Below are 57063 nucleotides of genomic sequence, written 5' to 3' on the forward strand. Positions count from 1 at the left end.
GCGTCGGTTTCGATCACCACGTCACCGACGTTATCGACGTAGTAACTGTCGAAACCACCGCCACCGATCATGGTGTCGGCCCCGAGGCCGCCGTCCAGGGTGTTGGCCTGTTCGTTGCCGGTGATGCCGTTGTCCAGTTCGTTGCCGGTGCCGTTGACTGTATTGAGGCCGGTCAGAGCGAGGTTTTCGACGTTGGCGCCCAATGTGAAGGCCACGGAGCTTCGAACCGTGTCGATTTCACTGGCAAGGGTGCTGGTTTCCGTGACCGTATCACCGAGGTTGTCGACGATGTAGGTGTCGTTGCCCGCGCCACCGATCAGGGCATCTGCGCCCTGACCGCCGTCGAGGACGTTATCGCCGGCTGTGCCGATGATTGTATTGCTCGATGCATTACCGGTGCCATTGAGGTTGGCGACGCCAGCCAGCGTCAGGTTCTCCAGGTGCGCCCCGAGAACGTAACTGATGGAGGAAACGACGGTGTCGGTGCCCATGCCCGGATAATCGAAAATAACGTCCCCGGCATTGTCAACGTAGTACGTGTCGTTGCCTGCGCCACCGTACATGGTGTCTGCGCCGCCATTGCCGTTGAGTACGTTATCCAACTCGTTGCCATACAGAATGTCATCGAAATTCGAGCCGATGGCGTTTTCGATTTTTGCGCCATACGCAATCGCAAGACCGTTATTGATGAGACTTGCCGTTGACTGGTCGACAAACGCCTTGCCGATCTGGCTGAACGTACCTTCATTCAGATTGAGGGTTACGGCCGCCAGTTGGTTGCTGCCATCGAGGGTGTCGATGCCGCCACCATCCCAAATGGTTTCGAAAATTGACTGGTCAGAAGCCCATGAGTAGACGTTGTTTCCGGTCTGCCACTGCATGTTGGCGCCATACAGGCTCTGAATCGCCAGGATGTCGAGCAGCATCGGCGTGGTCGGCTGATAGGAATAGTTGCTGTTGTAGCTCATCACTGTGTAGTGAGCATCGTCCAGCGCCGAGTCCAGCAGCGTCTTGTTGCTCGAACTGACATCGAATGGATGCTTGAGCCCGAGCGCGTGTCCGATTTCGTGGACAAAGGTCAGGTAGTCGTAGGTGCCTTTACCCGGATTCGGGTCGTTGGTCTCCGGGCCGATCCAGACATCGCCGGCGGTTGGATTGTTGGCCGGGAAGTAGCCCCAGGCAGCTGTCTGGTTATCCATCAACCGATAGCCGCCGAAGCGAAGGTCACCCACGTTGTTGATGTCATCGCTGGTTAGCGTGAAGCTGAGGTTGGCGACAGCACTCCAGGTGGCCAAGGCATTGGTCACCGCAGTTTTCTGCCCGCTCGTCAGTTCGTACAACGCGTTGTATTCGTTGTCAGGGCTGTAGTTAGTGATGAAGTAAGAGGTATTGGGCGCCATGAAGCTGTAGCTAAGGCTGGTCGGACCCGAAGCAGGCCAGTTTGCCCCCAGCCAATATGTTCCGGAGATCAGGCTGTCAGCGTACTTGTTGCCGGTCAGTGATGAAGGAAACGAAAATGAATACGATGAAGGTGTAGGCATGGTTTTCCCTGGGCGCTATGCGACCCATCCTGAATGCGGTCGCTACAAAAAAGAATCCGATTTTGCATGAGAATTTATAAAAATGACATCATTTGGCCACCATTTTCAGATTGGTGGCGTCAAATTACTGGCCTGGTTTTTTGTATCGGCTCCTGCAGTAGAATCCTTAGTAAGCGCCATCAGCCGTTTGTCGAGGATTCTTATGCCTGCAACCACCCCGTCGCTCATCCGCGAAACCTTCCCCGTCGGCCCGCTCCAGTGCAACTGCACCATCATTGGCGACCCTGCTACAAAGAAAGCCATCGTCGTTGATCCGGGTGGCAATCCGGATCTGATCATGGCGCGACTCGATGCTCACGGCCTTAAGGTCGTCAGCATCATCCACACCCACGCGCATCTCGATCATTTCCTCGCTTCCGGGCAGATGAAGGAAAAAACCGGCGCGACCCTGCATCTGCATAAGGATGACCAGTTCCTGTGGGACAACCTCGAGATGCAATGCCAGATGTTCGGTGTTCCCTACACGCCGGTGCCAGCGCCGGATCGCTGGTTGAGCGACGATGAAGAACTGGCCTGCGGTTGCGGCGTGGCCCTGCATACGCCGGGACATACACCCGGTTCCATGAGCTTTTGGTTTTCCGAGGCTAAGCTGTTGATAGCCGGCGATACGTTGTTTCGTCGCGGCGTAGGGCGCACGGATTTGTGGGGCGGCGATCAGGCGACCATCGTGCGTTCGATCAAGCAGCGGCTATATACGCTGGACGAGGATGCGACCGTGGTGACCGGTCACGGGCCGGATACGCGTCTGGGTGATGAAATGCGCGAAAACCCGTTCGTCAGGGCCTAAATATTTTGTCACGAGTGTCCGGCGGAATTTTTGTGCATTGTCATGATCAAACGCCCGCGCAGGTCCATTAACCAATTGGGCCGCTGCACCACAGAATGCGAAAACCAGGAGCTCTCCATGTTCACCACGCGTCGTTTGATTATTGTCGCTACTGCCGTGGCCGTGCTGTCCGGCTGCGCCTCGCCTAACCCGTATGACAATCAAGGCCAGGCCGACGGTGGCTCGCAAGGCATGAGCAAAACCGCCAAGTACGGCGGCCTGGGTGCTCTGGCCGGTGCGCTTGCCGGCGCCGCTATCGACCACAACAATCGCGGCAAAGGTGCCTTGATCGGTGCCGCCGTGGTGGGCGCTTCCGCTGCCGGTTACGGCTACTACGCCGATCAGCAGGAAAAGAAACTGCGCGCGAGCATGGCCAATACCGGTGTTGAAGTGCAGCGTCAGGGCGATCAAATCAAACTGATCATGCCGGGCAACATCACTTTCGCCACCGATTCGGCGAATATCGCTTCCAGCTTCTACCAACCGTTGAACAACCTCGCGGGCTCGTTGAAAGAGTTCAGCCAGAACCAGATCGAAATCGTTGGCTACACCGACAGCACGGGCAGCCGCCAGCACAACATGGACCTGTCCCAGCGTCGTGCACAGAGCGTGGCGACTTACCTGACCTCGCAAGGTGTCAGCGGTGCCAACCTCTCGGCCCGTGGCGCCGGTCCGGATAACCCGATTGCCAGCAACGGTGACGTGAATGGCCGGGCGCAGAACCGTCGCGTTGAAGTCAACCTGAAGGCGATTCCGGGCCAGCAGTATGGTGGTCAGCAGCAACAGCAGCCGGGTACGGTTCAGCAGTATCCGTAAGCGCTTGCCTGAATGAAGAAATGCCCGGTCCGGTGATCGGGCATTTTTTTGTCTGGCCTGTGTCAGCCCCTTCGCGAGCAGGCTCGCTCCCACATTTGAAATGCATTCCCCTGTGGGAGCGAGCCTGCTCGCGAAGGGGGCATAACAATCAGGCACAAATCATCGGACACAAAAAAGCCCCCGGACACATCACTGTCCGGGGGCTTTTGGTTTGTCAGCGAAGGCTGATTACTTCTTCAGACCATAGTGCTCATCGAGCATGCCCGGCGAGTTCGGGGTCTTCGGTGCGTAGTCGCGTGGCGGCTCCTGATCGCGCGGTGGCGTCAGGCGTTCGCGTGGCGCGACTGCCGCGTCAGCGTGCAGGGCAGCGATCAGGCGCTGGCGGGTCTGCTCGTCCAGGGCCAGACGATTGGCGCCCTCGGCGAGATGGTCCTGCACTTCCTGATAGCTCTGGGTCAGTTTCTTGACCAGCATCGCGGTGCTGTTGAAGTGGGTGACCACCTCGTTTTGATAACTGTCGAAACGCTCCTGGATATCATCCAGTTGACGCTGCGTACGGCTCGGCGCGGCGTTCGGTGCAACGCGCGCGATCAGGAATCCAATGGCGACACCCACAACCAGGGCAAGAGTCGGTAACAACCAAACTAAGAGCGAGTGTTCCACGAGTCCTTCCTCTATAAACGGCTTTGCTTTACGTTAACGGCTCGAACCTGCGCTGTATACCGCGATTCACTCGCAATAGATTGGCACAGACAATTTGCTAGACGAGTCGACCCGATTCGAGGTCACGGAGTTCCTTCCTTGCTGATGCGTGAAACCCCTGTAGTGATTGACGGCCCGGTGGGTCAACTTGAGTCTCTGTACCTGGATAACGAGCAGCCAATCGGCATCGCGCTGATCTGCCATCCGAACCCCGTGCAGGGCGGCACCATGCTCAACAAGGTCGTCTCGACCCTGCAGCGCACCGCGCGCGACGCGGGCCTGATCACCTTGCGCTTCAACTATCGCGGCGTTGGTGCCAGCGAAGGTTCGCACGACATGGGTACCGGTGAAGTCGACGATGCCCAGGCTGCCGCCGCATGGCTGCGGGAAAAACACCCGGATCTGCCGCTGACCCTGTTCGGTTTCTCCTTCGGCGGATTTGTTGCAGCAAGTCTCGGCGGTCGACTCGAAGCGCAGGGCGTACAGCTCAAGCACCTGTTCATGGTTGCGCCGGCGGTGATGCGTCTGGGCGAGCAGGATCAACTGCCGCAGCAGGGTGAACTCACGGTGATCCAGCCGGAAACCGACGAGGTCATCGATCCGCAGCTGGTTTACGACTGGTCGGAAAAACTCCAGCGCCCCCATGAGCTGCTGAAAGTGGCAGAATGCGGACACTTTTTTCATGGCAAGCTGACCGATCTCAAGGATCTGATCCTGCCGCGTCTCTCGAATTGATTGCAGTCTGACAAGCGATTACCCATGACGAACCGTACCCGTATCCTCACCGGCATCACCACCACCGGCACGCCGCACCTGGGCAACTACGCCGGCGCCATCCGCCCGGCGATCCTTGCCAGCCGCGACAGCAATGCCGATTCGTTCTACTTTCTGGCCGACTACCACGCCCTGATCAAATGCGATGACCCGCTGCGCATCCAGCGCTCGCGTCTGGAAATCGCCGCGACCTGGCTGGCCGGTGGCCTCGATGTCGACCGCGTGACGTTCTACCGCCAGTCCGACATCCCGGAAATCCCTGAGCTGACCTGGCTGCTGACCTGCGTCGCGGCCAAGGGTCTGCTCAACCGTGCGCACGCTTACAAGGCGTCGGTGGACAAGAACGTTGAAACCGGTGAAGACCCGGATGCCGGCATCACCATGGGCCTCTACAGCTACCCGGTGCTGATGGCCGCAGACATCCTGATGTTCAACGCGCACAAGGTGCCGGTCGGTCGCGACCAGATCCAGCACGTCGAAATGGCCCGCGACATCGGCCAGCGCTTCAACCACCTGTTCGGTCAAGGCAAAGAATTCTTCACCATGCCCGAAGCGCTGATTGAAGAGAGCGTGGCGACGTTGCCTGGCCTCGACGGTCGCAAGATGTCGAAGAGCTACGACAACACCATCCCGTTGTTCTCCAGCGCCAAAGAGATGAAGGACGCGATCTCGCGGATCGTCACCGACTCCAAAGCGCCAGGCGAAGCCAAGGATCCTGACAACTCGCACCTGTTCACCCTGTTCCAGGCTTTCGCCACGCCAGCGCAGGCTGACGAATTCCGCAGCGAACTGTTGGGCGGTCTGGGTTGGGGCGAGGCGAAGAGCCGTCTGTTCCAGCTGCTCGACAACGATCTCGGCGAAGCGCGCGACAAGTATCACCAGTTGATCGAGCGCCCGGCAGATCTGGAAGACATTCTGCAGATCGGTGCGAAAAAGGCCCGTGCCGTGGCAACGCCGTTCCTCAACGAATTGCGCGAAGCCGTTGGCCTGCGCTCCTTCGTCAATCAGGTTCAGGTTGCTGCCACCACCAAGAAGAAAGCCGCGAAAGCCGCGCGTTTCGTCAGCTTCCGCGAAGACGACGGCAGCTTCCGTTTCCGTCTTTTGGCGGCCGATGGTGAGCAACTGCTGTTGTCGCGCAACTTCGCCGACGGCAAAACCGCAGGGCAGGTGACCAAGCAACTGCAATCCGGCCAGCCGCTGGACGTGCGCAGCGAAGACCTGAGCTTCAGCGTGTGGCTGGAAGGCGAGTGCGTTGGCGACAGCCCGGCATTCGCCGACGCTGCTGCGCGGGACGCGGCCATCGAGGCGCTGCGCGTTGCGCTGACCCCGGTTCAGGACTAATCGGCGGCACGGTCCGACCAAGGGCCGATTGCCATTCCCACGGGCCGTCGCTACAGTGACGGCCCGTTTTTGTTGCCTTGCTAACGAATTATGACGCCCCTAGAACGATACCAAGCTGATCTGAAACGCCCGGACTTCTTCCATGACGCCGCGCAGGAAACTGCTGTGCGTCATTTGCAGCGTCTGTACGAGGATCTGATCGCCGCCGATCAGAACAAGCCGGGTCTGCTGAGCAAACTGTTCGGCAAAAAGGATCAGACGCCGGTCAAGGGCCTGTATTTCTGGGGCGGCGTAGGTCGCGGCAAGACTTACCTGGTCGACACCTTCTTCGAAGCGCTGCCGTTCAAGGAAAAGACCCGCACCCACTTCCACCGCTTCATGAAGCGCGTGCACGAAGAAATGAAAACCCTCGGCGGCGAGAAAAACCCGCTGACCATCATCGCCAAGCGCTTCGCGACCGAGTCGCGGGTAATCTGCTTCGATGAGTTCTTCGTTTCCGACATCACCGACGCGATGATCCTCGGCACGCTGATGGAAGAACTGTTCAAGAACGGCGTGACCCTGGTCGCGACCTCGAACATCGTTCCGGACGGTCTGTACAAGGACGGTCTGCAACGTGCGCGCTTCCTGCCGGCGATTGCGCTGATCAAGCAGAACACCGAGATCGTCAACGTCGACAGCGGTGTCGACTACCGTCTGCGTCACCTCGAACAAGCGGAGCTGTTCCACTACCCGCTCGACGAAGCCGCTCACGAAAGCCTGCGCAAGAGCTTCAAGGCACTGACACCGGAATGCACTGCCGCGGTCGAAAACGATGTGCTGATGATCGAGAACCGCGAAATCCGTGCCCTGCGCACTTGCGACGACGTGGCCTGGTTCGACTTCCGCGAACTGTGCGACGGCCCGCGTAGCCAGAACGACTACATCGAACTGGGCAAGATCTTCCACGCCGTGCTGCTCAGCGGTGTCGAGCAGATGAGCGTCACCACCGACGACATTGCCCGCCGCTTCATCAACATGGTCGACGAGTTCTACGACCGTAACGTCAAGCTGATCATTTCTGCTGAAGTCGAGCTAAAGGACCTGTACACCGGCGGCCGTCTGAACTTCGAATTCCAGCGCACGCTGAGTCGTTTGCTGGAGATGCAATCGCACGAATTCCTGTCGCGGGCGCACAAGCCTTAAACAGAATCGGCAAAGAAAAAGGGCCTGCAATTGCAGGCCCTTTTTTTATATCCAGAATTCACCGCAATACCCTGTAGGAGTGAGCCTGCTCGCAATAGCGGTGGATCAGTCACATAAGTACTGCATGGACGGACGCAATCGCGAGCAGGCTCACTCCTACATGGGTTTGTGTATGGGCAGAGGGCTACGCAGCCTGCTGAAACTGCTGCCGATACTGGTTCGGCGACAGCTCCGTATGCTGGCGGAACAACCGCGCAAAGAAACTCGCGTCGTCGTAGCCGACCTCATAACTGATGGTCTTGATGCTTTTGCGGCTGCCGGACAGCAAGCCTTTCGCGGTCTCGATACGCAGCCGTTGCAAGTAATGCAGTGGCTTGTCACCGGTGGCGGTCTGGAAGCGCCGCATGAAGTTGCGGATGCTCATACCGTGCTCGCGTGCGACATCTTCGAAGCGGAACTTGTCGGCGAAGTGTTCTTCGAGCCAATGCTGGATCTGCAGAATGATCACGTCCTGGTGCAGCTTTTGCCCACCGAACCCGATACGCCCCGGCGCATAGCTGCGCTGCACTTCATAGAGAATATCGCGAGCCACCGCTTGCGCGACGTTGGCCCCACAGAAACGCTCGATCAAGTAGATGTACAGGTCGCAGGCTGACGTGGTGCCGCCGGCGCAATACAAGTTGTCGGCATCGGTCAGGTGCTTGTCCTGATTGAGATAGACCTTGGGAAAGCGCTCGGCGAAGGCATTGAAGAAGCGCCAGTAAGTGGTCGCTTCCTTGCCGTTGAGCAGGCCGGCCTCGGCCAGCCAGAACACCCCGGTGGCTTCGCCGCACAACACCGCGCCACGGGCGTGCTGTTCACGCAGCCACGGCAACACTTGGGGGTAACGGCCGCACAGCGTGTCGAAATCGTCCCAGAACGCCGGGAGGATAATGACATCGGCGTTTTCCAGACCGCCGTCGACCGGCATCACGACGTCACTGAAGCTGTTCACCGGTTTGCCGTCGGGGCTGACCAAGCGCGTTTCAAACGCCGGTGTCAGGCCGTGGCCCAGTTGTTTGCCATAACGCAGGCTGGCCAGATGGAAGAAATCCTTGGCTTGCATGAGAGTGGAGGCGAAAACCCGGTCGATTGCCAGGATGCTGACGCGCCGCAAGGGCGTGGAGACTTGCTTGGACATAATTCAACTTTTGTTTTGTTTTTATAAGGGAAAGTGGTCACCAGACGGCTGGATCGTCTTATTTTTTGTCGGATGTGTCCAGTGTCCTGTGTCAGAAGGGAGGCTTAGTCTCTGAAGGTCATCTCACTCCAACAAGAAAGAAAGGTGCCGCATGATCCCCAGAACCTTGTTCAGCTCCGAGCACGAATTGTTCCGCGACAGCGTACGAACCTTCCTCGAAAAAGAGGCCGTGCCGTTCCATGCGCAATGGGAGAAACAAGGCCATATCGACCGCAAACTGTGGAACAAGGCGGGGGAGGCGGGGATGCTCTGCTCGCACCTGCCGGAAGAATATGGCGGGCTGGGGGCGGACTTTCTTTACAGCGCGGTGGTGATTGAGGAGGTTGGGCGATTGGGCCTGACCGGCATCGGTTTCTCGTTACACTCGGACATTGTTGCTCCTTACATCCTGCATTACGGCAGTGAAACGCTGAAGCACAAATACCTGCCGAAACTGGTCTCGGGCGAGATGGTCACGGCTATCGCGATGACCGAGCCGGGGGCGGGTTCCGATCTGCAGGGCGTCAAGACCTCCGCCGTGCTGGACGGTGACGAGTACGTGATCAATGGTTCGAAAACCTTCATTACCAACGGCTTTCTCGCGGATCTGGTGATCGTCGTCGCCAAGACTGATCCGAAGGCCGGCGCCAAGGGCACCAGCCTGTTTCTGGTTGAAGCGAATACGCCGGGCTTTGAGAAGGGCAAGCGCCTGGAGAAGGTCGGCATGAAGGCGCAGGACACCTCGGAGCTGTTCTTCCAGGATGTGCGCGTGCCGAAGGAAAACCTTCTGGGGCAGGCTGGGGCAGGGTTTGCTTATCTGATGCAGGAGTTGCCGCAAGAGCGTCTGACGGTGGCGATTGGCGGCTTGGCCTCAGCCGAAGCGGCGTTGCAGTGGACGCTCGATTACACCCGTGATCGCAAGGCGTTCGGCAAAGCGATTGCCGACTTCCAGAACACGCGCTTCAAGCTGGCAGAGATGGCGACTGAAATCCAGATCGGCCGGGTGTTCGTCGATAAATGTCTGGAGCTGCACCTGCAAGGCAAGCTGGATGTGCCGACAGCGGCGATGGCCAAGTACTGGGGCACTGACCTGCAATGCAAGGTGCTCGACGAATGCGTGCAGTTGCATGGCGGCTACGGTTTCATGTGGGAATACCCGGTGGCCCGGGCGTGGGCGGATGCGCGGGTGCAGCGGATTTATGCCGGCACCAATGAAATCATGAAGGAGATCATTGCGCGGTCGCTTTGAAATTCTGGTGACGGTCAGACCGCTATCGCGAGCAGGCTCACTCCTACAGGGAAATGCGTTCCAGAATGTAGGAGTGAGCCTGCTCGCGATTGGCTCTATGAATCAATCACGGTGCAGGGTTCGGATGATCCTTGTGAATCGCCTCAATCCCTGCCAGCACTTCATCGGAAAGCTTCAGATCGAAACTGGCAATGTTGCTGTCCAGTTGCTCAAGCGTCGTCGCCCCAATGATGTTGCTGGTGACAAACGGCTGCTGCGTCACGAACGCCAGGGCCATTTGCGCCGGATCCAGACCGTGTTCACGGGCCAGCGCCACATAACGGCTGCACGCTGCTTCCGACTGCGCATTGAAATAGCGGCTGAAGCGACTGTAGAGGCTCAGGCGACCTTTCGGCGGACGCGCGCCACCTTCGTACTTGCCTGACAGGAAACCAAACGCCAGCGGCGAATAGGCGAGCAGGCCGCATTGTTCGCGGATGGCGATTTCCGCCAGGCCGACTTCAAAGCTGCGATTGAGCAGGTTGTACGGGTTCTGGATCGACACTGCGCGCGGCCAGCCACGGGCCTCAGCCAGTGCCAGAAAACGCATGGTGCCCCACGGGGTTTCGTTGGACAGGCCGATGTGGCGGATCTTGCCGGCCTTCACTTGCTCGTCGAGGGCTTCGAGGGTGTCTTCGAGGGGAGTCAGGTTGGCTTCGATCTTGTGTTTGTAGCCCAGTTGTCCGAAAAAGTTGGTGCTGCGCTCCGGCCAGTGCAACTGGTACAGATCGATGTAATCGGTCTGCAGGCGTTCGAGGCTGGCGTCCACCGCTGCGGTGATGTGCTGGCGGTTGTGGCGCAGGTTTTTGTCGCGGATGTAGTCGATGGTGTTGCCGGGGCCGGCGATCTTGCTGGCGAGGATCCAGTCGGCGCGGTCACCGCGACTTTTGAAGTAATTGCCGATATAGCGCTCGGTGGTGGCATAGGTTTCGGCTTTCGGCGGCACCGGGTACATCTCGGCGGTGTCGATGAAATTGATCCCGGCTTCTTTGGCCCGTTCGATCTGGGCGAAGGCTTCAGCTTCAGTGTTTTGCTCGCCCCAGGTCATGGTGCCGAGGCAGATTGCACTCACGTTCAGGTCGGTACGGCCTAGCTGGCGATAGTCCATCGGGTGCTCCTTGGGCAAAACAATCATAAAAGCAGGTTGAAATATTTTTCGCAATCTGCATAATTGCCGACCTCTTTCTGCAGTGGAAGTGATGCGCCGCCGCCGAAGAATCTTGCCGTTGAACGGACGCGCCGACCCGAGCCCCCGAAAGCGTCTGTATCCGGCTGCCTTTGACTTGTCAAAGTACGCACTATTCAGTAAGATCCGCCGTCTAATTTACAGGGCGGCCCCTGAGGCTATAAAGAATGAAAACTTTTACTGCTAAACCGGAAACAGTAAAGCGCGACTGGTTTGTCGTCGACGCTGCTGGTCAGACCCTGGGTCGTCTGGCCACCGAAATCGCGAGCCGTCTGCGTGGCAAGCACAAGCCTGAGTACACTCCTCACGTTGACACCGGCGACTACATCGTCGTAATCAATGCTGAGCAGATTCGTGTTACCGGTGCTAAAACCACTGACAAAATGTACTACTCCCACTCCGGTTTCCCGGGCGGCATCAAGTCGATCAACTTTGAAAAGCTGATCGCTAAAGCCCCTGAGCGCGTGATCGAGACCGCGGTTAAAGGCATGCTGCCTAAAAACCCACTGGGTCGCGACATGTACCGTAAGCTGAAAGTCTATGCGGGCGCTGCACACCCACATACTGCTCAGCAGCCCCAAGAACTGAAGTTTTAACGGAATAGTACATTATGTCGGCGACTCAAAATTACGGCACTGGCCGTCGCAAGACCGCAACCGCACGCGTTTTCCTGCGTCCGGGTACTGGTAACATCTCCATCAACAACCGTTCGCTGGAAAACTTCTTCGGCCGTGAAACTGCCCGCATGGTAGTTCGCCAGCCGCTGGAGCTGACTGAGACTGTCGAGAAGTTCGACATCTACGTCACCGTGATCGGCGGTGGTGTAAGTGGTCAAGCTGGCGCAATCCGCCACGGCATCACTCGCGCTCTGATGGACTACGACGAAACCCTGCGTGGCGCTCTGCGCAAAGCTGGCTTCGTTACTCGCGACGCCCGTGAAGTTGAACGTAAGAAAGTTGGTCTGCGTAAAGCGCGTAAGCGTCCGCAGTACTCGAAGCGTTAATTCCGCTTCCGCGTTCAAAAAGAACGCCCGCCTCCTCACGGAAGCGGGCGTTTTTTTATGCCTGTGATTTATCAAAGAATTGCGCTGCGACAACTTGCCACTTCCGTAGACCCCCTATACTGCAAGGCTTGAGGGTACGAGCTCCGGGTAATTCCCTTGTCAGAATTGGGGCTTTTCATTACCATCTCGGCAAAATTTTTATAAGTAACATTGATTTATTTAGTAGACGCCTGATTTAACAGGCCACAAAAGCTGATGGGAGAGGACTGAATGAGCAATGACGGCGTGAATGCAGGCCGGCGTCGCTTCTTGGTAGCAGCCACATCCGTGGTGGGTGCTGCAGGAGCGGTGGGGGCTGCGGTCCCGTTCGTGGGGTCATGGTTTCCCAGTGCCAAGGCGAAAGCCGCCGGTGCACCGGTGAAAGTGAATGTCAGCAAAATCGAGCCAGGACAGCAGATGATTGCTGAGTGGCGCGGCCAGCCGGTGTTCATTGTCCGCCGTACCGAGGAAATCCTGGGGAATCTCAAGAAGATCGAGGGCCAGCTCTCCGATCCAACCTCCAAAAACTCCACGCAACCCACCTATGTCGACCCTGAAGTGCGCTCGATCAAGCCGGAAATTCTGCTGCTGATCGGGATCTGCACGCACCTGGGTTGCTCGCCAACTTTCCGTCCCGAAGTGGCACCTGCGGATCTGGGCAAAGACTGGGTCGGTGGCTATTTCTGCCCTTGCCACGGTTCCCACTACGATCTGGCTGGCCGCGTCTACAAGTCGCAACCTGCGCCTTTGAACCTGCCAGTTCCCCCGCATTCCTATGAGACCGATGACCTGATTGTCATTGGCGTCGATACGGAGAAAGCGTGATGAGCAAATTCATGGATTGGGTTGATGCGCGCTTTCCTGCGACAAAAATGTGGGAAGACCATCTCAGCAAGTATTACGCGCCAAAAAACTTTAACTTCTTCTATTTCTTCGGCTCCCTGGCGCTGCTGGTGCTGGTCAACCAGATCGTCACCGGTGTCTGGTTGACGATGAGCTACACGCCGTCGGCAGAAGAAGCCTTCGCCTCCGTTGAATACATTATGCGTGACGTCGAGTACGGCTCGATCCTGCGTCTGCTGCACTCGACCGGCGCTTCGGCGTTCTTCATCGTGGTTTATCTGCACATGTTCCGTGGCTTGCTCTACGGCTCGTACCAGAAACCGCGTGAGCTGGTCTGGGTGTTCGGCATGCTGATTTACTTGGCGCTGATGGCCGAAGCCTTCATGGGTTATCTGCTGCCGTGGGGCCAGATGTCCTACTGGGGTGCCCAGGTGATCATCTCGCTGTTCGGTGCGATTCCGGTCATCGGTAATGACCTGACTCAGTGGATTCGTGGTGACTACCTGATCTCCGGGATCACCCTGAACCGCTTCTTTGCCTTGCACGTTGTCGCGCTGCCGATCGTGATTCTCGGCTTGGTGGTGCTGCATATTCTGGCGCTGCACGAAGTCGGTTCGAACAACCCTGACGGCGTCGACATCAAGAAGCACAAAGATGAAAACGGCATCCCGCTGGACGGCATTGCCTTCCACCCGTACTACACCGTGAAAGACATTGTCGGTGTTGTGGTGTTCCTGTTTATCTTCTGCTTCATTGTGTTCTTCTTTCCGGAAATGGGCGGCTACTTCCTCGAAAAACCAAACTTCGAGCAAGCCAACCCATTCAAGACGCCAGAGCATATTGCGCCGGTTTGGTACTTCACACCGTTCTACGCAATCCTGCGCGCGATCCCGGACAAGCTCATGGGCGTGATCGCCATGGGGGCGGCGATTGCGGTGCTGTTCGTACTGCCGTGGCTGGATCGCAGCCCGGTGAAATCGATGCGCTATAAAGGCTGGCTGAGCAAAATCTGGCTGGTGGTGTTCTGCATTTCGTTCGTGATTCTCGGCATTCTCGGTGTGCTTGCGCCGACGCCTGGGCGAACCTTGCTGTCGCAGGTCTGCACCTTCCTGTACTTCGCCTACTTCATTCTGATGCCGTTCTACACCAGGCTCGAGAAGACCAAACCGGTTCCGGAAAGGGTGACTGGCTGATGAAAAAGTTATTTTTTGCTCTGATTTTTGCTGCGTTGCCTGTCCTGTCTTTCGCTGCTGAACACGGTGGTCCGGAGCTGGAAAAAGTCGACATCGATGTCTCCGACAAAGCTGCCCTGCAGGACGGTGCGCGCACCTTCGCCAACTATTGCATGGGCTGCCACAGCGCCAAGTTCCAGCGTTATGAGCGCGTCGCCGATGACCTCGGTGTGCCGCACGAACTGATGCTGGAGAAGCTGGTGTTCACCGGCGCCAAGATCGGCGATCACATGAACATCGGCATGCAGCCGGCGGATGCCAAGACCTGGTTCGGCGCGGCACCACCGGATCTGACCCTGGTTGCTCGCGTGCGCGGCACCGACTGGCTCTACGGTTACCTGAAGTCGTTCTACGAAGATCCGGCACGCCCATGGGGTGTGAACAACAAGGTCTTCCCGAACGTCGGCATGCCTAACGTGCTGGTCGGTCTGCAAGGTCGCCAGGTTGTTGGCTGCAAGCAAGTACAGATCGTCGAAGACGGCAAGAAGCAATATGATCCGCTGACCGGTACGCCTCTGACCCATGAAGCGTGCGATCAACTGACCATCGTGCCGAAATCCGGTGCTCTGAACGAAGAGCAGTTCGATGAGAAGGTCAAGAATCTGGTAACCTTCCTGGCTTACTCGGCTAACCCGGTTAAGCTGCAACATCAGCGCATCGGTACTTATGTCTTGCTGTACCTGGCGTTCTTCTTTGTGTTCGCCTACCTGCTCAAGCGTGAATACTGGAAAGACGTGCACTGATACGCTTCAAGCATTGCTGTTAATCGCGCGCGCCCAAGGGCGCCTCCGATAACGCAACGTCTGGTCAGCCAGAGGTTGCGGGAGGCGCCCTCTGGGCGCGCGCGTTTTTCCGGTTCCGATAATTTCAACAAGCGAGGAGGATCGCCATGGGCGTGACCAATCGGTTGGCCTGTTACTCCGACCCCGCCGACCACTATTCCCACCGAGTGCGCATTGTGCTTGCAGAGAAGGGTGTCAGCGCCGAGATCATTTATGTGGAAGCTGGTCGTCAGCCGCCTAAACTGATTGAGGTAAACCCTTACGGCAGTCTGCCGACGCTGGTCGATCGTGACCTGGCGTTGTGGGAGTCGACCGTGGTGATGGAATATCTGGATGAGCGTTACCCGCACCCGCCGTTGATGCCGGTTTATCCGGTGGCGCGTGCCAACAGTCGTCTGCTGATTCATCGTATTCAGCGCGACTGGTGTGGTCTGGTGGATCTGATTCTGGATCCCAAGTCCAAAGAGGCCGCGCGTGTCGTGGCGCGCAAGGAATTGCGTGAAAGCCTGACCGGCGTGTCGCCGCTGTTTGCCGACAAGCCGTTTTTCCTCAGTGAGGAACAAAGTCTGGTGGATTGCTGCCTATTGCCAATACTCTGGCGTTTGCCGATTCTGGGTATTGAACTGCCGCGGCCGGCCAAGCCGCTGCTTGATTATATGGAGCGCTCGTTTGCGCGTGAGGCTTTCCAGGCGAGTCTGTCTGGTGTCGAACGCGATATGCGCTAAGGCTTAAGGAGCCGCTATGAACTCCAGTCGACCTTATCTGGTCCGCGCGCTCTATGAGTGGATTGTTGATAACGATTGCACCCCGCACATGCTGGTCAATTCCGAATACCCGGCGGTGCAGGTGCCGCAGGGTTTCGCCAGTGACGGGCAGATTGTCCTGAACATCTCGCCAAGCGCTGTGCGTCATCTGCACATGGACAACGACGTGGTGACCTTCGAAGGTCGCTTCGGTGGCGTCCCGCACAGTCTCTACGTGCCGATCAGCGCGATCCTGGGTATCTATGCCCGGGAGAACGGTCAGGGCATGGTGTTCGATATCGAGTCACCAATGGATGACGAGGATGACATTGAGCCGGATGACGACCTGCCGCCACCGGATAGCGAGCCACCGCGCCCTAGCGGTCGGCCGAGTTTGAAAGTGGTGAAGTAATAAAAAAGGCGATCCGGATGGATCGCCTTTTTTGTGCGCGTTACAAAACCAACAGAGATCGTGAATCAGTCGATGTACTCGAACAGCTTCACGATTTTCTGTACGCCAGAAACGCCCTGAACCAGATTGGTTGCCTGAGTCGCTTCCTGTTTGGTCAGCAGACCCAGAAGGTAGACGATGCCGTTCTCGGTCACGACCTTGATGCGCGAGCCAGGGATGCTGGCGTCGGTGAGCATCTGGGTCTTGATCTTGGACGTCAGCCAGGTGTCGTTCTGGCGCGCCAGGAAGCCGGACGGCGGTATGACTTGCAGTTCGTTATGAACGGTTTTTACCCGTTGGACCGCCGCTGCCGCCTGTTCAGCTTTGGCTTTCAGGTCTGCGCGAGGTGTCTGGCCGGCCAGCAGTACGACACCGTTGAAGCTGGTGACGACGATGTGCGAATCGTTGTCCAGTGCCGGGTCGGCTTTGGCCACGTTCACGCCCACTTTGGTTTCAATCAACGAGTCGTCGATCTTGCTGCCGAAGGTGCGGGTGCCGCGGTCGTCATCAATCGGCGCTTCACGGCTGGCGTTCACCACCGAGGTGCAGCCGCTGATGCCGAGGCACAGGGTCAAGGCCAGAAGGCCAAGGCGATTAGGGGTCATTCTTCACTCCCGAACAGTTGGCTGTCGATCAGATCGCAAAGGCAATGGATCGCCAGCAAGTGGACTTCTTGAATACGTGCAGTGACATTGGCCGGTACGCGAATCTCGACGTCCTCGGGCAACAGCAGCGACGCCATGCCGCCGCCATCGCGTCCGGTCATAGCTACGACAATCATTTCGCGATCATGTGCGGCCTGGATCGCTTGAATAATGTTCGCCGAGTTGCCGCTGGTCGAAATCGCCAGCAAGACATCGCCTGGCTGACCGAGCGCACGGATCTGTTTGGAGAACACTTCGTTGTAGCTGTAATCGTTGGCGATCGAGGTGATCGTCGAGGTGTCGGTGGTCAGGGCGATCGCCGGCAGGCTCGGGCGCTCGCGCTCGAAGCGGTTGAGCAACTCGGAGGAGAAGTGCTGGGCATCGCCGGCCGAGCCGCCGTTGCCGCACGAAAGCATTTTGCCTTCGTTGAGCAGGGCGTTGACCATGATCTGGCTGGCTTGCTCGATGTGCGGTGCAAGTACGTCCATCGCCTGTTGCTTGGTGTCGATACTGGCCTGGAAAAGCTGGCGAATTCGGGATTGCATGTCCATCTGTGTGACCTTAAGTAGCGCGGCTGTCCGGCACATGAATGTGCAGCCCGCAAAGCAAAGAGCAAAATTTGTCGGTGGGATTGTCCGGGTCGCAACGCCGACGATCAACTGTCGAAAGCATTCTGCAACCAGTTCAGCTGATCCGGATGGCTGTCGATGGCCACCACGTCGAAGCGGCAAGGGGAATTGGCCCAACGCGACTCGCGCTGAAGAAAATACTGCGCAGCGAAAATCAGTTTCTGCTGCTTGCGCCCATCGATGCTAGCGAGCGCGCCACCCCATTGAGTGTTTTTTCTGTAGCGAACTTCAACGAATACTACTGTATCGCCATCAAGCATGACCAGATCAAGCTCGCCGCGTTTACAAAACCAGTTCTGCGCCAGCAGGCGCAGACCTTGTTGTTGCAGATGCTCGAGCGCCTGGCGCTCGGCATCCTTGCCGCTTTGCGAGCGTGACCTGTCAGGCATCAGCGCGGGGTGTCCGGCAGGCGCTGCACCTGGCCGCTGACGAACTGTGCCCAAGGCAATTGACGCACGACGCGTTGGGTCTGGGTCATGCCGAGGCTGCCCGACTCACCGTCGATACGGCTGTCCGGCAGTGCTTTGAGCTGGCCCAGGCGCGGAGCCAGACGATAGGCATCCACACCCATCGCGTACAGGCGCCCGAGGCTGCCAGCGGCTTGTGGCCACTGCGCAACCACTTGCTGGCGCAGTGGGTCGCTGGTGTCCAGCAGCCATGGGGTTTCGCAGAAGCGAATGCCGTTCATGTCGTTGTACTGGTTGACGTCGCCGCTGGCGCTGTAAACGTGCGAGGTCGCGTAAACCGGAACGTCACCGGCGTACTGGAAGTTCAGGGTCGGCTTGATCTGCTGCGCCTGTTGCGGCGTTGCGGCCAAGAAGATGAACTCGATGTCCTGACGACGCGACGGCTGCGCGGCTACGTTGGTGCCAGCGGCATTTTGCAGGCTCTTGGCACGGGCCTCGCTCTGACGCAGTTGGAACATATCGGCGATCTGCTGGGCCAGTTGCACCGGCTGATCAACACGTTCGGTCGCTACGATGCTGCCGCCGTTAGCCTGCCAGTCCTGACTGAATGCGCGCAGTACGCGGTCGCCCCATTCGCCTTTCGGCACCATGATCGCGGCGCGGTGCAGGCCATCGGCGCGAGCGCGGCGCGAGACTTCGCGGGCTTCGTCTTCCGCGGCCAGGCCGAACTGGAACAGTTGCGCCGGACCTTGATCGCCTTCGCTGTAGTTCAGGGCGAGGGTGGTGATCGGCAGTTGCGGGCGAGTGCTCAGTTGTTTGACCAGTGGTTTTTCCAGCGGACCAACGACCAGTTGCACGCCGTCAGCCTGAGCCTTGCGGTAGAACTCGTCCATCGAGGTCAGTTTCGAGCTGTCGTAGAACTCGATCGCCGGCGGCTTCTGCCCGGCTTGTTGGGCCTGGTAGTGCGCAGCCATGAAACCTTCACGCAGTGCCTTGCCGACGGCGGCCAATTGACCGTCCTGCGGCAGCAGCAGGGCGATTTTGCTTAGCGGCTGGCTGGCCAGTTCCTTGAGCTTGGTCAGCGGCAGCGGCAGGTTGATTGCAGCCGGGTGCTTTGGATTCTGCGCGCGCCAGGTATCGATCGCGGCTTGCTGTTGTTCCAGGGTGCCGGCGGATTTCACCGCCATTGCCAGACCCATCCAGCCGCCGAGGTCGTCGGTGGTGTTGGGTTGCAGTTGATCAGTTGGCAGCGAGCCAATCAGGGTCCAGATCGCTTCGTGGTTCTTGCTCGCGGCTTCGCCTTGCAGCATCGGTGCGATGAACACGCGCTCGCGGGCGGCAGCCAAAGTCTGGCCATCGGCTTCAAGGGCGCGGGCATGCACGGTGCCGGTGCGCACTTGCTGCTCTTCAGGCATCTCGCCCAAATGTTGCAGGCTTGGATGGCTCAGGGCAGTCAGCGCAGCTTTCGGCTGATTGCGGGTCATGGCCAGTTCGGCGTTCAGCGTGCTGGCAAAAATCTGCTGGCCGGGCTTGAGTTGCTCCATCGGCACTTGTTGCAGGATCTGCGCGGACTGACCGGCGTTGCCTTGGCGATAAGCCAGGTCTGCAGCACTCAGGCGCAACAGGGCGGCTTTTTCCGGGGTTTTCGCCTGGGTAGCCTGTTCGAGCAGTTGCTCGATGCTGGCATCCGGAGTCCGTGGAAGTTCGCCAAGGCTGGAGGAAGGGGAGCTGGCGCAAGCCGCCAACAGGGCAGCGAGGCAGAGGGCAGTGAACAGCCGCAGGCAAGCGATCATGTAAGTGTTCCTGATACTCGATCAAATTAGCGTCGAATTGTACCCAAGCACTGGCCGGGGCGCGATGTTACTAGTGTGAATCGGACAATTTAGCTGGAGTAAATGTTGCGGCGGCGCACAACGGCGTGCAAAACCGGGTTCGGCTTGAACGCATCGCAAGCCTCGTGACGCGCTACAATGGCCGCTTTTACCGATCACGAGGTGTGCGCTTTGACTGCTCCAGGTTCCCTGAATTCCGCTGCTGGCTCGCTTTATGTGGTGGCGACGCCCATCGGCAACCTGGACGACATCAGCGCCCGGGCCCTGAAGATCCTCCGTGAAGTGGCATTGATCGCTGCCGAAGACACCCGTCACTCGGCGCGCCTGATGCAGCACTTCGGGATTGGCACGCCGCTGGCCGCGTGTCACGAACACAATGAACGAGATGAAGGTAGCCGTTTTATTACCCGCTTGCTGGCCGGTGACAACGTCGCGCTGATTTCCGATGCGGGAACGCCGCTGATTTCCGATCCGGGTTATCACCTGGTGCGCCAGGCGCGCGCGGCCGGGATCAATGTGGTGCCGGTGCCGGGTGCCTGCGCCCTTATCGCCGCACTGTCGGCGGCCGGTCTGCCGTCCGACCGCTTCATCTTCGAAGGTTTTCTGCCGGCCAAATCGGTCGGGCGCAAGGCGCGACTGGAAGCCGTCAAGGAAGAGCCGCGCACATTGATCTTCTATGAAGCACCGCACCGCATTCTTGAATGCCTGCAGGATATGGAAGAAGTGTTCGGCGGTGAGCGTCAGGCATTACTCGCCCGGGAAATCACCAAAACCTTTGAGACGCTAAAAGGTCTGCCGCTGGCTGAGCTGCGCGCGTTCGTCGAATCCGACAGCAATCAGCAGCGCGGTGAATGCGTAGTGTTGGTGGCAGGCTGGACGGCGCCGGAGTCCGAAGACGCCGTCAGCAGCGAAGCGATGCGCATCCTCGATCTGTTGCTTGAAGAGATGCCGCTCAAGCGTGCCGCTGCGTTGGCCGCGCAGATCACCGGCGAGCGCAAAAACGTGCTGTATCAGGTCGCGCTGGATAAACAGAAAGGCGTGTAAGCCGTCGCCCATAGCGGTCTTGAGGCTTTTAGCGCTTGTTCTTCAGGCGCTCTGCCGTTAACCTTCGCGGCGGAGAGTCGATCGGACAGTCGCTGCCCTCTATGAAAATTAGGGGGGGGAGGAAAGTCCGGGCTCCATAGGGCGAAGTGCCAGGTAATGCCTGGGAGGCGTGAGCCTACGGAAAGTGCCACAGAAAATAACCGCCTAAGCGCTTCGGCGCCGGTAAGGGTGAAAAGGTGCGGTAAGAGCGCACCGCACGTCTGGCAACAGTTCGTGGCTAGGTAAACCCCACTTGGAGCAAGACCAAATAGGGTCCCAAGGCGTGGCCCGCGCTGGGACCGGGTAGGTTGCTAAAGATGTCCAGTGATGGCCATCGTAGACGAATGACTGTTCAAGACAGAACCCGGCTTACAGATCGACTCTCCACCTTTTTCTTTCCCTGCTTGAATCATTGGCAACAGGGCTGTGTAATATCAGCAGGCCTGCTCTGAAAGTTCGGCAGCGGCACACGCAGTAATAGCCATTTCCCACCTTGCTTCAATCAACAGCAGAAGCGCTTCTGTAATACCGAAAAAATCTTACTCTTAACAAATTACTTTAACTTTCGAGCGCAGCTTTCAGTGCTGCATCAAGTTATTGGTCAAAAGTATCCGCCAGATTCTCGTTGCACCTCCTTTTATGCTCCTAAATCTCCGTTCTGTAAGGGTTTTCCTTTAATCCGCGCCTTGACGGTGTGGTGGGCGCATTCCTATAGTGTGCGCAAGTGGCGGAAAGTGGCATGAAGTGGGTTTTTTGAGCTCAAAACGATAAAAATTGGAGAAACGCAGACGTGTTTCGCGGAGCTAACGCTATCAGTCTCGACGCAAAGGGCCGTCTCGCTATGCCGAGCCGGTACCGTGACGAGCTCGATTCGCGCAGTTCCGGCCAATTGATCGTGACCATTGATGCCGTTGATCCGTGTTTGTGTGTCTATCCGCTCGACGAGTGGGAAATTATTGAAACCAAGTTGCGCGCGCTTCCTTCGCTTCGCGAAGAGAACCGTCGCCTGCAACGTTTGCTGATTGGTAATGCCGTCGACCTCGAACTCGATGGCAGTGGTCGTTTTCTGGTTCCACCGCGTCTGCGCGAATACGCCAAGCTCGATAAGCGCGCGATGCTGGTAGGCCAACTGAACAAGTTCCAATTGTGGGACGAGGATGCATGGAACGCGGTATCTGCCGCTGACCTTGCTGCTATTCAACAACCGGGCGCGATGCCTGATGAACTGCGTGATTTGATCCTGTGACTATTGATAGCGGCTTTAACCACATCACCGTACTGCTTGACGAAGCCGTCGAGGCTCTCGCCGTACGTCCTGATGGCTGCTATCTGGACGGTACGTTCGGGCGCGGCGGACACAGCCGTTTGATCCTCAGCCAGCTCGGCACGGACGGTCGGCTCATCGGATTCGACAAAGATCCACAAGCGATTGCCACCGGGCAAACGCTAGCGGCCGAAGACGGCCGCTTTGTCGTTGTGCAGCGCAGCTTTGCCGAGCTCGGTTCCGTCGTCGCTGAACAAGGTCTGAGCGGCAAGGTCAGCGGTATTCTGCTCGACCTCGGCGTGTCTTCGCCGCAGCTCGACGACGCTGAACGCGGCTTCAGCTTCCTCAACGACGGCCCGCTGGACATGCGCATGGATCCGTCCCGTGGCATCAGCGCTGCCGAATTCGTCAACACCGCGCCGGCTGAGGAAATCGCCCGGGTGTTCAAGGAATACGGCGAAGAGCGTTTCTCCGGGCGCATGGCGCGTGCCGTGGCCGAGCGTCGCGATATCAAGCCGTTCGAGCGCACTGCCGATCTGGCCGAAGTATTGAAGGTCGCCAACCCGGCATGGGAAAAGGGCAAGAACCCGGCCACCCGTGCATTCCAGGGTTTGCGCATTCACGTCAACAACGAACTGGGTGATCTGGAAGCCGGCCTCGAAGCCGCACTGGACGCTCTGGAAGTTGGCGGCCGTCTGGTGGTGATCAGCTTCCACTCGCTGGAAGACCGCATCGTCAAACTGTTCATGCGCAAGCTGGTGAAAGGCGAAGCGGACAACCTGCCGCGCAACCTGCCCGTACGCCACGTCGCGTTCGAACCGAAAATCAAAGTCCATGGCAAAGCGCAGACGGCCTCCGACGCCGAACTCAAAGCCAACCCACGTTCCCGTAGCGCCGTCATGCGCGTCGCGGAGAAGCTGCGGTGAGCAAGCTTTTCGCCAAGCCACTGCCCGGCGGCAGCTTTCTGATGCTGCTGCTGTTTGTCGGCGTGCTCGTCTCGGCCATTGCCGTGTCGTACAGCGCGCACTGGAACCGGCAGTTGCTCAACACCCTTTATAACGAACTCAGCGTGCGTGATAAGGCGCAGGCCGAGTGGGGGCGCTTGATTCTCGAGCAAAGCACCTGGACCGCGCACAGCCGCATCGAAGTGCTGGCCACCGAACAACTGAAAATGCACATCCCCGGCGCGGCTGACGTGAAGATGGTGGCGCCATGATGAAACTCGAAGGGGCACTGTTCCCATGGCGCTTCCGCCTGATGGTGGCGCTGCTCGGCATCATGGTCGCGGCGATCTGCTGGCGCATCATCGACTTGCAAGTGGTCGACCGTGACTTCCTCAAAGGTCAGGGCGACGCGCGCAGCCTGCGCCACATTCCAATTCCCGCTCACCGTGGTCTGATCACCGACCGTAACGGCGAGCCTTTGGCCGTGAGTACGCCGGTGACCACGCTGTGGGCCAACGCCAAGGAAATGCAAACGGCGAAAGAGAAGTGGCCGGCACTCGCCGCCGCGCTGGGTCAGGATCCGAAAGCCCTGACCGAACGCCTCGAAGCCCAGGCCAACAAAGAATTCATTTATCTGGTGCGCGGGCTGACCCCCGAGCAGGGCCAGTCTGTGCTCGATCTGAAAGTGCCGGGCGTCTACGGCATCGAAGAATTCCGCCGGTTCTACCCGGCCGGTGAAGTCACCGCGCACATGGTCGGGTTTACCGACATTGACGATCACGGTCGTGAAGGTGTCGAGCTGGCTTATGACGAATGGCTCGCCGGGGTGCCGGGCAAACGACAGGTCATCAAGGATCGGCGCGGTCGGCTGATCAAGGATGTCCAGGTCACCAAAAACGCCAAGGCCGGCAAGCCCTTGGCGTTGTCCATTGACCTGCGTTTGCAATATCTGGCCAACCGCGAGCTGCGCAACGCGATCATCGAGAACGGCGCCAAGGCTGGCAGTCTGGTGATCATGGACGTCAAGACCGGCGAAATTCTGGCCATGGTCAACCAGCCGACCTACAACCCGAACAACCGTCGCAACCTGCAGCCGGCGATGATGCGTAACCGCGCGATGATCGACGTGTTCGAACCGGGTTCGACCATGAAAGCCATCTCGATGGCTGCCGCAATCGAAACCGGCCGCTGGAAACCGAGCGACACCGTTGAGGTGTATCCGGGCTCCCTGCAGATTGGCAAATACACGATCAAGGACGTTTCCAAGAGTGAAGGTCCGGTGCTCGACCTGACCGGCATCCTGATCAATTCCAGTAACGTCGGCATGAGTAAGGTCGCCTTCGATATCGGCGGCGAAACGATTTTCCGCCTCGCGCAGAAAGTCGGCCTCGGCCAGGACACCGGCCTCGGCTTCCCGGGCGAACGTGTCGGCAACCTGCCGAACTACCGCGATTGGCGCAAGGCTGAAACCGCAACGCTTTCTTACGGCTACGGTATTTCCGTGACCGCGATTCAACTCGTCCACGCGTTCTCGGCGCTGGCCAACAACGGTCGTCTCGCGCCGCTGACCCTGATCAAAACCGACAAGCCGCCGCAGACCACGCAAGTGCTGCCGGAAGCCGTGGCGAAAACCCTGCAAGGCATGCTCACCCAAGTGATCGAAGCGCCGCGCGGCGTGTTCCGTGCGCAGGTGCCGGCGTATCACGTGGCGGGCAAGTCGGGTACTGCGCGTAAGACCTCGGTGGGCACCAAGGGCTACGCGGAAAACTCTTATCGCTCGCTGTTCGCCGGTTTCGGCCCGATGAGCGATCCGCGATACGCGATTGTTGTGGTGATCGATGAACCGTCCAAGGCCGGTTACTTCGGTGGTCTGGTTTCCGCGCCGGTGTTCAGCCGTGTGATGTCCGGCACCCTGCGCCTGATGAACGTGACGCCGGACAATCTGCCGACGACGCAACAAGCCAACGCCACCCCGGTCGTTCCGCTGAAAGCCAATGGAGGGCGCGGCTGATGTCATTAAGTCTGAACAAGATATTCCCCCACGCCGGCCACGATCTGTTGATCCGTGAATTGGCGCTGGACAGCCGCAACGTACGCGCAGGCGATTTGTTCCTCGCTGTGCCGGGCGGTAAATTCGACGGCCGTGCGCACATTGCCGATGCTCTGGCGCGCGGCGCTGCCGCTGTGGCCTATGAAGTGGAAGGCGCCACGGTGCTGCCGATCACTGACGTGCCGCTGATTCCGGTCAAAGGCCTGGCAGCGCAGTTGTCGGACATCGCCGGGCGTTTTTACGGCGAGCCGAGCCATCACCTGAATCTGATCGGCGTGACCGGCACCAACGGCAAGACCAGCGTGACCCAATTGGTTGCGCAGGCGCTGGATCTGCTCGGCCAGCATTGCGGCATCGTCGGGACCTTGGGGTCCGGTTTCTATGGCGCGCTGGAAAGCGGTCTGCACACCACGCCGAATCCGATCGCTGTGCAAGCGACCCTGGGCGACCTGAAAAAGGCCGGCGCCAAAGCCGTGGCCATGGAAGTCTCGTCTCACGGTCTGGATCAGGGCCGCGTCACGGCGCTGGCGTTCGACGTCGCGGTGATGACCAACCTGTCCCGCGATCATCTGGATTATCACGGCACTATGGAAGCGTACGCCGAGGCCAAGGCTAAGCTGTTCGCCTGGAATGATCTGAAGTGCCGCGTGGTCAACCTCGACGACGATTTCGGCCGGCAACTGGCCGCTGAAAAACGTGAATCGCGCCTGATCACCTACAGCCTGCTCGACAGCAGTGCCTATCTGTTCTGCCGTGAAGCGCAGTTCGACGACCATGGCGTGCGCGCCACGCTGGTCACCCCGCAGGGCGAACATCATCTGCGCAGCACGCTGCTCGGCCGCTTCAACCTGAGCAACGTTCTGGCGGCAGTCGGCGCATTGCTTGGCCTGGATTACGCGCTCGACGAAATTCTCAAAGTACTGCCGAAACTCGAAGGCCCGGCCGGTCGCATGCAGCGTCTCGGTGGTGGCACGCAGCCGTTGGTGGTGGTCGATTACGCCCACACCCCGGACGCGCTGGAAAAAGTCCTGAGCGCATTGCGCCCGCACGTCAAAGGTCAGCTGCTGTGCCTGTTCGGCTGCGGCGGTGACCGTGATCGCGGCAAGCGTCCGTTGATGGCCGAAGTGGTCGAGCGTCTGGCCGATCAGGTACTGGTCACCGATGACAATCCGCGCACCGAAGATCCTGCAGTGATTTTCGATGACATCCGCGCCGGTTTCACGGCTGTGGATAAAGTCACCTTCGTCGCCGGCCGTGGTCAGGCAATTGCACAACTGATAGCCGGCGCGTCCGCCGATGACGTGATTGTTCTGGCCGGTAAAGGTCATGAGGACTATCAGGAAATCAACGGCGAGCGCCACGCTTTCTCCGATCTGGTCGAGGCCGATCACGCCCTGACCGCTTGGGAGGTGGCCCATGCTTAAGGCCCTGAAACTCAGCGAACTGACCAACGCGCTCGACGCACGTTTGATCGCCGGCGATGCCAGCTTCGACGGCGTCAGCATCGACAGTCGCGCGATCCAGCCCGGCCAACTGTTTATTGCGTTGACCGGCCCGCGTTTTGACGGTCATGACTATCTGAACGATGTCGCTGGCAAAGGCGCCGTCGCTGCGCTGGTCGAGCGTGAAGTCGCCGACAGCACGCTGCCGCAACTGCTGGTCAAAGACACCCGTCAGGCCCTCGGCCAATTGGGTGCTTTGAACCGTGCTGCATTCACTCAGCCAGTCGCAGCGATCACTGGTTCCAGTGGCAAGACCACGGTCAAGGAAATGCTCGCGAGCATCCTGCGCACGCGCGGCCCGGTGCTGGCGACCCGTGGCAACTTGAATAATGACCTCGGCGCACCGCTGACCCTGCTCGAACTGGCCCCGGAGCACACTTCGGCTGTCATCGAACTGGGCGCCTCGCGTCTAGGCGAAATCGCTTACACAGTCGGGCTGACCAAACCGCACGTAGCGATCCTGAACAATGCCGGCACCGCGCACGTTGGTGAGTTTGGCGGGCCGGAAAAAATCGTTGAAGCCAAGGGTGAAATCATCGACGGTCTGGCAGCTGACGGCGTCGCCGTGCTCAACCTCGATGACAAGGCCTTCAGTATCTGGAAAACCCGTGCGGGCGCGCGCAAAGTGCTGACCTTCGCCCTGAGCAACCCTCAGGCGGATTTCTACGCCAGCGACCTGAGCACCGATGCCCGTGGTTGCCCGGCCTTCAATCTGCACACACCTGAAGGTGTCGAGCGCGTTCAACTGAACCTGCTCGGCACGCACAACGTCGCCAATTCCATGGCCGCCGCCGCTGCCGCATACGCCCTGGGCGTGTCGCTGTTCGGCATCGCCACCGGGCTTGGCGCCGTGCAACCGGTCAAGGGTCGCACCGTCGCGCAACTGGCGAAAAACGGCATGCGCGTGATCGATGACACTTACAACGCAAACCCCACCTCAATGTGCGCGGCCGTTGATATACTCGCCGGCTTTTCCGGCCGCACCGTCCTGGTGCTCGGAGATATCGGCGAGTTGGGCGATTGGGCGGAGCAGGGGCACCGCGACGTGGGCGAGTACGCCCGGGGCAAGGTTTCCGCGCTTTATGCCGTTGGGCCAAACATGGTTCACGCCGTAAACGCTTTCGGTGAACAGGCGCATCACTTCGGCAGCCAAGCCGAACTGATTCAGGCCCTCGACGCCGAGCAGGACACAAACACCACCATTTTGATCAAGGGTTCGCGCAGTGCAGCGATGGAAAACATCGTTGCGGCTCTGTGCGGGTCCAGTCTGGAGAAACATTAATGCTGCTGCTGCTAGCGGAGTATCTGCAACAGTTCTACAAAGGCTTCGCGGTCTTTCAGTACCTGACCCTGCGCGGGATCCTCGGTGTGCTGACCGCGCTGGTTTTGTCGCTGTGCTATGGCCCGTGGATGATCCGCACTTTGCAGAACCGTCAGATCGGTCAGTCCGTTCGTAATGATGGCCCGCAATCGCACCTGTCCAAGTCGGGCACCCCGACCATGGGCGGCGCGCTGATTCTGTCTTCGATCGGCGTCAGCACTCTGCTTTGGGCTGACCTGAGCAACCGCTACGTCTGGACTGTTCTGTTGGTGACGCTGTTGTTCGGCGCCATCGGCTGGGTCGACGATTACCGCAAAGTCATCGAGAAGAACTCCCGTGGCTTGCCTAGCCGCTGGAAGTATTTCTGGCAGTCGGTGTTCGGCCTCGGCGCGGCGATCTTCCTTTATATGACCGCTTCCACCCCGGTGGAAACCACGCTGATCCTGCCGATGCTCAAGGACTACAGCATTCCGCTGGGCCTCGGTTTCATCGTGCTGACCTACTTCGTGATCGTCGGTTCGAGCAACGCGGTCAACCTGACTGACGGCCTCGATGGCCTGGCAATCATGCCGACCGTGATGGTCGGCGGTGGCCTCGGCATCTTCTGCTACCTGTCGGGTAACGTGAAATTCGCTGAATACCTGTTGATCCCTTACGTGCCGGGTGCGGGCGAACTGATCGTGTTCTGCGGTGCGCTGATCGGTGCCGGTCTGGGCTTCCTCTGGTTCAACACCTATCCGGCGCAAGTGTTCATGGGCGACGTCGGTGCACTCGCGCTCGGCGCGGCACTGGGCACCATCGCGGTGATCGTCCGTCAGGAAATCGTCCTGTTCATCATGGGCGGCGTGTTCGTGATGGAAACCCTGTCAGTCGTCATTCAGGTTGCGTCCTTTAAACTGACCGGTCGCCGTGTGTTCCGCATGGCACCGATCCACCACCATTTTGAACTCAAGGGCTGGCCCGAGCCGCGCGTGATCGTCCGTTTCTGGATCATCACCGTGATTCTCGTGTTGATCGGCCTTGCCACCCTGAAGCTGAGGTAGAACGAGTGTCTCTGATCGCTTCTGACCACTTCCGCATCGTTGTCGGCCTCGGCAAGAGCGGCATGTCCCTGGTTCGCTTCCTGGCGAACCGGGGCACGTCGTTTGCCGTCGCCGATACGCGGGAAAATCCACCGGAACTGGCCACGCTCAAGCGTGACTATCCGCACGTGGAAGTGCGTTGTGGCGAGCTGGACGTCGAATTCCTCTGCCGTGCCGACGAGCTCTACGTGAGCCCCGGCCTGGCACTGGCGACCCCGGCCCTGCAAGCCGCTGCGGCCCGTGGCGTGAAACTGTCCGGCGACATCGAGCTGTTCGCGCGTAACGCGCGGGCGCCGATCGTGGCCATCAGCGGTTCCAACGCGAAGAGCACCGTCACCACCCTGGTTGGCGAGATGGCGGCAGCGGCCGGCAAACGTGTCGCCGTCGGCGGCAACCTCGGCACCCCGGCGTTGGACCTGCTCAGCGACGATGTCGAGCTGTACGTGATGGAATTGTCGAGCTTTCAGCTGGAAACCACCGACCAGCTCAACGCTGAAGTGGCCACCGTGCTGAACATCAGCGAAGACCACATGGATCGCTACAGCGGCCTGCCGGCGTACCACCTGGCCAAGCACCGGATTTTCCGTGGCGCGAAGCAGTTCGTGGTCAACCGTCAGGATGCGCTGACCCGTCCGTTGATGGGCGAGGGCCAGCCGTGCTGGACCTTCGGTCTGAGCAAACCGGATTTCAAAGCCTTCGGTATCCGCGAAGAAGACGGCGAGAAGTATCTGGCCTTCGAATTCCAGAACCTGATGCCGGTGCGTGAACTGAAGATTCGCGGCGCCCATAACCAGTCCAACGCCCTCGCGGCATTGGCGCTTGGGCATGCCGTGGGCTTGCCGTTCGACGCCATGCTCTCGGCCTTGCGTACCTTCGCCGGTCTCGAACATCGCTGCCAGTGGGTACGTGATCTCGACGGCGTGGCTTACTACAACGATTCCAAGGCCACCAACGTTGGCGCAGCACTGGCCGCCATCGAAGGCTTGGGCGCGGATATCGACGGCAAGGTCATCCTGATCGCCGGTGGCGATGGCAAGGGTGCCGAATTCAACGATCTGCGTGATCCGGTGGCGGCCAACTGCCGCGCCGTGATCCTGATGGGCCGCGACTCCGACAAGATCGGCGCAGCCATCGGCGATGCCGTGCCGCTGATTCGCGCGACCTCGCTGGTCGACGCCGTCGCACAATGCCGCGCCGCCGCCCAGCCGGGTGATGTGGTGCTGCTGTCGCCGGCCTGCGCCAGTTTCGACATGTTCAAGAACTATGAAGATCGTGGTCACCAGTTCGTCCGCGCTGTGGAGGACCTGGCATGAGCCTGTTCAATATCATCAAGCCGTACCCGTCGCCGATTATCACCGGGCGCGGCATCGACCTCGATTTCCCGATGCTCGCCGGTTGCTTGGCGCTGCTCGGTCTCGGTTTGATCATGATCGCCTCGGCTTCCACCGAAGTCGCGGCGGCGCAGTCGGGCAGTCCGCTGTATTACATGATTCGCCACCTTATTTATGTGGTGCTCGGTTTGGGCGCGTGCATCGTCACCATGATGATTCCGATCGCCACCTGGCAACGTCTCGGCTGGCTGATGCTGATCGGTGCGTTCGGCTTGCTGGTGATGGTGATCATCCCCGGCATCGGTCGCGAAGTGAACGGTTCGATGCGCTGGATCGGTTTCAGCTTCTTCAACGTGCAGCCGTCCGAGATCGCCAAAGTGTTCGTGGTGATCTACCTCGCCGGTTATCTGGTGCGCCGTCAGAAAGAAGTGCGCGAGAGCTGGATGGGCTTCTTCAAGCCATTCATCGTGCTGCTGCCAATGGCCGGTCTGTTGCTGATGGAGCCGGACTTCGGTGCCACCGTGGTGATGATGGGCGCTGCGGCGGCGATGCTATTCCTTGGCGGGGTCGGGCTGTTCCGCTTCTCGCTGATGGTGGTATTGGCGGTCGGCGCCGTGGTGCTGTTGATCCAGATGCAGCCGTATCGAATGGCGCGTCTGACCAACTTCGCCGACCCGTGGGCCGACCAGTTCGGCGCCGGTTATCAGTTATCGCAAGCCTTGATCGCTTTCGGTCGCGGCGAATGGCTGGGCGTCGGTCTGGGCAACAGCGTGCAGAAGCAGTTCTACCTGCCGGAAGCGCACACCGACTTCGTCTTCTCGGTATTGGCCGAAGAACTCGGCGCGGTCGGTTCGCTGTGCACCGTTGCGCTGTTCGTGTTCGTGTGTATTCGCGGGATGTACATCGGCCTGTGGGCGGAGAAAGCCAAACAGTTCTTCGCCGCTTATGTGGCTTACGGTTTGTCGTTCCTGTGGATTGGTCAGTTCCTGATCAACATCGGCGTGAACGTCGGCTTGTTGCCAACCAAAGGTCTGACCTTGCCGTTTCTCAGTTACGGCGGCAGTTCGTTGGTGATCTGCTGTGCCTGCCTCGGTTTGTTATTGAGGATTGAGTGGGAGAGTCGAACCCACCTGGGCAGTGAAGAGATGGAATTCCATGAGAGCGACTTCGCCGAGGAGCCGAATCATGGGCGCTAACGTATTGATCATGGCCGGCGGAACCGGCGGCCACGTGTTCCCGGCGCTGGCCTGTGCCCGCGAGTTTCAGGCGCGCGGTTACACCGTGCACTGGCTCGGCACGCCACGCGGGATCGAGAACGAACTGGTGCCGGCCGCAGGGCTGGAACTGCACCGCATCAACGCCACCGGCCTGCGCGGCAAGGGCAAGCTGTCGCTGCTCAAGGCGCCGTTCATGCTGCTGAAATCGGTGTGGCAGGCGCGGGCGATCATTCGTCGCTTGAAGCCAGTGTGTGTGGTCGGCTTCGGTGGTTATGTGACTGGCCCCGGTGGTCTTGCCGCGAAACTGGCCGGCGTGCCGGTGATCGTTCACGAGCAGAACGCCGTGGCCGGCACCGCCAATCGGTTGCTGGTGCCGTTCGCCGCCCGAGTGTGTGAAGCGTTCCCCGACACCTTTACTCTGTCGGACACCCGCCGTACCACCGGAAACCCGGTGCGCAGCGAGCTGTTCCTCGACACATCGCGACCAGCCCTGGCCGGTCGCAAAGCGCGTTTGCTGATCCTCGGCGGAAGCCTGGGCGCAGAACCGTTGAACAAGTTGCTGCCTGAAGCCCTGGCCCAAGTCGCTGCCGATTTGCGCCCGGAAGTGTTCCATCAGGCCGGCAAAAACCACGATGAAGTGACTGCAGAGCGCTACCGCGCCGCCGGCGTCGATGCGCAGGTGCAGCCGTTCATCAAAGACATGGCCCAGGCCTATGGCTGGGCTGACCTGGTGGTGTGCCGCGCAGGCGCGTTGACCATCAGTGAGCTGGCTGCCGCCGGTCTGCCCTCGATGCTGGTGCCTTTGCCCCACGCGATCGACGATCACCAGACCCGCAACGCCGATTATTTGGCCCGTGAAGGCGCTGCCTTCCTGATGCCGCAAAGAACGACTGGTGCCGCGGACCTTGCCGCGCGCCTGACAGAGGTCTTGATGCAACCGCAACGACTCGAAGATATGGCCCAAGCGGCCCGCCGTCTGGCGAAACCCGATGCCACCCGTAGCGTGGTCGATACCTGTCTGGAGGTGGCCCATGGTTGAGAATCAGAAAGCCATGCCGCAACCGGAAATGCGCCGCATCCGTCGCATCCACTTCGTCGGTATCGGCGGCGTGGGCATGTGCGGTATCGCCGAAGTGTTGTTGAACCTGGGCTATGAAGTCTCTGGTTCCGACCTGAAGGCTTCGCCGGTCACCGAGCGCCTGGAATCGTTCGGCGCGCACATCTATATCGGCCACCGCGCCGAGAACGCCGCGACCGCCGATGTGCTGGTGGTGTCGAGCGCTGTGAACACCTCCAACCCGGAAGTCGCGACTGCGCTTGAGCGCCGCATTCCGGTGGTGCCGCGCGCAGAAATGCTCGCCGAGCTGATGCGCTATCGCCACGGCATCGCCGTCGCCGGTACGCACGGCAAAACCACCACCACCAGCCTGATCGCTTCGGTGTTCGCCGCCGGTGGTCTGGACCCGACGTTCGTGATTGGGGGTCGTCTGAATGCCGCGGGCACCAATGCCCAACTGGGCACCAGCCGTTACCTGATCGCCGAAGCCGATGAGAGCGATGCGAGCTTCCTGCACCTGCAACCGCTGGTGGCCGTGGTCACCAACATCGACGCCGACCACATGGCGACCTACGACGGTGACTTCAACAAGCTGAAGAAAACCTTCGTCGAGTTCCTGCACAACCTGCCGTTCTACGGTTTGGCGGTGATGTGCCTGGACGATCCGGTGGTGCGTGAAATCCTCCCGCTGGTGAAACGTCCGACCGTGACCTACGGCTTCAGCGAAGACGCTGACGTCCGCGCGATCAATATTCGCCAGCAAGGCATGCAGACCTTCTTCACCGTGTTACGTCCGGATCGTGAGCCGCTGGATGTTTCCGTGAACATGCCGGGCAACCACAACGTGCTCAATTCGCTGGCGACCATTTGCATCGCCACCGACGAAGGCGTCAGCGATGAAGCCATCGTCCAGGGCCTGTCGGGTTTCCAGGGCGTTGGTCGACGCTTCCAGGTCTACGGTGAACTGCCGGTGGACGGCGGCAACGTGATGCTGGTCGATGACTACGGTCACCACCCGACCGAAGTCGCCGCAGTGATCAAAGCCGTGCGCGGTGGCTGGCCGGAGCGCCGTCTGGTGATGGTGTACCAGCCGCACCGTTACAGCCGCACCCGCGATCTGTACGACGACTTCGTCAATGTATTGGCCGATGCCAACGTGCTGCTGCTGATGGAAGTCTATCCGGCCGGCGAAGAGCCGATCCCGGGCGCCGACAGCCGCAAGCTGTGCAACAGCATCCGTCAGCGCGGTCAGCTCGACCCGATCTACATCGAGCGTGGCGTCGATCTGGCGCCGCTGGTCAAGCCGCTGCTGCGTGCCGGCGACATCCTGCTGTGCCAGGGCGCTGGTGATATCGGCGGTCTCGCGCCGAAGCTGTTGAAAAGTGAATTGTTCGCTGGCGCCGTGGCGGCGTCGGTCGAGGGGAAGTTGAAATGACTGCTGCCTACGCCAACCTGTTCTCCACCATCGCGCCGAAAGACTTCGGCCGCGTCGCCGTGCTCTTCGGCGGCCTGAGTGCCGAGCGTGAGGTGTCGCTGAAATCCGGTAACGCCGTGCTCGACGCACTGCAAAGCGCTGGCGTGGACGCATTCGGCATCGACGTTGGCGACGACATTCTGCAACGTCTGCTCAGCGAAAAGATCGACCGCGCCTTCATCATTCTTCACGGCCGTGGCGGTGAAGACGGCTCCATGCAGGGCCTGCTCGAAGTGGCGGGTATTCCGTACACCGGCAGCGGCATTCTGGCTTCGGCACTGGCGATGGACAAACTGCGCACCAAGCAGGTCTGGCACAGCCTCGGGATTCCGACGCCGCGTCACGCCGTGCTGTGCAGCGAAGCTGATTGTATTTCGGCAGCGACGGAACTGGGCTTCCCTTTGATCGTCAAACCGGCGCATGAAGGTTCAAGTATCGGGATGGCCAAAGTGAGTTCTGCGTCCGAGTTGATCGACGCATGGAAAGCGGCCAGTACCTACGATTCGCAAGTCTTGGTTGAGCAATGGATTCAAGGTCCGGAGTTCACCATCGCCACCCTGCGTGACCAGGTGTTGCCTCCTATCGCCCTGGGTACACCGCACACGTTCTACGACTACGACGCCAAGTACATCGCCAACGATACCCAGTACCGCATTCCGTGCGGGCTGGATGCCGCCAAGGAACAGGAACTCATGGATCTCACGGCCAAGGCCTGTGAGGCGCTGGGTATTGCCGGTTGGGGCAGGGCGGACGTGATGCAGGACGCCGACGGGCAGTTCTGGTTTCTGGAAGTGAACACCGCTCCGGGCATGACCGATCACAGTCTGGTGCCGATGGCCGCGCGTGCGGCCGGTCTGGATTTCCAGCAACTGGTTCTGGCCATTCTGGCCGCCAGTGTTGAAGACGCTCGAGGTTAAGACGATGCAAGGCGCTCAGCTCCGACATCAGCCTCCCGCACCCGGCCGCAAGCCGGTGCCACGGGGTGCCAGCCGAATGGTGGCGAAAGAGCCGATGTCCGCGCGCCTGCCGAAAGCCAATTTCAGCTTTCTGAAAAGTCTGTTCTGGCCGGTGCTGCTGGTGGTGCTGGGCTTTGGTACTTACGAAGGCGCGACGCGTCTGCTGCCGTACGCCGACCGGCCGATCACCAAGATCGCCGTGCAGGGCGACCTGAGCTACATCAGCCAGCAAGCGGTGCAGCAGCGTATCGCCCCATATGTGGCGTCGAGCTTCTTCACCATCGACCTGGCCGGTATGCGCACCGAGCTTGAGCAGATGCCGTGGATCGCCCACGCCGAAGTACGTCGGGTGTGGCCGGACCAGGTGGTGATCCGCCTCGAAGAGCAACTGCCAGTGGCGCGTTGGGGCGATGAGTCGTTACTGAACAACCAGGGCCAGGCGTTTACGCCAAAGGAGCTGGCGAACTACGAACACCTGCCACAGCTGTTCGGCCCACAACGGGCCCAGCAGCAAGTGATGCAGCAGTATCAGGTGCTGAGCCAGATGCTGCGGCCGTTGGGCTTTTCGATTGCACGCCTGGAACTGCGTGAACGCGGAAGCTGGTTCCTGACCACCGGTGCCGGCAGTTCTGGCCCCGGCATCGAGTTGCTGCTGGGACGCGGCAACCTGGTGGAAAAGATGCGCCGTTTTATCGCCATCTATGACAAGACGCTTAAAGACCAGATTACGAACATTGCGCGCATCGATCTGCGCTACGCCAACGGCCTCGCTGTTGGCTGGCGGGAACCAGTAGCGCCGACGACAGCCCAACCCGCTGTCGCAAAGAATTAAGAAGAGGCAGGACCCATGGCAAACGTGCAAAGCGGCAAAATGATCGTCGGTCTCGATATCGGCACCTCCAAGGTGGTGGCGCTGGTCGGCGAGGTCTCCGACGACGGCTCGCTGGAAATCGTCGGGATCGGTACCCATCCGTCCCGTGGCCTGAAGAAGGGCGTGGTGGTCAACATCGAGTCCACCGTGCAATCGATCCAGCGCGCGATCGAAGAAGCCCAACTGATGGCGGGCTGCCGCATTCACTCGGCGTTCGTCGGCGTGGCGGGCAATCACATCCGCAGCCTGAACTCCCACGGCATCGTCGCGATCCGCGATCGTGAAGTCAGCTCGGCTGACCTTGAGCGCGTCCTCGACGCTGCTCAGGCTGTGGCGATTCCGGCAGACCAACGCGTGCTGCACACCCTGCCGCAGGATTACGTGATCGATAACCAGGAAGGCGTTCGCGAACCACTGGGCATGTCCGGCGTACGTCTGGAAGCCAAGGTTCACGTGGTCACCTGCGCCGTCAACGCCGCACAGAACATTGAAAAATGCGTGCGTCGCTGCGGTCTGGAAATCGACGACATCATTCTCGAGCAATTGGCCTCGGCCTACTCGGTACTGACCGATGACGAGAAAGAGTTGGGCGTGTGCCTGGTCGATATCGGCGGCGGCACCACCGACATCGCGATCTTCACCGAAGGCGCGATCCGTCACACCGCAGTGATCCCGATTGCCGGTGACCAGGTGACCAACGACATCGCCATGGCGTTGCGCACTCCGACCCAGTACGCCGAAGAAATCAAGATCCGCTACGCCTGCGCTCTGGCCAAGCTGGCCGGTGCCGGTGAAACCATCAAGGTGCCAAGCGTTGGCGACCGTCCACCGCGCGAACTGTCGCGTCAGGCGCTGGCCGAAGTGGTCGAGCCACGTTACGACGAACTGTTCACGCTGATTCAGGCCGAGCTGCGTCGCAGCGGCTACGAAGACCTGATCCCGGCCGGCATCGTCCTGACCGGCGGTACGTCGAAGATGGAAGGCGCCACTGAACTGGCCGAGGAAATCTTCCACATGCCGGTCCGCCTCGGTGTGCCGCATGGCGTGAAAGGCCTGGATGACGTGGTGCGCAACCCGATTTATTCCACTGGCGTTGGCTTGTTGATGTACGGCCTGCAAAAGCAGTCCGACGGGGTTTCGTTCTCCGGCATCGGCAGCCGCGACAGCTACAGCAACGAAGAGCCACAGGCGCCGTTGCTGGACCGATTGAAGAAGTGGGTTCAAGGCAACTTCTAAAGCTTTACCGCAACACCGCAACAAAAAAGCAGTAGGCGAAAAAACTAGAGAATGTAAGGAGAGGGAAAATGTTCGAACTCGTAGACAACATCCCCGCAAGCCCGGTAATCAAAGTTATCGGTGTTGGCGGTGGCGGCGGCAACGCTGTCAATCACATGGTCAAGAGCAACATCGAAGGCGTTGAATTCATCTGCGCCAACACTGATGCTCAAGCGCTGAAAAACATCGGCGCGCGCACCATTCTGCAACTGGGCACCGGCGTGACCAAAGGTCTGGGCGCTGGCGCCAACCCTGAAGTAGGTCGTCAGGCCGCTCTCGAAGACCGTGAGCGCATTGCCGAAGTCCTGCAGGGCACCAACATGGTGTTCATCACCACTGGCATGGGCGGCGGTACCGGTACCGGTGCTGCGCCGATCATCGCCGAAGTGGCCAAGGAAATGGGCATTCTGACCGTTGCGGTCGTAACGCGTCCGTTCCCGTTCGAAGGCCGCAAGCGGATGCAGATCGCCGATGAAGGCATCCGCATGCTCTCGGAAAGCGTCGACTCGTTGATCACCATTCCCAACGAGAAGCTGCTGACCATCCTCGGTAAAGACGCCAGCCTGCTGTCGGCTTTCGCCAAGGCTGACGATGTACTGGCCGGTGCCGTTCGCGGTATCTCCGACATCATCAAGCGTCCGGGCATGATCAACGTCGACTTCGCCGACGTGCGTACCGTGATGAGCGAAATGGGCATGGCGATGATGGGCACTGGCTGCGCCAGCGGTCCGAACCGTGCACGTGAAGCCACTGAGGCGGCGATCCGCAACCCGCTGCTGGAAGACGTGAACCTGCAAGGCGCACGCGGCATCCTGGTGAACATCACCGCCGGTCCTGACCTGTCTCTGGGTGAGTACTCCGACGTGGGTAGCATCATCGAAGCCTTCGCTTCCGAGCACGCCATGGTCAAGGTCGGTACCGTTATCGATCCGGACATGCGCGACGAGCTGCACGTAACTGTAGTTGCCACTGGTCTGGGCGCGAAAATCGAGAAGCCTGTCAAGGTCATCGACAACACCGTTCACACCTCCATGGCTTCCGCCCAGGTGCAACAACCGGCTCCGGCCCGTCAGGAAGCGCCAGCGGTGAACTACCGTGATCTGGACCGTCCGACCGTCATGCGCAACCAGGCTCAGGCCGGTGCTGCGGCTGCCGCGAAGATGAATCCGCAAGATGATCTGGACTACCTGGACATCCCGGCTTTCCTGCGTCGTCAGGCCGATTGATGGAATGTATCAGGGCTATGAAGGTGATTGGTGTTCAGCAAAGGCATGGTCTGCTATCATCGCCAGCCTTTGTTGATACCAGTTCGCAATTTGCGCTGAAGCGGCCCAAGCCATGATTAAACAACGCACACTGAAAAATATTATCCGTGCCACAGGTGTAGGCCTGCACTCCGGTGAGAAGGTCTATCTGACCCTCAAGCCTGCGCCTGTCGACACTGGCATTGTGTTTTGTCGCGCTGACCTCGACCCTGTGGTGCAGATTCCTGCCCGCGCGGAAAACGTCGGTGAAACCACTATGTCGACGACGCTGATCAACGGCGACGTCAAAGTGGACACGGTAGAGCACTTGCTCTCGGCCATGGCTGGCCTGGGCATCGATAACGCCTACGTCGAGCTCTCCGCGTCCGAAGTCCCGATCATGGATGGCAGCGCTGGACCATTCGTATTCCTGATTCAATCGGCAGGCCTGGAAGAACAGGACGCCGCCAAGAAATTCATCCGCATCCTGCGTGAAGTGACAGTGGAAGACGGCGACAAGCGCGCCACTTTCGTCCCTTTCGAAGGGTTCAAGGTGAGCTTCGAGATCGATTTCGATCACCCGGTATTCCGGGACCGCACCCAAAGTGCAAGCGTGGATTTTTCCAGCACTTCGTTCGTAAAAGAAGTCAGCCGCGCCCGTACCTTTGGTTTCATGAGTGATATCGAGTACCTGCGCAAGCACAACCTCGCACTCGGCGGCAGCGTTGAAAACGCAATCGTGGTCGATGCTGATGGCGTGTTGAACGAAGATGGTCTTCGCTATGAAGACGAATTCGTGAAGCACAAGATCCTCGATGCGATTGGCGACCTGTACCTGCTGGGTAACAGCCTGATTGGTGAGTTCAAGGGCTTCAAGTCCGGTCATGCACTGAACAACCAGCTGCTGCGCAAGTTGATTGAGCAGACAGATGCGTGGGAAGTGGTGACGTTCGAAGACGCCAGCACCGCACCAATCTCTTACATGCGCCCTGTTGCGGCAGTGTAAGTAAAAAACCTCTCTAGTTTTTTGAAGGCCATCCTCGGATGGCCTTTTTTTATGCCTGCGGTTTTTGTGTTGCCTGGGCCGGCCTCATCGCGAGCAGGCTCACTCCTACAGGGGCACGCATTTCAAATGTAGGAGTGAGCCTGCTCGCGATAGGGCCGGTGAGGCCCCAGCAAACCTATCAGGCAGCCACCACCACCCGATTGCGCCCACCTTCCTTGGCCTGATACAACGCCTTGTCCGCCGCAAACAGCAACTGCTCCAGGGTCATCTCACTCGCCGCCGTCCACGTCGCGATGCCAATACTCACGGTCATCGGCCGCTCGGCTCCGTCGACCAATGGCAACTGCTCCACCGCCTGACGAATATGCTCGGCAAGCTGCTGTGCGCCGTGACCGTCGGTCTCGGCGAGAATCACCGAAAACTCCTCACCCCCATAACGCGCCACCAGATCCGCCGGTCGCCGCACACTTTCAGTAATGACCCTGGCCAGCGTCTTCAACGCCTGATCCCCGGCCTGATGCCCATGGCGGTCATTGAAGGCCTTGAAGTGATCGGCATCGATCATCATCACCGACATCGGTTTACCCGAGCGCTGAGCGCGGAACCACTCGTGACGCAATGCCTGATCAAGCATCCGACGATTGGCCACCCCCGTCAGCGCGTCGGTGGCGGCCAATTGCGCCAGTTCGTGCTCGGCACGCTGACGTCGGCGCAACTCGCGGGCCAGCAACCAGGTCAGCCATAACAAACCCACGCACAGCACGCCGGTGGCCCCACTGATCAACAGCGCGGTGCGGCGCCAGGTGCCGAACACCTCGTCGCTGGACAGCGCGACCATCACGATCAACGGCAGATTGCCGACCCGCGAATAGGTATACAGGCGTTGTTGATGGTCGATGCTCGAAACGCTATTGAAACTGCCATTGCCACTCTTGTCGCGCAGTATCCGTATCACGTTGGGCCGGTTGCCGAAGCTTTTGCCGATGGAATCACTTTGCAGATAAGGCTTCTGCGCCAGCAGGACGCCGTCGTTGTCGATGATGTTCAGCGTACTGTCTTTGCCGATGTCGAGGCTGTTGAACAACTGGTCGAAGTAGTCGAGCTTCATCGACGCCACGGCCACGCCTGCAAACTCACCGGTCTGCGAGGAAATCCGTCGGCTGAAACTGATCCGCCATTGATTGGCTTCGTCGCAGTCGCAGCGGGTCTTGAACGGCCGGCTGATAAACATACCGACATCGCGGTTGAGCGCGTGGGCAAGGAAGTAGTCGCGGTCGGCAAAGTTGCCCGGTTTCGGCTCGATTCGCGAAGAGTCGGCGACCACATCGCCGTGTTTGTCGAGCAACAGGATGTCGCCCTTGAAGCGCGCCGTGGTGGAGCGGTCGAACAGCGCCAGATGACGGATCTGCGGTGAGACAGTTTGCAGATCATCGCGTTGGGCGGCAGCGATCAGGCCTTGCAAGGTCAGGTCGTACAGCTCGACCGTGCGCAGCACATCAGCGTCGATCAGTTGCGCGATAGTGGTGGCGCTGCGGGTGGCCGATTCCTGAGCGTTGGCGTGCTCGCGGATCAGCAGGAACGTGACGATGCACAGAATCGCGATCACGGTCAGCAAACTGCCGCAGATCAGCAGCAGTTCGGGGCGTCCGGTCTTGCCCGCAACGGGTGGGGTACGGCTCGCGATCATGATTGGGCTGTCGGTTGGGGGGAGTCTTATAAGCGTAGTAGGCCAAACACCACAGCCGAAGCCAGAAACCATTCCCAATGTGGGAGCGAGCCTGCTCGCGAAAGCGGCGTGTCATTCAACATAGATGTCGATTGATTGACCGCCTTCGCGAGCAGGCTCGCTCCCACAGGGTGCATCACTGAATTCAAGACGCTGTTATGGCGCCGATCTTAGAAGACGTTGATCGGGTAGTCGATGATGACGCGGTATTCATCTGTGTCTGAATCGATCGCGCCGTAACCATTGCCACCGCGGTTGGTCGCCCATTGCAAGTGCACCGCCAGATCCTTGGCCTGACCGCTTTGCACAACGTACTGCAAATCGAGATCGCGCTCCCAATGCTTGGCGTTGCGGCCGTCGGCGCTGTACCAGTTGGAATAGCCTTTGCTGTTCGGATCCACCTTGGTCAGGTCCACCGTACCGCGCGAATAGGAGACTGCCGAGGTCAGCCCCGGCACGCCGACACCGGCGAAGTCGTAGGCGTATTTGAGTTTCCACGAGCGCTCGTTCGGGCCGTTGAAGTCGGAATACTGCTGGGAGTTGTCGAGGTAAACGCTGTCGCCCTGGCTGATGTAGTCGAACGGCGTGTTGCCGTTGACCCGCTGATATGCGGCGGTGACGCTGTGATTACCGACGCCAACGGTGAAATGCAGGCTGTAGGTGTTGTTGTCAATGTTGCCCAGCAGCGCATCACCGGTGTCTTGCGTGTGATAGAAGTGCAAACCCGGGTTGAGGCTGACCAGATCGCTCAACTGCCAAGTGTAGTCGAGATCGTAGTAGTACTGGTTCCAGATGTCTTTGAGCTCAGAGGCGTACAGGCTGCTGGTCAAGCCTTCGACACCGCTCCAGGCCACACCGGCCCAGTTCAGGTGCTGACTTTCATCGCCATCGGCCAATGTCCCGTAGGAAGTGCCAATGCGCGTGTGACCACTCTGGTTGTAAGGCTTGGTGAAACTCGCCTGGCCGCCTTCGATCAACCAGCCATCGAAGCTGTGGTTGGTCAGGCTCACACCACGGAAAGTCTGCGGCAGCATGCGTGTTTCACCGCCAGCAATGACCGGGTTGGTGAGGAACAGGTCGCCGGCCTTCAATTCGGTATCGAACGCACGCATTTTCAACGTGCCCCCGGCGGTGGAGAACGCTCCCGGTGCTTTGCCGCCATTCTCTCGGACCGGCAGGATGCTCGAACCGTCGGTGCCGCCACCGCCATCCAGCTTCAACCCGAGCATGGCGTGGGCATCAATGCCGAAACCGACCGTGCCTTCGCTGTAACCCGACTTGAAAATCCCAAGAAAGCCTTGGCCCCACTCGATGTTGTCGTCCGCTTTCTGCAAGCGGTTGCGATTCATGTAGTAGTTGCGGGCGTTGAGGTTGAGGCTCGAACCCTCGACGAAGCCCTCTTTAGCGGGTTCTTCAGCGTGAGCGGCAGGGGCAATCGTTGCGGCAATTGCAATGAACAGCGGAGTGAAACGGACTGGGTAACGCACGTGCAATGGAGCTCCTTGGGTCAACTGGCACCTCTATATTTTGAGGCGCTCAATGTTTCTTGTTGTTACAGACGAACCAAACGGCTTTCAGACCACAACGAAAAAAGGCCGCTGAAAGGCAGCGGCCTGGAATGACGACAGTTGAACGGGAAGAGCCAAACAACCGCGTCGAGGGAAACGTTGGCGCGGTGCGCGACTCAGCTGTCTTTCTCGCTTGCTTGAGTCTGGGAAGTGGCAGCCTGTGGGGCTTGCGAGGCGTCCTGAGCCTTAGCCATCACTTCGGCCTGATGCTGATCGAAGGCCTGAGCGCGAGCGACATTTTGCGCCACGAACGACTGCGATTCTTCAGCCATCGCCATCGGCGACAGGATCAATGAGGACAAAACGAACGCGCTGGCAATACCCATACTGTTGGACATCTTGAAAACCTTCTCGCTTGGCGAGTGCTGTTTGGTGCGGGCAAAGATAAGGTTGCCGGGCGTTGGGAAACAGCGTGATTTTCATAAATGACTGTTGCGCGGGAGGTAAAAGTCGAAGATCGCGGTGCAGCCAAGAGCAACCCCCTCACCCCAGCCCTCTCCCCCAAGGGGGCGAGGGGGAAAGGGAGCAGATCTTCATGATTTTCAGAATCTGAGTTCGACTGGATATTTCAGGTCGGTGTAACTCGAAAGAACACCACGGTCAGTCCCCTCTCCCTCCGGGAGAGGGTTAGGGTGAGGGGCTTTTCAAACCGGCAAATAAATCCCGAAGGTATTCATCCCCCGATCACTGCGCACAAACACATCTCCACCATGCATCAGCGCAATCGCCTTGACGATCGCCAGCCCCAGCCCATGGTTATTGCCACTGTTGCTACGCGACGCATCGACCCGATAAAAGCGCTCAAACAGCCGTGGCAAATGCTCACTGGCAATCGGCGATCCGGGGTTGGCCACACCAATACTCACCTGATGCGCTTCAACCTCAATCCGTACCTCGATCACCTGTCCCGGCCCGGTGTGCTGCACCGCGTTGCTGAGCAAGTTGATCAACGCCCGGCGCAAATGCGCGACCTCGATCTGCACCAGCGCATCACCGCTGACCTGCACCTGAACCTGCGCGTCCTCGAGAATGAAATCCAGATATTCCAGCGTCGTTGCCACCTCATCAGCCAGCGAAGTGGAGGTGAGTTTGGTCGCCTTGTTGCCCTGATCGGCACTGGCAAGAAACAGCATATCGTTGATGATCGAGCGCAACCGTTCCAGCTCTTCAAGATTCGATTGCAGCACTTCGAAATAGTGTTCGGCAGAGCGCCCACGGGTCAGTGCCACTTGCGTCTGGCCGATCAGATTGGTCAGCGGCGAACGCAGTTCATGGGCGACGTCGGCGTTGAACGACTCCAGTCGCGAGTAGGCCTGTTCGACCCGTTCCAGCGTCGAGTTGAACGAGTCGACAAACTGCGCAAGCTCCGGTGGCAGCGGCGACAAACGCAAGCGCCCGGCCCTTAATGGGGGCGCCAAGCGTTGAGCTTCGTGGGACAGTTTGATCAACGGCTTGAGACCAATCCGCGCGACCCAATAACCCAGCGCCGAAGCCATCAGCACGCCGACAATCGCCAGCCCGATCAGCGCGATCAAGAGGTTGTGTTGAGTCTCGTGGAAGGTCTCGGTATCGATGCCGATCATGAAGCGCAGCGGCGGGCGCTGATCCTTGGCCGGCAACTCGGTCAGCAGCACCTTCAGCGGATACGGCTGGCCGGGCAACTGCAAGTCATGCATGCCCACTGGCCTTTGGGCGAAAGCGCGGATCGCGGCATCCGGCTGGCCGAATTCATAACCCGGATCATTACTTACCACCCAGAAACGAATGCGTTTGTCTTCTTCGCCGAGCAGCTTCAACTTGGCGTTGATCTTCAGCCAATGCTCCGGCGTGCCGAAGCGATTGAGCGCAGATTCAAGCACGCTGTAACGCGCATCCAGCTCGGCTTCCGGGAGCAATCCCAGGCCTTTGTCGACCTGCTGATACAGCGCGCCGCCGATCAACAGAAACACCACTAACGCCACCAGCGTGAACATTCCACTGAGGCGCAGGGCAATCGAGTTACTGGACACCACGGCTCTCCAGCACATAACCCATGCCGCGAATGGTGTGCAGCAGTTTCTCGTCGAACGGCCCGTCGAGCTTGGCGCGCAGGCGTTTGATCGCCACTTCGACAACGTTGGCATCGCTGTCGAAATTGATGTCCCAGACCATCTCGGCAATGGCAGTTTTCGAGAGGATTTCACCTTGGCGGCGGGCGAGAACACTGAGCAGAGAAAATTCCTTGGCCGTCAGATCCAGTCGGGTGCCGGCGCGGGTGGCCTTGCGGCTGATCAGATCTATCCACAGGTCGGCGATGCTCACTTGCACCGGTTCATGGCCGCCGCTGCGCCGGGTAAGCGCTTGCAGGCGCGCGACCAGTTCGAGGAAGGAAAACGGTTTGCCGAGGTAATCGTCGGCACCGTCGCGCAGGCCTTTGATGCGGTCTTCGACGCGCTCGCGGGCGGTGAGCATGATCACCGGGGTCTGCTTGCGTGCACGCAACGCGCGCAGTACGCCGAAGCCGTCGAGGCCCGGCAACATGACGTCGAGGACGATCACCGCGTAGTCGCTTTCCAGCGCCAGATGCAGACCCTCGACGCCGTCGCGGGCCAGATCCACGGTGTAACCCTGTTCCGTCAGACCGCGGTGCAGATAGTCCGCGGTTTTTTCCTCGTCTTCGATAATCAGAACGCGCATGACCCTGCCTCAGTCTGTGGTCGCCAATGCCGGTGAGGGCATCGGTTTGGGCCGGTGGAACAACCGCTCAAGCCACAAGTATATGACTGGAGTGGTGAACAACGTCAGCATCTGGCTGACCAGCAAACCGCCCACCACCGCGATCCCCAGCGGTTGGCGCAGTTCGGCGCCGGTGCCGTAACCGAGCATCAGCGGCAGCGCGCCGAGCAGAGCGGCGAGGGTGGTCATGATGATCGGCCGGAACCGCGTGATGCACGCCTCGAAAATTGCATCCTGCGGCGACAGACCTCGATGGCGCTGCGCTTCGAGGGCGAAGTCGATCATCAGGATGCCGTTCTTCTTGACGATACCGATCAGCAACACCAGGCCGATCAAGGCCATGATCGAAAAGTCCTGACCGCAGATCCATAGCATGATCACCGCACCCAAGCCTGCCGCTGGCAACGTCGAAATGATCGTCAGCGGATGTACGAAGCTTTCATAAAGCACACCGAGAATGATGTACACCGCCACCAGCGCCGCGAGGATAAGCCACGGCTGACTGGCCAACGAACTCTGGAACGCTTGAGCCGCACCCTGGAAATTGCCGCTGATCGCGGTTGGCATGCCGATCTCGGCCTTGGCCTGATTGAGCAGAATCACCGCATCACCCAACGCCACACCGGGCGCCAAGTTGAACGACAGGTTGGCCGCCGGGAACATCCCGTCATGGGCAATCGACAACGGGCCAATGGTCGGCGCATCGAATTTGGCCAGCGCTGACAGCGGCACCATCTCGCCACTCAGCGGTGAGCGCAGGTAGAAATAGTTGAGGCTTTCGGCCTTGCCGCGTTGTTTGGTGTCCAGCTCCAGAATCACGTTGTACTGATTGACCTGAGTCTGGAATTCGTTGATCTGCCGCTGGCCAAAGGCGTCGTACAGCGCCTCATCGACATCGCTGGCGGTCAGGCCGAAACGCGCGGCGGCGCTGCGGTCGATGCTGATGTGGGTGATGCTGCCGCCCAGTTGCAGGTCGTTGGAAATGTCGCGGAACGCCGGGTTGCTGCGCAGTTTTTCCGTGAGGCGTTGCGTCCATGTCGCGAGGGTCGCGCCGTCATTACTCTTCAGCACATATTGATACTGCGCGCGGCTCGGGCCGGAGCTGAGGTTGATGTCCTGGCCGGCGCGCAGATAGAGGACGATGCCGGGGACTTTCATCAGTTGCGGACGGATGCGGTCGATGAACTGGCTGGCGCTGACGTCACGGTCGCCGCGTTTTTTCAGGGCGATCCAGAAACGGCCGTTGGCGATGGTTTGGTTGCTGCCGGAAACGCCAACTGAGTGGGAAAACGCCTGCACGGCTGGGTCGGCGGCGACGATTTCGGCCATCGCCAAGTGTTTTTTCACCATGTCGCCGTAGGAAATATCCGCCGCGGCTTCAGTGGTACCGAGGACGAAACCGGTGTCCTGCACCGGGAAGAATCCTTTCGGGATAAAGATGTAACCGCCGATGGCCAGCGCCAGCGACAGACCGAACACGCCAATCATCAATTTCTGATGGGCGAGGGCGCGGCGCAAACCTTTCTCGTACCAGCCGAGCAAGCGTTCGCTGAAGCCCGGTTTGGCGTGGGCGTGATGCTCCGGTTTGCGCATGAACAGCGCTGCCAGCGTCGGCGCGAGGGTCAACGAGACCACCACGGAAATCATGATGGTCGAGGTCGCGGTCAGGGCGAATTCCTTGAACAGTCGACCGACTACGCCGCCCATGAACAGCAGCGGAATGAATGCCGCCACCAGCGAGAAGCTGATCGAGACCACGGTGAAGCCAATCTCGCCGGCGCCCTTGATCGCCGCTTCGCGCATGTCGTCGCCGGCCTCCAGATGCCGGTGGATGTTTTCCACCACCACGATCGCATCGTCGACGACGAAGCCGACCGCGACGACGATCGCCACCAGCGTCAGGTTGTTCAGGCTGAAACCGAGGATGTACATCAGGGCGAAACTGGCGATCAACGACACGCCGAGCACTGCCGAGACAATCAGGGTCGCCGACAACTGGCGCAGGAACAGTGCCATCACCGCGACCACCAGCATGATTGCGATCAACAGGGTGATTTCCACTTCATGCAGCGAGGCGCGAATGGTCTGGGTGCGGTCGATCAGGGTTTTGACTTGCACCGAGGCTGGCAGCATCGCTTCGAGGCCGGGCAGGGCGGCTTGAATGCGGTCAACGGTTTCAACGATGTTGGCGCCGGGCTGGCGCGAGATCACCAGGTTCACACCGGGTTGATCACCGGCCCACGCTTGCACGTAGGCATCTTCCGAACCGTTGACGACTTTGGCGACATCACGCAGGTGAACCGGGGCGCCATCCTTGTAGGAAACGATGAGTTGGCTGTAGTCCTCGGGGTGGAACAACTGGTCGTTGGTCGACAGCGTCGAGATGCTCGATTCGCCGTACAGCGCGCCTTTGGCGAGGTTGAGGCTGGTCTGCTGAATCGCCAGTCGGATGTCGGCGAGGGTCAAGCCGATCGCCGCGAGCTTGTCCGCCGAGGCTTGTACGCGGATCGCCGGACGTTGCTGACCGGTGATGTTGATTTGTCCTACGCCGTCGATCTGACTGATCTGACGCGAGAGCAGGGTTTCCACCAGGTCGCTGAGTTCGGTGCCGGGCATTTGCGTCGAGCTGACGCTGAGGATCAGCACCGGGCTGTCGGCCGGGTTGACCTTCTTCCAGGTTGGCAGCGTCGGCATGTCCTTGGGCAGTTTGCCGGCAGCGGTGTTGATCGCCGCTTGGACTTCCTGGGCGGCGGTGTCGATGCTTTTATCGAGGGTGAATTGCAGGGTCAGCAGACTTGAGCCCAGTGCGCTGCTCGAGGTCATCTGGGTCATGCCGGGGATGGCGCTGAATTGCACCTCCAGCGGCGTGGCCACGGACGAGGCCATGGTGTCGGGGCTTGCGCCGGGCAACTGCGCTGAGACCTGGATTGTAGGAAATTCCGCTTCCGGCAGTGGGGCGATTGGCAAGCGCGGGAAGGCAATCAAACCGACCAGCACCAAAGCGATGGTCAACAAAATTGTCGCGACCGGGTGATCGATGCACCACGTGGAGACGCCTTTGTGCGCCTTCATGGTTTCGGCTCCGCTTGCACCACCTGCGCCGGCTCGCTCATGACTTGCACCGTTGAACCCGGTTTAAGCCGCGACTGGCCGTCGGTGACCAGCACATCACCGGCCTTCACGCCTTTGATGATGTCCTGGCCGCTGCCTTGGTAAACCATCTGCACCTGCACGGCTTCAACCTTGTCGCCATTCACCCGGTAAACGAAGTGTTGGTCGAGGCCGCGTTGTACGACTGTCGGCGGGACGACCAACGCATCTTTGTCGAGGGCTGTCTGAATTTTTACCGTGACCAGCAGGCCGGGCCAGAGCTTCTGGCTGGCGTTGTCGAATTCGGCCTTGGCGCGGATGGTGCCGGTGTTGGCGTTGATCTGGTTGTCGATCAGGGTCAGGTGCCCTTCGCCGAGCAGGTTGCCGGTTTCGCCATCGGTGTCGGCGCCGATGTAGGCCTTGACCTGTGCGCGTTGCGGATCGTTGATCAAGCCTTGGAGGGTCGGCAGCATTTGCTGCGGCAGGGAAAACTCGACGGCGATCGGGTCGATCTGGGTGACGGTGAACAGGCCGGCGGTGTCGGTCATGCGCAGGAAGTTGCCTTCGTCGACTGTGCGAATACCGACGCGGCCGGTGACTGGGGAGCGGATCTGCGTGTAGGAAAGTTGTACCTGCGCCGCGTCAATCGAGGCCTGGTTGCCTTGGGCGGTGGCCTTCAGTTGGTTGACCAGGGCTTGTTGCTGGTCGTAGGTCTGTTTCGAGATGCCGTCGTCGACGGTGAGCAGTTTGTAGCGTTTGAGGTTGACCAGGGCAACTTGCAGTTGCGCCTGGCTTTCGCCCAGTTGGGCGCGTGTCTGGTCGAGGCTGGCGCGGATGGAGCGGTCGTCGATGGTGGCCAGCAGGTCGCCTGCTTTGACGAGTTGGCCTTCTTTGACGAGGATTTTGGTGAGGATGCCGTCGATCTGGGGGCGTACTACGACGCTGTGTAATGAGAGTACGGAGCCGATGCCGCTGGTGTAGCGGGGGACGTCTTTTTCGCTGACCGCTATGACTCGCACCGGGATGGCGGTGGGGGTGGCGAGTTTGGTCGGGGCGGGTTTCAGGGTGTACCACAGACCTGCGCCTGCGAGGACGATCAATAGGGTGGCGAGCAGGGCTTTGTTCTTTTGGATTCGCATGCGAGGTGGGCGCCGGACGGAGTTTGGGCAGGGTTAGGGTCTTTATAAACTTGTTTGGGGGTCAGGAGGGTGACGGCTAGCTGTCGGCGCTGTCAGTTTCGCTGGGTGCATATCCGTTGCTGCGGGTGTGGCTGATTACGGTTCCGCCCTTACGGCGGGTCACTTTTTACAAACGCCTAAAAAGTAACCAAAAACGCTTGCTCCTACGTGCGGCCCGCTCGCTGGGGCTCGGGGTTCCTTCGCTGCGGGATCGATCCGGGCGCAGCGTCTACGGTTTGCTTCGCTGCACCTCCTCTCGCTGTGTTTGGCTGCGCCAAACGGTCGCTGCGCTCCCACGCCCGGATCAATCCCTCCACTCAGCCTTCCGACGTCGCCCGTGGATCAAGATCAAGAGCAGGCGAGCTGACACTCGGCCTATTGAGTGGTGAGGAGCACAGCGTGGTCGGCTTTTGTTTTTGCGGTGCTCTTGCCCCTCACCCCAGCCCTCTCCCGAGGGAGAGGGGGCCGATTTGTGGTCTTTTCAAGGCTGGAGTTCAACGCGGTATCGCACGTCGGCGTAGTTCTACCAAACAACTCGGTCAGTCCCCTCTCCCTCCGGGAGAGGGCTAGGGTGAGGGGCTTTTGATCTGTTTCAAAACCTGAGTTCAACACGGTATCGCACGTCGGCGTAGCTCTGCCAAACACCTCGGTCAGTTCCCTCTCCCTCTGGGAGAGGGCTAGGGTGAGGGGCTTTTGATCTGTTTCAAAACCTGAGTTCAACACGGTATCGCACGTCGGCGTAGCTCTGCCAAACACCTCGGTCAGTCCCCTCTCACTCTGGGAGAGGGCTAGGGTGAGGGTTGGCTTTTGGCTGTTTAAATTTGTGTCAAATAACCAGAACCTTCCCACAAGGTTTTCAGGTTGTCCGTCGGACGTGCGCTCTCTAGTCTTGGGTTGTCGCCGAAGACTCGGTGATCGGGTGTGAGAACCCTGAAAAATTAGTGAATCAGTCCATCAGTCCGCATAATTGCCGGCGGCTTGTCCGCTGCTTGCAAATGCTTCATGGCGGCTGTGTGCGGGCAGACTTCGGTCTGGCCGGTTTCCTATTTTTCCGGTTTCTCACCCCGCACATAGCTGCCACCCACTTCGCCGCGTGAGAAACGGCAAGGGATGGCTCCCATTTGCAAAATAGGGTTTCCAATGACTAAGCCAGTTCCAGATCCACCCATCGATCCCACCACCCCACTCGAAGACGCCATCCGCGCCGACGACCAGATCAAAACCCGCGAAGCCATCAAGCGCGCCCTCGACTTCTACCTCTGTCCCGAGCCGGTTAAACCGCGTCAGCCCAGTACGATGTTCCTCATCCACCCGAACATCGACACCGAAAGCCTGCTGGCCCACGCCTGCGAATCACTGGCTTCAGCCAATGTCATGGCCGGTGATCTGGCCGATCAGCTCAGTCGTCCGCAGCGCAGTACGGCGCTGGCGATCCAGCAGATCGTCATGCTTGCCGAGCTGGCGGTGAACCGGGCGCTGGATCGGGTTGATCCACAAACGTAATCCGTCTGAACACCGCGTCATCGTTCTTCGCGAGCAGGCTCGCTCCCACCGTTTGAAGCGCAGTCCACCTGTGGGAGCGAGCCTGCTCGCGAAGACGTCTGATTGGGCACCCCATCTCTAACGGCAATTATTTGTTGAGCAGTCCCAAAAATGGACCGATCAGTCCCAATCAGGGACCTATTTGCCCACTACGCTTCTCAAGATCCGTCCCTGCACGCGGATAAACATTGTGTAGCCCGGGTTCTCTGGGCCGCTCAACCCGGGAGTGTCTTGAAATGAAGCTGAAAACCGTACTGCCCTGCGTGCTTCTCTTGCTTCCACTCACTACGTTTGCAGCGCCTGCCAGTCAATCCGGCGAGATCCGCTTTACCGGGCAAATCGTTGATTCGGGCTGTCAGGTCGGACCGGTCGGGGCGTTTGCGTCTCGTGAGTCTCGCCAGATCGAAATCAAACCCGGCGTGAAAGTCGATGTCGACTCCGATCGCAACGCTTGCAGTCATCAGTCGCTGCCGATTTCCATGCGCTACGAAGCGCTGAAGACCTCGACCGACAAAGGCATCGTCATCATCAGTTACCTGTAAACCGTTCGGCGTGCGCTGCAAATCTTCAGGTGCCCAACCTTGGCGCACAGGTATACTGCGCGCCTTCGCGGCTCACTGATCGGGCCCGACTTTTTGCTTTCCGGAGCTTTTATGACTTCCCCGACCCTGCCGCCGGTTGACGACGCCGTGAGCGATGTCCCGGCTGAACTGGCCGAAACCAGCGATACCAAAGCCGAAATCCCGGCCTTCAAATTTCCGTTCAAGCCGGGCGAGCTGGCCTCTGCCAAAGGCTCGAACCAGCCGTGGTACAAGAACGGCGCCAAGAATGGCCACACCAAGACCCCGGGCATGGCGCCGCCGGGTACCCGTCGTTCGATGGGCAAGCGCTGATCTGTTCTTGAGGTAATCGCACCAAGACGCAGAATATTCCCACAGAGATAGCAGATTCGCCCTCTGGGAATCCAAGCGACCTTTCGTCAAAGATTCATGCCCCGTGAACGCTTTGATAAAGGTCGCTTCCATGTCTCTGGCAAAAATCCTGTCCGCTTTGTCGCTGTTAGCCCTGACCACCGGTTGTGTGTCGTCGACGGTCGAGCCGACGCTGCGGTTTGGCGTCGAACCTCTCGTACCCCCCTTTGAAAGTCGCAACGATAAAGGTGAACTGGTCGGACTCAACATCGAGTTGGGCAATGCCTTGTGCGCCGAACTGCAAAAACGTTGCGTGTGGGTCGATCAGGATTACGCGACCAATATCGTGGCGCTTGAGGCCAATCGTTTCGACGTGATCATGCCGATGACGGCCACCCCGGCGCGGCGGGAACGCATCGATTTCACTGAAAACCTCTACCCGTTGAGCAGCCAGTTGGTCGCGCGCAAGGGGACGCATCTGCAACCTGATGCCAAATCACTCCAAGGCACACGTATTGGTGTGTTGGCCGGCACCAGTCGCGAGGCGTTCGCCAAGGCGCGCTGGGCTGAGTCGGGTGTGACGATTCGTAGTTTTCAATTCAACGATCAACTGATTGCGAGTCTGCAGAGCGGTGAAATCGATGCCACCTTGCAGGATTCCATCGAAATCATGCACGCATTCTTGAGCCGGCCGCAGGGTCAGGCGTTCGGTTTTGCAGGACCGGCGCTCAAGGACCCGATGCTGGGCACGGGCGTGGCCATGGCTTTGCGCAAAACCGACAGCAAACTGCGTGATGAACTCAATGCGGCCCTCGAGCGTTTAAAACAGAGCGGCCAGTATCAGGCGATCACTGAGCGCTATCTGTCGTCTGCTATCAGCGACTTCCCCCGCTATCGAGCCAAGGCGCAGGATTTGCCGTTTTCCGATTCCGTACAGATTGGTGAGACGATCTACTTGTCCGGTGTGCTCGGGCTGGATGTCGATGGCCAACTGGCGGCGGGCGGGATTCGTCCGCAGATGGTTCAGGTCATGGAGAATCTGCGTAGCGCGCTGGACCGAAGTGGTTCATCTCTCGCGCACGTGGCCAAGTGCACCGTGATTCTCACCGACGTCAAGGATTTCGCCGGAATGAACGAGGTTTATCGCCGCTATTTCCCTGCCGACCGGTTACCTGCTCGCACGACGTTCGCGGGCAAGCAACTGGTGGTGCCGGGAGCTAAAGTAGAGCTTGAGTGTCTGGCAGTGGCTGCCAGTTGAAAAAGTCGCAAGCATTCCCGTCAGCCGTCGCTGCGTTGTGCGTGCGGTTGATGGCTAAATGCATGCCGGCGCAGGCGCTTGCGCCTATGTGGCAGGCGCTCAAGCACGGACGGTCGTGGATGGGCCTGGTGAAAAATCCTCGAGATGAGGCCCGTGCAGACGCTAAAGAATCTGGATCAAGCCGCGCGCAACGAGATAAACGCATACGTCTGCGCCGGCTCCGTCACCACCTGAGCCCCGGCCGCCAACACCTGCCCGGCAACATCATCGCCCGACAGATGAAACACCCACTCACTCGGCGCAGTCGTCAACGGTTGCGCTGTCACCTGATCAATCACCGCCGCAAACGCATCCATATTCGGCAAGTACGCAGTAAACCCGTCACCCTTCAGCGCCGTGGTGCGAATCCCCAGCATCGCGCAGATCGCGTCCTTGATGCCGACGTCATCGCGATCGGCCTGGCGCGAACGTTGAATCAATTCGACCAGTTCCTGATCAACCAACTCGCCGCCAGCGATCAATACCTGCCCCTGTTGCCAGGACTCCGGCGGGCAATCCTTGGCGGCAGGGTTGAGCGGGATATGCGGATTGATTTCCGCCGGATAAATGCGGCAGACCAACGGCCGTCGCTCGTAGATCCGGCACAACTTGTCTTCGTCAAGATTCCGACAGGGGCCGACGTTGTAAGCCGCGAAGGTGATTGCCACATGGGCGTCGGTTGCGCCGCTGCGAACGACCGCTGAGCGACGTTCGGCATGTTCTCGCTGCTGCGCCGGCAGACCCAGGCCATTACCGAGAAAAGCCTCCACCAGCACAATCACCTGACCGCCATCCGCCGCCCACATGCGGGCTTCGGCCAGGGTCAGGGGAACATGGTGATCGGTGCAGCATTTGCCGCAACCTACGCAGGAAAACGTCGTATTCATTGAGCGATCTGTCTTCAATCAGGGTGTGAAACGGTGGCGGAAAACCACCGCACAGACGCTGATCGAAGCAAGTTATGCGCCACTCACCGGGCTTTGCCGGTCGGATGGATCGAGTCCCACTCGGTGACGAAGGCGGTTTTCGACTGTTTGTTGTACAGACACAGCTCGGTGCCTTGCTGGCCTTTCATATGTTTTTGCGGGTATTGGCCTTGCAGCAGAACGGCGGTGTAGCCGACTCGGTCGTCGAATTGTGCGGGGGTGCCGACCGGTTTGGCGTTTTTCAGGCCACTGGCTTTGGTGCAACTGGCGAGCACGGTTTTGTCGTAAGCGGCCCAGGCATCGGGGCTGGAGGCGTGGGCTTGAGAGGCGAGGGCGGTGAGGCAGAGCAGGCTTAAGGTGAGGGCTTTCATGGCGGGCATCCTTGGTCGTGGGTGGCCAAGGTTGGAGTCTGCCTGAGTGTTAGAAGTTGCCTGTGCCGGCCCTTTCGCGAGCAGGCTCGCTCCCACCCTGGAATGCATTTCAAAATGTGGGAGCGAGCCTGCTCGCGATGGCGGTCGATCAGTCCGGCACCAACTCCCGGCGGACCACATACATCCCGGCACTTTCATACAAGCGCTGCGCCCGCCGGTTGTCTTCCAGCACCTTCAGATCGACAAACCCTTCGCGCCGCTGCTGAAACACCTTGAATGCTTTGAGCAACAGCGCCCGGCCCAATCCGCGCCCCTGCATGCGCGGATGCACCACCAGATTCTTGATATAGGCGCTGGTCCAGCATTGCGCCACGCCGACCACGCCTTCGGCATCGTGGGCAATAAAGCACAGGGTCGGATCGTATTCAGGATCGGTCTCGAATTGCTGCTGCCAAGTGTCCAGCGCCGGCACCCGACCGCCACCTTCGCGGTAGCCGAGTTGCATCAAATGATGCACGTCCGGCGCGAGTTCGACGGAGTACGTGCCCAGTTCAACGCCTTGAGGCCAAAGCGCATCCGGCGCGTCCTTGGCAAGATCGCGCCGCATCAAAAAACAATACGTCTGGGCCAAGACTTAGTGCCCGTGTGCGGCGACGTGTTTGGCCGCTTCGATCAGGCAGTGAGTCAGTTCCGGCGAGGAGAATTTGGTCAACACGCCGTTCGCCCCGGCCAGCCGCGCTTTCTCGCTGTTCATCGCACTGTCGAGGGAGGTGTGCAGCAGCACGTATAAATGGGCGAAGTCGGGGGTCTCGCGCAGGGTGCGGGTGAAGGCGTAGCCGTCCATTTCGGACATTTCGATGTCGGAGACGATCAGGTTGATCTGCTGCGCAGTGCCTTGCAGGTCGAGCAGGCAGTCGATGGCTTCTTTTGCACTGCGCGCGGTGTGGCATTGCAGGCCGAGGTTGCGCAGGGTGTGTACCGATTGTTGCAGCGCCACTTGGCTATCGTCGACCACCAGAATCCGCGCATTGCCGAGCACATCAGCGTCTTCCATGCTCAGATCGGTCGGGGCCATTTCGATCTGCGCCGGGGCGATGCTGTGGATAACTTTTTCGATATCCAGTACCTGCACCAGCGTGCCGTCCACCGACGTCACGCCGGTGATGTAAGCGCGTGAACCGCCGGAGCCGAATGGCGGTGGTTTGATGTCGGTGGTCAGGCAGTGGACGATTTTGCTCACCGCTTGTACGTGCAGGCCCTGCTTGGAGCGGCTGACGTCGGTGACGATCAGGCAGCCGCCGTTCGGATCTTCGAGCGGACGCTCACCGATCGCGCGGCTAAGGTCGATGACCGACAGCGAGGCGCCGCGCAGGGTGGCGATGCCTTTAACGTGCGGGTGCGACTCCGGCAGTTTGGTCAGCGGCGGGCAGGGGATGATTTCACTGACTTTCAGCAGGTTGATCGCCATCAGCTTGCCGCTGCGCAAGGTAAACAGCAGAAGCGAAAGTGAATCTGCGCGGGCTTTGGTGGAGGACATATGAACCTTCTGTGGAAAGGTGGTGGGCGAGGGTGGAAATCGCCAGAAACTATTGATGCCGGGTTATCGGCGTTAAAGGGGTGGGCTTTAGGTTAGTTGTCGGGTTGTGTTTCGATCAAAAGCCAAAGCCCCTCACCCCAGCCCTCTCCCGGAGGGAGAGGGGGCCGATCGGGGTATATTGTAGTAATTCACCGACCTGAACCTGCTCTGCCGAATCCATAATCGACTCGATGTTTCAGGTCTGCGTATTGTGCAAGACACCTCGGTCAGTCCCCTCTCCCTCAGGGAGAGGGCTAGGCTGAGGGTGGGCTTTTAGCTCTTCATGCCCAACCGCTTGGCCATCCGCCCAAGATTTGCCCGATCCAGCCCCAACTCCCGCGCCGCACGCGCCCAGTTATCCTGATTGCGCTCCAGCGCCGCACTGATCAAACGCCGCTGATACTGCTCGGTCGCACTGCGCAAATCCCCTCTGATCAACGGCATCTCAGCCACGACACCGGCAACCGCTTCAACCGAGTTATCCACAACCTCGCGCGGCAAATCCAGATCCGCCGCGCTCAGACTGAGTATCTTCGGCCGCACCTTGCAGTTGCCCAGCGCTTTCAACGCACTGCGCCCGATCAAGTGCTCAAGCTCGCGCACGTTACCCGGCCAAGTGTAGGCGAGCAGCGCTTCCTGAGCGTCGCTGTTCAGGCGCAGGCTGTTGAGGCCCATGCGCGAGCGGTTCTGTTCGAGGAAAAAACCGCTGAGCAACAACACATCGCGGCCACGATCACGCAGCGCCGGTACGCGTAGCGGGTACACACTCAGGCGATGGTAAAAGTCGGCGCGATAGCGACCGCTGCGCACTTCTTCGGCCAGGTCGCGGTTGGTCGCGGCAATCAGGCGCACATCGACCTGATGCTCCTTGTCCGAGCCCAAACGCTGCAACTGACCGCTCTGCAAAACACGCAGCAATTTCGCCTGCACGGTCAGCGACAAC

Annotated in this window: 54 protein-coding genes and 1 other RNA gene (1 of these 55 only partly in view); 35 read left to right on the plus strand and 20 right to left on the minus strand. The window is 59.5% G+C overall.

From position 1 onward, the window contains the following. Window positions 1-1541: M10 family metallopeptidase (locus CKW17_RS28295; protein WP_176470135.1), on the minus strand; the 1541-nt coding region annotated here is incomplete at its 3' end. A gap of 202 nt (window positions 1542-1743) precedes the next feature. Here CKW17_RS28295 and CKW17_RS28300 point away from each other — a divergent pair. Together CKW17_RS28300 and CKW17_RS28305 are read left to right on the plus strand one after the other, a co-directional pair. Then, window positions 1744-2388: an MBL fold metallo-hydrolase gene (locus CKW17_RS28300; protein WP_095123184.1), complete on the plus strand. Its 645-nt coding sequence runs from the start codon at window positions 1744-1746 to the stop codon at window positions 2386-2388. Between the two features lie 117 nt (window positions 2389-2505). After that, window positions 2506-3243: an OmpA family lipoprotein gene (locus CKW17_RS28305; protein ID WP_016985153.1), complete on the plus strand. Its 738-nt coding sequence runs from the start codon at window positions 2506-2508 to the stop codon at window positions 3241-3243. Window positions 3244-3471: 228 nt separating this feature from the next. Here CKW17_RS28305 and CKW17_RS28310 read toward each other — a convergent pair whose 3' ends face one another. After that, the gene (locus CKW17_RS28310) at window positions 3472-3906 is read right to left on the minus strand and encodes a YhcB family protein (protein ID WP_007917055.1); all 435 of its coding nucleotides are present in this window, start codon (window positions 3904-3906) and stop codon (window positions 3472-3474) included. A gap of 144 nt (window positions 3907-4050) precedes the next feature. Between CKW17_RS28310 and CKW17_RS28315 the strand changes: the two genes are divergently transcribed. The 3 genes from CKW17_RS28315 (at window position 4051) to zapE (ending at window position 7245) form a co-directional block, all read left to right on the plus strand. Continuing rightward, window positions 4051-4680, plus strand: coding sequence for an alpha/beta hydrolase (locus CKW17_RS28315; RefSeq protein WP_038361122.1), 630 nt, complete (start codon window positions 4051-4053; stop codon window positions 4678-4680). Window positions 4681-4704: 24 nt separating this feature from the next. After that, entirely contained in the window at window positions 4705-6060 is a 1356-nt protein-coding gene (locus tag CKW17_RS28320) for a tryptophan--tRNA ligase (RefSeq protein ID WP_077574485.1), read from the plus strand. 90 nt (window positions 6061-6150) lie between these two features. Further along, window positions 6151-7245: a cell division protein ZapE gene (gene zapE / locus CKW17_RS28325; protein ID WP_034156483.1), complete on the plus strand. Its 1095-nt coding sequence runs from the start codon at window positions 6151-6153 to the stop codon at window positions 7243-7245. 184 nt (window positions 7246-7429) lie between these two features. On the opposite strand, the gene CKW17_RS28330 is transcribed toward zapE, so the two are convergent. Beyond that, complete coding sequence (locus tag CKW17_RS28330) at window positions 7430-8326, minus strand: GlxA family transcriptional regulator (protein ID WP_175555647.1); 897 nt, start codon at window positions 8324-8326, stop codon at window positions 7430-7432. A 250-nt stretch (window positions 8327-8576) separates the two neighbouring features. On the opposite strand from CKW17_RS28330, the gene CKW17_RS28335 reads away from it, so the two are divergent. Continuing rightward, the gene (locus CKW17_RS28335; RefSeq protein ID WP_095123186.1) at window positions 8577-9713 is read left to right on the plus strand and encodes an acyl-CoA dehydrogenase family protein; all 1137 of its coding nucleotides are present in this window, start codon (window positions 8577-8579) and stop codon (window positions 9711-9713) included. A 106-nt stretch (window positions 9714-9819) separates the two neighbouring features. On the opposite strand, the gene CKW17_RS28340 is transcribed toward CKW17_RS28335, so the two are convergent. Then, window positions 9820-10860, minus strand: a complete 1041-nt coding sequence (locus CKW17_RS28340; RefSeq protein WP_007917033.1) for an NADP(H)-dependent aldo-keto reductase — start codon at window positions 10858-10860, stop codon at window positions 9820-9822. 245 nt (window positions 10861-11105) lie between these two features. Between CKW17_RS28340 and rplM the strand changes: the two genes are divergently transcribed. The 7 genes from rplM (at window position 11106) to CKW17_RS28375 (ending at window position 15992) form a co-directional block, all read left to right on the plus strand. Continuing rightward, entirely contained in the window at window positions 11106-11534 is a 429-nt protein-coding gene (gene rplM / locus CKW17_RS28345) for a 50S ribosomal protein L13 (protein ID WP_007917032.1), read from the plus strand. A 14-nt stretch (window positions 11535-11548) separates the two neighbouring features. After that, window positions 11549-11941, plus strand: coding sequence for a 30S ribosomal protein S9 (gene rpsI / locus CKW17_RS28350; RefSeq protein WP_008080273.1), 393 nt, complete (start codon window positions 11549-11551; stop codon window positions 11939-11941). A 270-nt stretch (window positions 11942-12211) separates the two neighbouring features. After that, entirely contained in the window at window positions 12212-12805 is a 594-nt protein-coding gene (petA, locus tag CKW17_RS28355; RefSeq protein WP_007917031.1) for a ubiquinol-cytochrome c reductase iron-sulfur subunit, read from the plus strand. Continuing rightward, complete coding sequence (locus CKW17_RS28360) at window positions 12805-14016, plus strand: cytochrome bc complex cytochrome b subunit (RefSeq protein ID WP_095123188.1); 1212 nt, start codon at window positions 12805-12807, stop codon at window positions 14014-14016. The genes petA and CKW17_RS28360 overlap by 1 nt, the downstream gene beginning before the upstream one ends. Further along, the gene (locus tag CKW17_RS28365; RefSeq protein ID WP_038361065.1) at window positions 14016-14798 is read left to right on the plus strand and encodes a cytochrome c1; all 783 of its coding nucleotides are present in this window, start codon (window positions 14016-14018) and stop codon (window positions 14796-14798) included. The genes CKW17_RS28360 and CKW17_RS28365 overlap by 1 nt, the downstream gene beginning before the upstream one ends. Before the next feature lie 146 nt (window positions 14799-14944). Further along, window positions 14945-15562 (plus strand): glutathione S-transferase N-terminal domain-containing protein, encoded by a 618-nt coding sequence (locus CKW17_RS28370; RefSeq protein ID WP_007917025.1) that lies wholly within the window; start codon window positions 14945-14947, stop codon window positions 15560-15562. A 16-nt stretch (window positions 15563-15578) separates the two neighbouring features. Then, window positions 15579-15992: a ClpXP protease specificity-enhancing factor gene (locus tag CKW17_RS28375; protein WP_016985146.1), complete on the plus strand. Its 414-nt coding sequence runs from the start codon at window positions 15579-15581 to the stop codon at window positions 15990-15992. Between the two features lie 65 nt (window positions 15993-16057). On the opposite strand, the gene CKW17_RS28380 is transcribed toward CKW17_RS28375, so the two are convergent. The 4 genes from CKW17_RS28380 to CKW17_RS28395 form a co-directional block, all read right to left on the minus strand. Continuing rightward, the gene (locus CKW17_RS28380) at window positions 16058-16636 is read right to left on the minus strand and encodes a BON domain-containing protein (protein ID WP_007917023.1); all 579 of its coding nucleotides are present in this window, start codon (window positions 16634-16636) and stop codon (window positions 16058-16060) included. After that, the gene (locus tag CKW17_RS28385; protein ID WP_007917022.1) at window positions 16633-17226 is read right to left on the minus strand and encodes a phosphoheptose isomerase; all 594 of its coding nucleotides are present in this window, start codon (window positions 17224-17226) and stop codon (window positions 16633-16635) included. The genes CKW17_RS28380 and CKW17_RS28385 overlap by 4 nt, the downstream gene beginning before the upstream one ends. A 104-nt stretch (window positions 17227-17330) precedes the next feature. Continuing rightward, complete coding sequence (locus CKW17_RS28390; RefSeq protein ID WP_034156479.1) at window positions 17331-17693, minus strand: YraN family protein; 363 nt, start codon at window positions 17691-17693, stop codon at window positions 17331-17333. Next, the gene (locus CKW17_RS28395) at window positions 17693-19504 is read right to left on the minus strand and encodes a penicillin-binding protein activator (RefSeq protein ID WP_095123190.1); all 1812 of its coding nucleotides are present in this window, start codon (window positions 19502-19504) and stop codon (window positions 17693-17695) included. Before CKW17_RS28395 ends, CKW17_RS28390 begins: the two co-directional genes overlap by 1 nt. A gap of 177 nt (window positions 19505-19681) precedes the next feature. Between CKW17_RS28395 and rsmI the strand changes: the two genes are divergently transcribed. The 18 genes from rsmI (at window position 19682) to lpxC (ending at window position 39220) form a co-directional block, all read left to right on the plus strand. Further along, window positions 19682-20587 carry a 16S rRNA (cytidine(1402)-2'-O)-methyltransferase gene (rsmI, locus tag CKW17_RS28400; RefSeq protein ID WP_095123192.1) on the plus strand — a complete coding sequence of 302 codons (906 nt, stop codon included), beginning with the start codon at window positions 19682-19684 and terminating at the stop codon, window positions 20585-20587. Window positions 20588-20660: 73 nt separating this feature from the next. Continuing rightward, an RNA gene (gene rnpB / locus CKW17_RS28405) (RNase P RNA component class A) lies at window positions 20661-21014 on the plus strand. A 402-nt stretch (window positions 21015-21416) separates the two neighbouring features. Beyond that, entirely contained in the window at window positions 21417-21872 is a 456-nt protein-coding gene (mraZ, locus tag CKW17_RS28410; protein WP_007917012.1) for a division/cell wall cluster transcriptional repressor MraZ, read from the plus strand. Next, window positions 21869-22816 (plus strand): 16S rRNA (cytosine(1402)-N(4))-methyltransferase RsmH, encoded by a 948-nt coding sequence (gene rsmH / locus CKW17_RS28415; protein ID WP_007917010.1) that lies wholly within the window; start codon window positions 21869-21871, stop codon window positions 22814-22816. Before mraZ ends, rsmH begins: the two co-directional genes overlap by 4 nt. Next, on the plus strand, window positions 22813-23106 hold the full coding sequence (gene ftsL, locus CKW17_RS28420; protein ID WP_095123194.1) for a cell division protein FtsL: 294 nt from the start codon (window positions 22813-22815) through the stop codon (window positions 23104-23106). Before rsmH ends, ftsL begins: the two co-directional genes overlap by 4 nt. After that, entirely contained in the window at window positions 23106-24845 is a 1740-nt protein-coding gene (locus CKW17_RS28425; protein ID WP_176470136.1) for a penicillin-binding protein 2, read from the plus strand. Before ftsL ends, CKW17_RS28425 begins: the two co-directional genes overlap by 1 nt. Further along, a complete protein-coding gene (locus CKW17_RS28430) occupies window positions 24845-26308 on the plus strand; it encodes a UDP-N-acetylmuramoyl-L-alanyl-D-glutamate--2,6-diaminopimelate ligase (protein ID WP_095123198.1) in 1464 nt (487 codons plus the stop codon). The genes CKW17_RS28425 and CKW17_RS28430 overlap by 1 nt, the downstream gene beginning before the upstream one ends. Next, window positions 26301-27668 (plus strand): UDP-N-acetylmuramoyl-tripeptide--D-alanyl-D-alanine ligase, encoded by a 1368-nt coding sequence (gene murF, locus CKW17_RS28435; protein WP_095123200.1) that lies wholly within the window; start codon window positions 26301-26303, stop codon window positions 27666-27668. The genes CKW17_RS28430 and murF overlap by 8 nt, the downstream gene beginning before the upstream one ends. Beyond that, complete coding sequence (mraY, locus tag CKW17_RS28440) at window positions 27668-28750, plus strand: phospho-N-acetylmuramoyl-pentapeptide-transferase (protein ID WP_007917000.1); 1083 nt, start codon at window positions 27668-27670, stop codon at window positions 28748-28750. The genes murF and mraY overlap by 1 nt, the downstream gene beginning before the upstream one ends. Window positions 28751-28755: 5 nt before the next feature. Then, a complete protein-coding gene (gene murD / locus CKW17_RS28445; RefSeq protein WP_095123202.1) occupies window positions 28756-30102 on the plus strand; it encodes a UDP-N-acetylmuramoyl-L-alanine--D-glutamate ligase in 1347 nt (448 codons plus the stop codon). After that, on the plus strand, window positions 30099-31316 hold the full coding sequence (ftsW, locus tag CKW17_RS28450; RefSeq protein ID WP_016987575.1) for a putative lipid II flippase FtsW: 1218 nt from the start codon (window positions 30099-30101) through the stop codon (window positions 31314-31316). The genes murD and ftsW overlap by 4 nt, the downstream gene beginning before the upstream one ends. Continuing rightward, window positions 31306-32376: an undecaprenyldiphospho-muramoylpentapeptide beta-N-acetylglucosaminyltransferase gene (gene murG / locus CKW17_RS28455; protein WP_064392864.1), complete on the plus strand. Its 1071-nt coding sequence runs from the start codon at window positions 31306-31308 to the stop codon at window positions 32374-32376. The genes ftsW and murG overlap by 11 nt, the downstream gene beginning before the upstream one ends. Continuing rightward, window positions 32369-33829 carry a UDP-N-acetylmuramate--L-alanine ligase gene (gene murC / locus CKW17_RS28460; protein ID WP_095123203.1) on the plus strand — a complete coding sequence of 487 codons (1461 nt, stop codon included), beginning with the start codon at window positions 32369-32371 and terminating at the stop codon, window positions 33827-33829. The genes murG and murC overlap by 8 nt, the downstream gene beginning before the upstream one ends. After that, window positions 33826-34785 (plus strand): D-alanine--D-alanine ligase, encoded by a 960-nt coding sequence (locus CKW17_RS28465; protein WP_095123205.1) that lies wholly within the window; start codon window positions 33826-33828, stop codon window positions 34783-34785. The genes murC and CKW17_RS28465 overlap by 4 nt, the downstream gene beginning before the upstream one ends. Before the next feature lie 4 nt (window positions 34786-34789). Then, entirely contained in the window at window positions 34790-35656 is an 867-nt protein-coding gene (locus CKW17_RS28470) for a cell division protein FtsQ/DivIB (protein ID WP_007916989.1), read from the plus strand. A gap of 15 nt (window positions 35657-35671) precedes the next feature. Further along, the gene (gene ftsA, locus CKW17_RS28475) at window positions 35672-36931 is read left to right on the plus strand and encodes a cell division protein FtsA (protein ID WP_007916987.1); all 1260 of its coding nucleotides are present in this window, start codon (window positions 35672-35674) and stop codon (window positions 36929-36931) included. A 68-nt stretch (window positions 36932-36999) separates the two neighbouring features. Continuing rightward, on the plus strand, window positions 37000-38196 hold the full coding sequence (ftsZ, locus tag CKW17_RS28480) for a cell division protein FtsZ (protein WP_016986475.1): 1197 nt from the start codon (window positions 37000-37002) through the stop codon (window positions 38194-38196). Window positions 38197-38308: 112 nt separating this feature from the next. Then, the gene (gene lpxC, locus CKW17_RS28485; RefSeq protein ID WP_007916984.1) at window positions 38309-39220 is read left to right on the plus strand and encodes a UDP-3-O-acyl-N-acetylglucosamine deacetylase; all 912 of its coding nucleotides are present in this window, start codon (window positions 38309-38311) and stop codon (window positions 39218-39220) included. 178 nt (window positions 39221-39398) lie between these two features. Here lpxC and CKW17_RS28490 read toward each other — a convergent pair whose 3' ends face one another. The 7 genes from CKW17_RS28490 to CKW17_RS28520 form a co-directional block, all read right to left on the minus strand. After that, window positions 39399-40907, minus strand: a complete 1509-nt coding sequence (locus CKW17_RS28490; RefSeq protein ID WP_095123207.1) for a sensor domain-containing diguanylate cyclase — start codon at window positions 40905-40907, stop codon at window positions 39399-39401. Window positions 40908-41116: 209 nt separating this feature from the next. Then, complete coding sequence (locus CKW17_RS28495; RefSeq protein WP_095123244.1) at window positions 41117-42433, minus strand: OprD family porin; 1317 nt, start codon at window positions 42431-42433, stop codon at window positions 41117-41119. Between the two features lie 197 nt (window positions 42434-42630). Next, window positions 42631-42852, minus strand: coding sequence for a hypothetical protein (locus CKW17_RS28500; protein ID WP_077574472.1), 222 nt, complete (start codon window positions 42850-42852; stop codon window positions 42631-42633). A 306-nt stretch (window positions 42853-43158) separates the two neighbouring features. Continuing rightward, on the minus strand, window positions 43159-44523 hold the full coding sequence (locus CKW17_RS28505) for a heavy metal sensor histidine kinase (RefSeq protein WP_095123209.1): 1365 nt from the start codon (window positions 44521-44523) through the stop codon (window positions 43159-43161). Beyond that, window positions 44513-45190 carry a heavy metal response regulator transcription factor gene (locus CKW17_RS28510; protein ID WP_007916978.1) on the minus strand — a complete coding sequence of 226 codons (678 nt, stop codon included), beginning with the start codon at window positions 45188-45190 and terminating at the stop codon, window positions 44513-44515. The genes CKW17_RS28505 and CKW17_RS28510 overlap by 11 nt, the downstream gene beginning before the upstream one ends. A 9-nt stretch (window positions 45191-45199) precedes the next feature. Then, the gene (locus CKW17_RS28515; RefSeq protein ID WP_016986470.1) at window positions 45200-48301 is read right to left on the minus strand and encodes a multidrug efflux RND transporter permease subunit; all 3102 of its coding nucleotides are present in this window, start codon (window positions 48299-48301) and stop codon (window positions 45200-45202) included. Continuing rightward, window positions 48298-49458 (minus strand): efflux RND transporter periplasmic adaptor subunit, encoded by a 1161-nt coding sequence (locus tag CKW17_RS28520; protein WP_095123211.1) that lies wholly within the window; start codon window positions 49456-49458, stop codon window positions 48298-48300. The genes CKW17_RS28515 and CKW17_RS28520 overlap by 4 nt, the downstream gene beginning before the upstream one ends. A gap of 1179 nt (window positions 49459-50637) precedes the next feature. Between CKW17_RS28520 and CKW17_RS28530 the strand changes: the two genes are divergently transcribed. From CKW17_RS28530 to CKW17_RS28545, 4 genes are all read left to right on the plus strand, one after another. Beyond that, the gene (locus CKW17_RS28530) at window positions 50638-51000 is read left to right on the plus strand and encodes a DUF6124 family protein (RefSeq protein WP_016985602.1); all 363 of its coding nucleotides are present in this window, start codon (window positions 50638-50640) and stop codon (window positions 50998-51000) included. Between the two features lie 275 nt (window positions 51001-51275). Then, window positions 51276-51581, plus strand: coding sequence for a hypothetical protein (locus tag CKW17_RS28535; RefSeq protein WP_095123215.1), 306 nt, complete (start codon window positions 51276-51278; stop codon window positions 51579-51581). Window positions 51582-51692: 111 nt separating this feature from the next. Further along, entirely contained in the window at window positions 51693-51932 is a 240-nt protein-coding gene (locus CKW17_RS28540) for a hypothetical protein (RefSeq protein WP_034156076.1), read from the plus strand. A 130-nt stretch (window positions 51933-52062) separates the two neighbouring features. Beyond that, window positions 52063-53208 carry a transporter substrate-binding domain-containing protein gene (locus CKW17_RS28545; RefSeq protein WP_095123217.1) on the plus strand — a complete coding sequence of 382 codons (1146 nt, stop codon included), beginning with the start codon at window positions 52063-52065 and terminating at the stop codon, window positions 53206-53208. Between the two features lie 176 nt (window positions 53209-53384). Here the strand turns inward: CKW17_RS28545 and CKW17_RS28550 are convergent, their stop codons facing one another. The 5 genes from CKW17_RS28550 to norR form a co-directional block, all read right to left on the minus strand. Further along, window positions 53385-54134 (minus strand): YkgJ family cysteine cluster protein, encoded by a 750-nt coding sequence (locus CKW17_RS28550; RefSeq protein ID WP_095123219.1) that lies wholly within the window; start codon window positions 54132-54134, stop codon window positions 53385-53387. Between the two features lie 83 nt (window positions 54135-54217). Beyond that, window positions 54218-54544 (minus strand): hypothetical protein, encoded by a 327-nt coding sequence (locus CKW17_RS28555; protein WP_095123221.1) that lies wholly within the window; start codon window positions 54542-54544, stop codon window positions 54218-54220. A 148-nt stretch (window positions 54545-54692) separates the two neighbouring features. After that, entirely contained in the window at window positions 54693-55151 is a 459-nt protein-coding gene (locus CKW17_RS28560) for an N-acetyltransferase (protein WP_095123222.1), read from the minus strand. A 27-nt stretch (window positions 55152-55178) separates the two neighbouring features. Then, window positions 55179-56081, minus strand: coding sequence for a chemotaxis protein CheV (locus tag CKW17_RS28565; RefSeq protein WP_007916955.1), 903 nt, complete (start codon window positions 56079-56081; stop codon window positions 55179-55181). A gap of 312 nt (window positions 56082-56393) precedes the next feature. Next, window positions 56394-57063 carry the end of a nitric oxide reductase transcriptional regulator NorR gene (gene norR / locus CKW17_RS28570; protein WP_095123224.1) on the minus strand. Its footprint extends 890 nt past the window's final position, so 670 of the gene's 1560 nt are visible here — the last part of the coding sequence; its start codon lies beyond the right edge, outside the window; its stop codon occupies window positions 56394-56396.

The sequence above is a fragment of the Pseudomonas sp. Irchel s3f10 genome, assembly GCF_900187515.1.
GTDB classification, from domain to species: domain Bacteria; phylum Pseudomonadota; class Gammaproteobacteria; order Pseudomonadales; family Pseudomonadaceae; genus Aquipseudomonas; species Aquipseudomonas tensinigenes.

Excerpts from the sequence above, each read along its gene's own strand:
- rsmI (WP_095123192.1), top strand. The coding sequence starts at position 19,682 with ATGGCCGCTTTTACCGATCACGAGGTGTGCGCTTTGACTGCTCCAGGT.
- CKW17_RS28540 (WP_034156076.1), top strand. The coding sequence starts at position 51,693 with ATGACTTCCCCGACCCTGCCGCCGGTTGACGACGCCGTGAGCGATGTC.
- CKW17_RS28470 (WP_007916989.1), top strand. The coding sequence starts at position 34,790 with ATGCAAGGCGCTCAGCTCCGACATCAGCCTCCCGCACCCGGCCGCAAG.
- CKW17_RS28395 (WP_095123190.1), bottom strand. The coding sequence starts at position 19,504 with ATGATCGCTTGCCTGCGGCTGTTCACTGCCCTCTGCCTCGCTGCCCTG.
- rpsI (WP_008080273.1), top strand. The coding sequence starts at position 11,549 with ATGTCGGCGACTCAAAATTACGGCACTGGCCGTCGCAAGACCGCAACC.
- CKW17_RS28390 (WP_034156479.1), bottom strand. The coding sequence starts at position 17,693 with ATGCCTGACAGGTCACGCTCGCAAAGCGGCAAGGATGCCGAGCGCCAG.
- murF (WP_095123200.1), top strand. The coding sequence starts at position 26,301 with ATGCTTAAGGCCCTGAAACTCAGCGAACTGACCAACGCGCTCGACGCA.
- CKW17_RS28370 (WP_007917025.1), top strand. The coding sequence starts at position 14,945 with ATGGGCGTGACCAATCGGTTGGCCTGTTACTCCGACCCCGCCGACCAC.
- CKW17_RS28315 (WP_038361122.1), top strand. The coding sequence starts at position 4,051 with ATGCGTGAAACCCCTGTAGTGATTGACGGCCCGGTGGGTCAACTTGAG.
- CKW17_RS28360 (WP_095123188.1), top strand. The coding sequence starts at position 12,805 with ATGAGCAAATTCATGGATTGGGTTGATGCGCGCTTTCCTGCGACAAAA.
- CKW17_RS28305 (WP_016985153.1), top strand. The coding sequence starts at position 2,506 with ATGTTCACCACGCGTCGTTTGATTATTGTCGCTACTGCCGTGGCCGTG.
- murG (WP_064392864.1), top strand. The coding sequence starts at position 31,306 with ATGGGCGCTAACGTATTGATCATGGCCGGCGGAACCGGCGGCCACGTG.
- CKW17_RS28520 (WP_095123211.1), bottom strand. The coding sequence starts at position 49,458 with ATGCGAATCCAAAAGAACAAAGCCCTGCTCGCCACCCTATTGATCGTC.
- CKW17_RS28385 (WP_007917022.1), bottom strand. The coding sequence starts at position 17,226 with ATGGACATGCAATCCCGAATTCGCCAGCTTTTCCAGGCCAGTATCGAC.
- CKW17_RS28375 (WP_016985146.1), top strand. The coding sequence starts at position 15,579 with ATGAACTCCAGTCGACCTTATCTGGTCCGCGCGCTCTATGAGTGGATT.
- CKW17_RS28340 (WP_007917033.1), bottom strand. The coding sequence starts at position 10,860 with ATGGACTATCGCCAGCTAGGCCGTACCGACCTGAACGTGAGTGCAATC.
- zapE (WP_034156483.1), top strand. The coding sequence starts at position 6,151 with ATGACGCCCCTAGAACGATACCAAGCTGATCTGAAACGCCCGGACTTC.
- ftsA (WP_007916987.1), top strand. The coding sequence starts at position 35,672 with ATGGCAAACGTGCAAAGCGGCAAAATGATCGTCGGTCTCGATATCGGC.
- ftsZ (WP_016986475.1), top strand. The coding sequence starts at position 37,000 with ATGTTCGAACTCGTAGACAACATCCCCGCAAGCCCGGTAATCAAAGTT.
- CKW17_RS28465 (WP_095123205.1), top strand. The coding sequence starts at position 33,826 with ATGACTGCTGCCTACGCCAACCTGTTCTCCACCATCGCGCCGAAAGAC.
- CKW17_RS28335 (WP_095123186.1), top strand. The coding sequence starts at position 8,577 with ATGATCCCCAGAACCTTGTTCAGCTCCGAGCACGAATTGTTCCGCGAC.
- murC (WP_095123203.1), top strand. The coding sequence starts at position 32,369 with ATGGTTGAGAATCAGAAAGCCATGCCGCAACCGGAAATGCGCCGCATC.
- CKW17_RS28380 (WP_007917023.1), bottom strand. The coding sequence starts at position 16,636 with ATGACCCCTAATCGCCTTGGCCTTCTGGCCTTGACCCTGTGCCTCGGC.
- CKW17_RS28545 (WP_095123217.1), top strand. The coding sequence starts at position 52,063 with ATGTCTCTGGCAAAAATCCTGTCCGCTTTGTCGCTGTTAGCCCTGACC.
- CKW17_RS28430 (WP_095123198.1), top strand. The coding sequence starts at position 24,845 with ATGTCATTAAGTCTGAACAAGATATTCCCCCACGCCGGCCACGATCTG.
- CKW17_RS28510 (WP_007916978.1), bottom strand. The coding sequence starts at position 45,190 with ATGCGCGTTCTGATTATCGAAGACGAGGAAAAAACCGCGGACTATCTG.
- CKW17_RS28555 (WP_095123221.1), bottom strand. The coding sequence starts at position 54,544 with ATGAAAGCCCTCACCTTAAGCCTGCTCTGCCTCACCGCCCTCGCCTCT.
- CKW17_RS28320 (WP_077574485.1), top strand. The coding sequence starts at position 4,705 with ATGACGAACCGTACCCGTATCCTCACCGGCATCACCACCACCGGCACG.
- CKW17_RS28365 (WP_038361065.1), top strand. The coding sequence starts at position 14,016 with ATGAAAAAGTTATTTTTTGCTCTGATTTTTGCTGCGTTGCCTGTCCTG.
- rplM (WP_007917032.1), top strand. The coding sequence starts at position 11,106 with ATGAAAACTTTTACTGCTAAACCGGAAACAGTAAAGCGCGACTGGTTT.
- CKW17_RS28535 (WP_095123215.1), top strand. The coding sequence starts at position 51,276 with ATGAAGCTGAAAACCGTACTGCCCTGCGTGCTTCTCTTGCTTCCACTC.
- petA (WP_007917031.1), top strand. The coding sequence starts at position 12,212 with ATGAGCAATGACGGCGTGAATGCAGGCCGGCGTCGCTTCTTGGTAGCA.
- CKW17_RS28500 (WP_077574472.1), bottom strand. The coding sequence starts at position 42,852 with ATGTCCAACAGTATGGGTATTGCCAGCGCGTTCGTTTTGTCCTCATTG.
- mraY (WP_007917000.1), top strand. The coding sequence starts at position 27,668 with ATGCTGCTGCTGCTAGCGGAGTATCTGCAACAGTTCTACAAAGGCTTC.
- lpxC (WP_007916984.1), top strand. The coding sequence starts at position 38,309 with ATGATTAAACAACGCACACTGAAAAATATTATCCGTGCCACAGGTGTA.
- ftsW (WP_016987575.1), top strand. The coding sequence starts at position 30,099 with ATGAGCCTGTTCAATATCATCAAGCCGTACCCGTCGCCGATTATCACC.
- CKW17_RS28300 (WP_095123184.1), top strand. The coding sequence starts at position 1,744 with ATGCCTGCAACCACCCCGTCGCTCATCCGCGAAACCTTCCCCGTCGGC.
- CKW17_RS28560 (WP_095123222.1), bottom strand. The coding sequence starts at position 55,151 with ATGCGGCGCGATCTTGCCAAGGACGCGCCGGATGCGCTTTGGCCTCAA.
- CKW17_RS28565 (WP_007916955.1), bottom strand. The coding sequence starts at position 56,081 with ATGTCCTCCACCAAAGCCCGCGCAGATTCACTTTCGCTTCTGCTGTTT.
- CKW17_RS28550 (WP_095123219.1), bottom strand. The coding sequence starts at position 54,134 with ATGAATACGACGTTTTCCTGCGTAGGTTGCGGCAAATGCTGCACCGAT.
- CKW17_RS28530 (WP_016985602.1), top strand. The coding sequence starts at position 50,638 with ATGACTAAGCCAGTTCCAGATCCACCCATCGATCCCACCACCCCACTC.
- CKW17_RS28490 (WP_095123207.1), bottom strand. The coding sequence starts at position 40,907 with ATGATCGCGAGCCGTACCCCACCCGTTGCGGGCAAGACCGGACGCCCC.
- CKW17_RS28515 (WP_016986470.1), bottom strand. The coding sequence starts at position 48,301 with ATGAAGGCGCACAAAGGCGTCTCCACGTGGTGCATCGATCACCCGGTC.
- CKW17_RS28425 (WP_176470136.1), top strand. The coding sequence starts at position 23,106 with ATGAAACTCGAAGGGGCACTGTTCCCATGGCGCTTCCGCCTGATGGTG.